We start from the raw sequence: 57671 nt of genomic DNA on the forward strand, positions 1-57671 counted from the left end.
CGCCCCTCCTGAGCACCTCGACCGCAATCCGCGGTTTCCTCCCTGGAGCGTTGTCCAACGCCTGCCATCAGCCGCGGTCGATCATCGACGCCCTTCCCGATTGGCAGGCGTCGAACAACGCTAAACCTTAGCGGACGGTGAAGTTGCATTCCTTGAACGACCGCTTAGCAGGAGCAAACGTCATTCGGGGCATGTGACGAGCTGGCTGGAGACGAGACGTGCCGTGAATAGTTCGGCATTGCGCTATCTCGTCAATCTTGACCCGACCAAAGACAAGAAAAGCTGCAGGATGTCCACCTTCGTCCGTCCGCTGCTGATAATGGACAGGAAGGAATCGAACGTCATCATGACCATCTCCCCACTTCGCGGGTTGAGCAGTATGAAGTCTCGCCACTCTTCCCCGCGGCCTTCCACTGCGGCCGCAAAGCTGAGCAGCCAGTAGATGGCAACCTGGCGGTAGTCAGCCGACGAAAATCGCTTGGCCGTGCACTTCACCTCCACCAGTGTCGCACCAATGGCGAAATCTCCGTGGCCACTGGAAATCCACTCCAAGCCAGGGATATGCGGACGAAAGACGATGGGATGCCCCGCCGACGCGCTCAGCGACGTCATGGTCGCTGCGAGGTTCCGTCCCACTGTCTCAGCCAAATGTTGGTCGACGGGCTCTAGTTGCTCGGGCAACTTGGCATCGAAGTACGCACGTTGTCGGCGGACGGTGTCGGCAAAGCAGGCTGGCCAGTCTATTTCGGCTGGATATTGGAGCAGTTGTTCTCCGACGGTATATCCCAGCTCGAAGAGCATCGCTCGCTGCAAGGCCGACTGCAGCAACAGGTCTTGGCGAAGCGGCTGCACAGGGATTACTTTCGATTCCGCATTGAGGTGGGCAACTATTCCCGGCGTCAGTTGAGGGAACACCTCGTCGAAGATGCCTGGAATTTCCCGTGCCACGGTCCGCGGGTCAAACTGCATCGCCAGCACCCTTCGCCCAGCGCGTGAACACCGCGGCAAATCGAGGCTCAGCGCCACGGGGAAGCATCGCGAGCTTTGCCTTGTCCCGTTGTTCATCGAAGGGAAGCTCCACACCAAGTTCCCAGTATTGTGCTACAGCGCGTTTGGCCTGCTGGCGCGCTTTATCCCCCTCATCACCGAAGCAGAAAGAGGTCAGCCAATAGAGGCGTTGGCATTCAGGGCTGAGCTGCTGCCAACGGTTTCGCAGGTGGTTGAATGCGACCGCGTCGTTCCAACCGCGCCAGCAGTCGATACAGGCGCGCCGGACCGCATCAAGCTGAGTCTTGTCGAAGAGCTCGCTTACGAAGCTAGCGCGAGTGGGCGTTCTCTGGAACCGCAAGCATCGTAGGTAGTGGAGGAGGCTGGTATCGGCCTTCAACAGGTGAGCGGAGTGAATCGGAACCTGGTCGAGCAACTGGTCCACTGCCCCATGGATGGCGGCGAATCTTCCATCTCCTCGCAGATTGGCGATGCCCCGCATGATTGTTGAAAAGGAGGAGCGAAATGCATGCAGGTTCTGCTGCTTCAGCAGCGTTGCCGCGATCTCAAGAGCCACTGCAGGTTCGTGAAGACGAATGGTCCTGCCAATCTGCGTAACTAGAAACGTATCGGGAAGCGCCTTCTCAAGCTCGCGGTTGAGAAGCTGACGAACCTCGAGTGTTTCGACCGTCTCGACTAGCGAGTCGTAGTCTGCTTCGGGATTGTCCGAGTAAGGGTCGAACTTGAGATCAATTTTTCGTAGCTTGGCCGCTTCCGCGTCATCTCCGCCCAGTTGCGAAGCCACATAGTCGCGGTAGTGCTTGGCGGAGAGGAACACTGTCTTTGACTTGTTTAAAGTGAGGCCGTAATCCATCAGGCTCTGCGCCAGGACGCCCAAGGCTCTATAGGCTTCCGCGGTGTTGGCCGCAACTAGGACATAGTCGTCGACATAGCGGTTGCCCCAGACGCCTTTGGCCCCCATGGCGGTATCCACCTCGTTCAGAACGAGCTCCGCAAGAATACGTGCGCCTTGCCCTCCGACTGGAAGGCCGAACGAGCGCCCGGCAAAGAGCTTGCTTAGCAGTGCATTGACCTGCTTGGATACGGCCGAAGCGTCGCCGCCCAGGCGGTTGATGAGATTCTCAATGTAATGATGCGAGACGTGTTCATAGAAGCTCGAGATGTCAGTCTGCACGATGACCGAATGTTCCGGCACTATCGACGCTTGTTGGACGGTCTCTTCTTTGAACGCGCGCCAAGAGCGCGTGCTATCGAACAGGTCCTTGTCACCCGCGGCCAGGAATCGGTAAGAGTGCGCGCCTGCAGACCGATGCGGCTCGAGCGCCTCTGCGATGGCGATGGCAAGACCGTTGAGGTAGATGTTCCAGAACAGGTGAATCTTGGTGATGACTCGAAATCCGGTTGGACCGGATGGAGCAAGAAGGCGCTCGTTGTAGACGTGCAGCTCCGCGATTCGCTCGTGGTTGTCCTTTTCCGCCTTGCTGTCACGGAGCTCGGAGTAGAAGCCATACGCAATCGACGCGAGAGCCGGAGCCTCGTCCCTACAGAATCGGATATCGACATCGAACGGGAGCGTGTCGTTATCGCCATGCTCTGCAATCTCGCGGGCGGCGCGCTCGAAGTGACGCAGTTCTGGTTTCAGCAAAGAAGTCCTCCTTCAGATGCGATGTCTGCAGCTATCGACAAGGTCGCGTTTTGTCGGTTGCTGTTTGTCTTGCTCCTGTGCCAAAGCGAGAGCTGCCGCCACGCCGTGCATATCCATTTATGTCTTCATAACTCACCATAGCATATCTTTTTCGGGTAAATATAGATCTGCTAAGAGCTTGTTGGGAATCCCCATTTATGGATAAGAACGTATCGACGTCAGCTTTCGCATGCTCAGCGGTCGCCGCTGGCATGCGACCTCATCGATCGCTCCGGCCGACGAAGAGGCAGGGGCTCGCTGTCCCCCGGTACGCATGTCCTCGGCCTATGCTAACGACTGGCTTTTTCGGAATGAGCGACAGCAATGCTGCTGGTTGCAGCCCGATGCATAGCGCTGGTTGTAAGTATCAGGCCGATTTTCGCACCATGAACTTACGCTACAACTATCATCAATAGGCGAAGCGCGCACTCTGGACGTTCATGTATTTCTTCGAAGATGCGCATTGTAGATTTTTGGGCAGATACCATCGAGGAGCCCAACAGTCTTTGAAAAGGGGCGGACGCTACAGTTGAATTCGATATTTCCATCCAGCCCTGCTGCATTGTCCAAATTCTTCGCTATTTGATTGGCTAGGCCGTCCGGAATCGTGCCGCTGATATAGAGACAGGCGATCTCACCAGGGCTGATCAACTGCTTCTTCAGTATCGCCGCATCGAGCGGCGCGCCGCCAATCCAGCAACGAAAGCCGGCGCGATCCAGTTCAACGGAAAATGGCGAGAGATTGATCGCTAAAAGGTACAAAGAGAAAGATGCGGACTCACCGAGATCGACAGTCGCCGAGTTGTGACGAGGGCGAAGATCGAGATAAATCAATTGTGCCAGTTTTTCTTGGGTGAAGTATTGGCGAAGTAGAAAGCCGGGCAGCCATCTGAACAGGCGCCAAATGCTCTGAATCGGAATGGTCTCAAGCGCCATGCACGGTTACCATTTGAAATTCACGAGTGGAAGGGGCTGCAGGGCTGCAGGGCTGCAGGGCAGCGGCAAGACATTGACTCTGCCGGCTTCGACACAGCTGTTCTCCAGTAGGAGTGGGGTGAGAACCGGGATAGCATGCTCTGTCAAACCCACCGGATTTTGCTCGGTCGTTCAAGACTTTGGAATCCACCATGAGTAGGCCAGCGCCCCGAGCACCAAGATCCACACGATTCCGAAGAACCAGAGCTCGGAGGCGCGCCAGCGCACTCGTGTCAGCACTGCCTCCGGACGACTCATCGTCGGCTTCCCATTCTTCCCTTCGAACTCTTCCGCCAGTCTCTGATGCGCCCTAAATAATGCATCATCACAGGGAGCGTGGTTGTGTGGGCACTTGTCCTTGATTGCCTCATACTCAATCCGTAGGTCATCCACTTCCTTGTTTGCGAGCGGCCTGCTTGCATCGATCTGCGCTAGGGCTTGCGCCAGTTTCAGCTGGAAGGCGGTCAAAAGTTCAGCATTTCGGTGCAGAGCTTCGGCTTTTGCGCCGTATCCCGCCCCCCACTCCATGAGGCTGATCGCCAACAGAAAAACCCCAAGTGCCGCGGCCAGCGAGGATAAGTAGTTGTCCAGCGGAGTCCCCGGCGTGGGCGAGTAGACCTTCTGCGCAAAGGCCACTGCAATGCTCAGCGCGGAAAGCGCTGCAAGACTGAAGGTCGAAAACCACTCACGATGCTTCAGCCGGCGAGCTGCGTTGTACCGTGCACCGGCAGTCCGCCAGGAAAACGTCCGCAGGTCCGACAGAAACTGTTTCATAGAGTAAATCCAACTGGCACAAAGGGTGCAGGCAATGCCTGATGAATCAGGTCATATCCACTTCCAAGGCGGTGACGCAGAGCGTCCCCCCAAGAAGGTTTCTCCGCCAAAGGCGGCGCCCCATGCTTCGCATGGGTAGGGAGCACTTCCGCCCGCTAGACCGAGGTCTGACGAGGTATCGCTTACGCGATAGGCATCGCCTGCGAGTAGATTTTAACCCACTTACCCGTATATGACACCTTCGTCCGAATGCATGGCAGCCAGAATGTGGCGTAAGTACTTCTCATACCTGTCTTTGATCTCGGCGTCAGTCAGCGTCTCCGCCGGGTCGACCCGGCCTCGTTCACTGAGGAAAGCAAGCATCTCGATTTGATTGGTGATCTTGTCGTAATTCCGCACGTAACCACCTTGCGGATTGAACTTCATCTCGAAGTACGCACGGCGTAGCGTCTTTAATTCAGACGGAGCTTTGTGTCCGAAATCTAGCATTCGCTTGAACATGCCTTCGATCGCCGCATCAAGGCGATGAAGTAAAGACAAGTCGCTGATCTGATTGAAGTAGGCGATCCAGCCGTAGCGCTTCTTCTGAGATATGGCCCCGGTTATGCGCTCGTTTAGCTCAAGAAGAAAGATCTCCTTCAGGCGATCTTCGGTTAGGTACTTGAACTTGGCCAGCCTTCGAGACTTGTTGTGGATGTAGTCGCTGAACTTCGCTGCAATCGACTGTAGGAACCGCTCGACTGTCGAATCTCTCACCGAGATGATTGGCAAGCGAAATATGTAACCGAGATATCCAAATGGCTTCGAAAGCGGTGCGATGTGGGTTTTGCTAGATCCCTTCGGATGCAATGACAAGCCTCTTAACGTGAGGCGCGAGCGCAACGAACGAAACGCAGTTTGTACTATCGGCTCCGGTCCATACATCAGGACGTCATCAACGTACCTGTAGTAACTTACCCCGAGCTTGGTCATCGCCTCATCCACGTCTTGCATGTAGATGGATGCCAGGAGGTTCGATATTGCCAGTCCTTGTGGCACGCCGTCCTTTGGACTGAACTCTTTGTGTCGAGAACGATGAGTGTTCTTGGGGACAGTCGGCGTCGACAGGGCGTGTCCAATCAGCTTGATCGCGCTTTTGTACTTCACCCTCTTGGCAAGCACCTTAAGTAGCCGGTTCTGTCGGATCGAATCATAGAATGTCTTGATGTCAGTGCTGCAGATCCAGGTTTCAGTTGGAGATCGGCCGATAAGATCGACGGCGATCTCTCTGACATAGGTGCTAGCGACATTCTTCGGAACCCGCTCCGGATAGAGGGCTGCCAGAAATTTGTTTAGCTGTTTCAGTACAACTCGATCGCGCACCGTAGGTATGCCGATCAGCCGAGGCGGCTTATCCCGGCCTTTTGTCTTCAGGACCTCGAGGAACGGTGAGAACCGGAACTGCCCATTAAAGATCTTTGCGGACGCAACGCCGAGATCCTTCTTTGCGTTCAGCGCGTATTGGAATCCATTGAGGCGATCGACGCCCTTGCCAGTCGTGCTTGCAAACTCCTCATTGAAGACTGCTTCCAGGGTGTCCGGAGCGAAGAGGTGTTTGAACAGTACTTCGTCGTCAATGGGTGCTGCCACACAGGCAATCGCCGGCGCAATTTCCATAAAGCTCATAGTTTCCCCTGCCTCTGTTTCAGTAGTCCAGAACCCAGACTGCCATTCTTAGAGGCTTGATGCGCGGTTCAAATATCCTTAACTCACCCACACAGGTAACTCGTGGATGTTGAGGGTGTTCGCTTCGCTGGTCCGCGGATTCATCTGCGGTAAGTCGGGTCGCGAGACGGCGCCTCTCTGTCGACCGGCAATCCCCGGCAGATCGGCCGGCCTCTGTGCGACGACGGCCAACGGGCTCAGTTCTGGTCCGTCAACAACAGCCTTCTTGAGTCCGAATCTGCAATCGACCGCTCATGGTCGATTGTAAGCATTCCGCATTCGATCAGGAAACCATCATTCGCGTCAGAGAAGTCCGCCCGATCGGTAACGAACGAGTTCGTCACGAAGTTGATTCAACCCTGGGAACGTCGCGGCTTTCCGGGATTCAGCTGGTCCCAGGAGCCGACAAGAGAAGCTGTTCTCCTCGCCGGATCATTTCGTCAATCGATGTCGGAGAATTTGCTTGTCGCTGCTTGCTGTTTTCCGTACTAGCCCCGTGCGGCGGCTTTGCGCAAGAGTACCGCCGCTCCGGGGACGTAAGCTGGCCGACAGGATTGGCCGAACGACGGTCAGTGCGCAGGGAACATCACAACTGAGTGATGAATGGTCGCACAAAGTGCACTTTGGATACCGCAGCCGACGTCACCGACCTAACCCGGCTCTGCCATAGCCACCGCAGCGCGCCTACCTAGCCGACTTTCAGGTCGTCACCGCGCGCTTCAGGACCAGCGGCACGCCCCCCGTACTGCGCTTGACCATCCATTGCGCCAGCGCCGAATCCATGTAGGTCGCATGGCCCGGGAACCACTCCTCGAGCGCGACCGCGAGGCGGCGCCCGACCTCGATGTTGCCCGCCGCGACCATCTGCTGCACTTCGCGCACCGACGCCATGACCTTCTCGTGTTCCTCGATGTGGCAGTCCCGCGCCGGGAAGTTTCCCGCGGACATCCAGGCGGCTTCCTCCGCGAAGTGGTGCTCGGCGTGGGCGGCGAAACGGTCGAGCAGCGCCGGGAAGACTTCGTCTCCGACGACCTGCATGGCGTGCACGAGCTCGACGAACTCGTGGTGGATGTCGTCCATCGGCCCATAGCCGAGGAGGAATTCGTCGCTCCAGGGGGTCGCCTGCTCGCTCATTTCCGGTCTCCGTTCAGGTATTCGGCAGGCCGCGCGGGCCGCCCATGCCGATCATCGCGAGGAATTCGCGGCGCGTCGAGGCGTCTTCGCGAAACGCGCCGACCATCCGGCTGGTGACGAGGCCTGCGCCGGGCTTGTGCACCCCGCGCGTGGTCATGCACTGGTGGGACGCCTCGATGACAACCGCGACGCCCTTGGGTTGCAGCACGGAGTGCAGCGTGTCGGCGATCTGCACCGTCATTTTTTCCTGGATCTGCAGGCGTTTTGCGTAGATCTCGACCAGCCGCGCGAGCTTGGAGATGCCGACCACGCGGTGGTTCGGGAGGTAACCGATGTGCGCCTTGCCGATGATCGGCGCCATGTGGTGCTCGCAGTGGCTTTCGAAGCGGATGTCGTTCATGACGATCATCTCGTCGTAGCCCTCGACCTCGGAGAAGGTGCGAGCCAGGATTTCGGCCGGGTCCTGCGAATAGCCGGCGAAGAATTCTTCGTAGGCGCGCACGACGCGCGAGGGCGTATCGACGAGCCCCTCGCGGCCCGGTTCGTCGCCGGCCCAGCGGATAAGGGTGCGTACGGCGTCTTCCGCCGCCTCGCGCGATACGCCACCGCGCAGGTCCGCGTCACCGGCGTCGTCGGTTTGCCCTTCTTTCATGCTGCGTTCTCCCGTTTGTCCTGCGGCGTGCGGGGGCGCCCGTGACGCAGGGCGTCCCCACAGAAGAAAGAGCGGGACCGTGTTGCCGAGGTCCCGTAAACCGGCAGCGCACCGCGCACCGTCGGAGGAGAAGACATAATCTGCGTCACGCCCGCGCGGTCTGGTCTGCTCAGAGCGAGCGGGCGATGATTTCCTTCATGATCTCGGACGTGCCACCGTAGATACGCGCGACGCGTGCATCGACCCAAGCACGGCTGATCTTGTACTCGCTCATGAAGCCGTAGCCGCCGTGCAGCTGCAGAAGTTCGTCGAGCACCTTGCCCTGCATCTCGGAACCGACCAGCTTGCACATCGCGCCGACCTCGGGCGAGAGTTCGCCGCGCATGGCCTTGCCCAGGCAGTCGTCCACAAACACGCGCAGCATGGTTGCCTGCGCCTTGCATTCGGCGAGCTTGAACTTGGTGTTCTGGAAATCGAAGACCGTCTTGCCGAACACCTTGCGCTCGCGCACGTACTCGAGCGTGTCGTCGATCAGCGCCTCGATGGAGGCGGCAGCGCGAATGCCGATGATGGTGCGTTCCCACGCGAGCTGGTGCGTGAGATAGCCGAAGCCCTTGTTCTCGTCGCCGAGGCGATTCTCGACCGGGACACGGACGTCGTCGAAGAAGAGTTCCGAGGTGTCCTGGCCCTTCAGTCCGATCTTTTCAAGCAGCCGGCCTTTGGAGAATCCGGGGCGATCGGCCTCGACGCAGATCAGCGTGAGCTCCTTCGCATTGGGGTCGAGCTTGGTCGCGGTGACCATCAGGTCCGCGTTGCCACCGTTGGTGATGAAGGTCTTCTGGCCGTTGATGACGTATTCGTCGCCATCGCGCCGTGCGCTGGTGCGCATCGAGCGCAGGTCGGAACCGATGCCGGGCTCGCTCATCGCGATGACGCCGATGATCTCGCCCGCAACCATCCGCGGCAGCCACTTCTTCTTCTGCGCCTCGCTGCCGTAGGCAACGATGTAAGGGGCGACGATCTCGGAGTGGGTCGTGAAGCCGATCGCGGTCGCATTGACCCGCGCCAGCTCCTCGATCATCACCGCCGAGTGGCCGAAATCGCCACCCGCACCGCCGTATTCCTCCGGCACCGTCGAGCACAGCAGGCCGACCTCGCCCGCCTTGCGCCAGACCGACTTCGGCACGATCCCGACCGCCTCCCACTCGTGCAGGTGGGGGACGATCTCGTTCTCGATGAAGCGCCGCGCCATCTCGCGGAACATTTCATGATCTTCACGGAATACGGTCCGCATCCTTGTTCCTCCGCCTGTTCTCGTGCAGTTTCCCGGCTCAGCGGCCGGTGAATTTCGGTTCGCGCTTCTCGACGAAGGCTGCGACCGCTTCCATGTGATCTTCGGTGTGATGGGCAAGCGCCTGGTAGGCCGCCGACATCTCCAGCAGCGAATCGAGACGCATGTGCTGGCCTTCCCGCAGCAGGCGCTTGGTAAGGCGCAGGCCGTGGGCCGGATTAGCCGCCATGCGCCGGGCAATGCCCAGCGCCGCGGTCTCGAGCTCGGCTGCGGGTACCACCTCGGTCACGAGGCCCCACGCGAGCGCGGTCTGGGCGTCGATCATGTCGCCGGTGAGCGCCATCAGGCTGGCCCTGGGCATACCGACGATGCGCGGCAGCAGCCACGCACCGCCATCACCCGGCACGATGCCGAGCTTCACGAAGCTTTCCGCGAACTTCGCGGTGTCGGCGGCGATGCGCACATCGCACATGCACGCCAAGTCCAGGCCCGCGCCGATCGCCGGTCCGTTCATCGCCGCGATGACGGGCACGTCCAGGTCGTAAAGGCACAGCGGGATGCGCTGGATGCCATTGCGGTAGCTCTCGCGCACCTCATAGGGCGACCCGGCAAAGATGCCGCCGCGTTCGCGCATGTCCTTGACGTTGCCGCCGGCACAGAAAGCCGGTCCGTTGCCGGTGAGTACGACGACCTTGATCGAGCGGTCCGTGCGGACGTTGGCGCACAGGTCGACGAACTCCTGCATCTGTGACGGGTCGGAGAGCGCGTTGCGCGTCTCCGGGCTATCCATGCGGACGGTGAGGATGGCGTCCTCGCGTTCGAGGATCAGAAAGGGTTTCATGCTGCAGTCTCCTCGTATGCGGCGAGCACGCCGGCGGTAACCGATGGCCACAATGCCTGGGAGCCGGCGCCGCAGAGCGCGCGACCGAGCTGCTGCGACCAGTCGGTGAGCGAGCCGAACTCGCTGCGCCACGACCACAGCCTGCGGGTCGTCAGGTGCAGGGCGTGTTCGTGGGTGAAGCCGATCGCGCCATGCACGGCGTGGGCGACACCCGCCCCGATCCCCGCGGCCTCGGAGGCGCAGATCTTGGCCGCCATCACCGGCAGGCGTGCGAGCCGATCGTCCGACTCGGCGAAGGCCGCTTCGGCGGACATCACGGAGGCCGCCGCATGTTCGGCGAGGACTGCAATCTGGTGCTGGATCGCCTGGAAACTGCCGATCGGCTTGCCGAACTGCACGCGCTCACCGGCATACGTGGTGGCCATCGCCAACACGGTTTCGAGCGCGCCCGCAATCTGCGCGGCACGCATCATTGCACCGCCAAGCTTGAGCACGTCGGCCGACAGTGCCGTCGGCAAAGCCGCGCTTGCGAGCGGCACCACCGCTTCGAATTTGAGCGTGTCGCGCGGTTCGGCGGCCGTATTCACGGTACGCACCACCGTCGCCGCCTCGGTCGGCAGGAGCACCACCGCCGGCGCCGCGCCCGCTGCGACGGCCACCACGTGGCGGACGTGGCGCCCCCATGGCACATCGACAGCGGCCCCGGTCACACGGCCGTTTTCCAGGCGCAGTGTGCCGCGCGCGGCAACACTCAGCGTTCCCGACACGGCGGCCAGTCCGCTCGCACCCAGCAACCAATTGGCGAGCATCGCTTCGGGCAGCGGCAGCGGGAGGTTGAAGCGGCCGGCCAGACGCAGCACACCACATACATCCGCCCACGTGGCACCTGCACCGCCGAGCGACTCCGGCACCAGTGCCAGCGTGAATCCGGATGCTTCGACAGCCGTCCACAGCTCCGTCGGCCATTCGCCGCCCTCGCAAGCCAACACCGCGTCGGCGGTGACGAGGTCCGAGAACAGGCGCTCGACAGAGGAATCGAATAGGTCTCTCATGATCAACGCAGCCCCAATCCGCGCGCGATGATGCCGCGGAGAATCTCCCGCGTGCCGCCGCGCAGTGAAAACGATGGCGCCATCTGGGTCAGATAGGCCAGCACCTGGGCGTGGTCGCTGCCGCCCTGAACGGTTGGCGGAAGCTCGCACAACAGCTGCGCGACTTCCGGAATCTCTTGCTCGAAAACCGCACCGAGATCCTTCACGACCGAGGCCTCCCACGCCGGGTTGTTGCCCGCCGCGAGTTGGGCCGTCACCGCCAACGACATGTTGCGCAGCGTCACCAGTCGCGCGGCGAAGCGGCCGATCTCCTTGGCCTGCAGGGCATCAGGACTACGGCCCACCGCGTCGATGAGCGTGTGGAGCAGCGCGATCGAGCTGAGGAAGCGCTCGGGACCGCTGCGTTCGAAGGCGAGTTCGGCGGTGACCTGCCCCCAGCCCTGCCCTTCGGTACCGATGATGGCGTCGGCATCGAGTACGAGTTCGTCGAAGAAGACCTCGTTGAAATGCTCGGCGCCCGTCAGGTCCTTGATCGGCCGGATGGTGATGCCCGGCAGACTGAGGTCGATGATGAACTGCGAGAGTCCTTCCTGGCGCTTGCTGTTCTCGCCGGTGCGTACCAACGCGATCATGTAGTGCGAGCGGTGGGCGTTGGTGGTCCACACCTTCTGCCCATTCACCACCCACTTGTCCCCTTCACGGCGTGCGCGCGTCTTGATCGAAGCGAGGTCGGAGCCCGAATTGGGCTCGCTCATGCCGATGCAGAAAAACTGTTCGCCGCGGCAGATCGCCGGCAGGTGGCGTTCTTTCTGCGCATCGGTGCCGTAGTGCAGGATCTGCGGGCCGCTCTGGCGATCGGCGAACCAGTGCGCGGACACCGGCGCGCCGGCGGCGAGCAGCTCCTCGATCACGACGTAGCGCGCGAAGGGACTCGCCTCGCCGCCACCATAGCGCTTGGGCAGAGCCATGCCGACCCAGCCCTTCGCTCCCAGGCGACGGCTGAATTCGGCGTCGAACCCCATCCAGGAATCCGCCCGGCGGACCGCCGGGTAGTCCTTCAGGGCTTCGGCGAGGAAGGCACGCACTTCCGCACGAAGTGCTTCGGCCTCCGGTGGAATGCGACTGTACTTGAACTGGTCTATGGACATGGCGCGTTCGATAGTGGGCCGTCGGCTTGAGCAACGGCGTGGATGACCCGGGTCACGTCGCCCGCGAACGGCACGGACGACCGTCGGCCGGCGGACACGCCCCGCGTGCCCGCCAACCGCACTGCAGCCGGACTCAGAGCGCGGTCTGCGCGTCCGCCGAGGCGAACATCTTGTTGATATCGCCCGAGGTCACCGGCTTGCTGGGATCGCGTTGCGGAGCTGCGCCGCCGAGGCCCAGCGCCGGCTCGATGCTGACATGCGTCGCCTGCGCGCGCAGCGCACCGACGGTGCAGTTCTCGCGCCCCAGGATGGCGAACGGGTCGTAAGAGAATTCGCGCATCGCGTTGAGGTGGCTGATCTTGTTGATGATCTCGTCGGGCAGGTTCTTCGCCTGCTGCCAGAACACGTCCGCGGAGTTCGGCCAGGTGCAGTCCGAGTGCGGGTAGTCGCACTCCCACGTGACCATGTCGACGTTGATCGAGTCGAGGTTCCTGAGCCCGAACGCATCCTCGATGAAGCAGGTGATGAAGTGCTCGTTGAAGATGTCGCTGGGCTTCTTGCCGCCGAAGTTCGAGTTCGTCCAGGCGTGGTGGTGGTTGTGCGTGAAGTCGGCGCGCTCGAGCAGATACGGGATCCAGCCGATGCCGCCTTCCGACAGGGCCATGCGCAGCTTGGGGTACTTCTTCCACATGGGTGCCCAGATCCAGTCCGCCGCCGAGTTGGAGATCGAGATCGGCATCGACGTGATCCAGGCGTCGATCGGCGATTCATCCGAGGCGTGAGCCGCCTTCACCCCGGTGCCGATGTGGCAGCAGATCACGACATTGTTCTCTTCGCACGCCTTCCACAGGGGATCCCAGTGCGGGTTGTGGATCGACGGGTAGCCATGCACGGTCGGGTTGTCGGACAGCGTGATGGCATGCACACCCTGATCGGCCATGCGCTTCACCTCGGCCGCGGCGGCCTGCATGTCCCACCATGGCACCATCATCAAGGGGATGAAGCGACCCGGAGCAGCGTTGCACCAGTCATGCAGGTGCCAGTCGTTGTAGGCCTGGATGGCTGCAAGGCTGACGTTTTTGTCCGGCATGACCTGGAAGCGCTGGCCGGCGAAACCGGGGAAGGTCGGGAAACACAGCGAGCCGAGCACGCCGTTCGCATTCATGTCGTCGACCCGCGCCTTGATGTCCCAGGTACCACGGCGCATCTGTTCGTAGGAGAGCGGCTCCATGCCGTACTCCTCCTTCGGACGCCCGACCACCGAATTCAGTCCCATGTAGCCCGTTGCCTGCTCCTCGAACACCCAGATGTCGCGGCCGTTGCGGTTTTCGACGCGCGGCTGGCGGCCCTTGTACTTGGCGGGCATGTGGCGGTCGAAGGCGCCACGCGGTTCGATCGCATGGTCATCGACGCTGACAAGGATGAGATCTTCGAGCTTCATGTGTGTGTCCCCTGTTGGAGTGGCGTCCGCGGTGGGCGCGAACCGGTTATGAGCCTCTATCTTAGAGCAAGAAATTCGTTTTGTTAAACACTTTTTTGCTTTGTGTTCATGTTTAACGAAATTTCCAGATCGGCCGGAGGCTCAGCCGGTCCGCGCGCCACCTCAATCCCAGATGACCGGGACGGAGTGAGGGCCACGAAGCTGTGCGCCCGTAATCCGCGGCTTCGGCTCATCCGGGTCGAGGCGGATGTTCGGGAACAGATCGAGAATGGCGTTCAGCGCCACCTGGAGCTCGGTCTTGGCGATGAACTGCCCGATGCACATGTGAGGGCCGAAGCCGAAGCCGAATGAAGGCTTGAGCTTGCGATCGATGTCGAACTCTTCGCTGCTCTCGAAGGCTTCCTCGTCGCGGTTGGCGGAAGAAACGATGCACTGGACCATGGCACCCTTCGGGATGCGGACGCCGCCGAGTTCGAGGTCCTGTGCCGCCTGACGCACCTTGAAGGTCGCCACGGGCTCGAACCGGATCGCCTCGTCGATGGCCTTGCCGACCAGGCTGCGATCCTTGCGGACCCTGTCGAGCACGTCCGGACGCTCGAGCAGCAACACCATCAGCGAGCCGAAGGTCCGCGTCGTGGTCTCACCGGCAGCCGGGAGCAGCGAACGCACGAAGGTCGTGATCTCGTGGTCATCGAGCTTGCGCCCTTCGTATTCGGCCCGGATCAGGCGGCTGATGAGGTCGTTTCCTTCGGCGCCGCGTTGGCGCACGGCGACGACGGCTTCCTTCACCGCGTCGTAGAGCGCCTGTGCGGCTTCCATTGCAGCCTTGCGCGCAATCGCGGCCTTTTCGGCGTCCACCTGCGGGCCGGCAAGGATCGCCAGCGCCCATGCCGCATACTGTTCGACCTTCTCGGGTTCGTCGTCGGGAAAACCGATCAGCGCGTAGATCAGGCGAATCGGGAAGTGGAGGCCGAAGTCCATCAGGTCGGCCTTCTTCTTCGGCACCAGCGGCAACAGGTACTCGTTGCGCACGATGGGATCCATCTTGCTGTCGCGCCACGTGTTGACCACGTCGGGCATGAAGATGGGCTGCAGCAGGCCGCGTGCCTTCTTGTGCGCCTCGCCGTCCATGCCGGTGAGGATCAGGCCGTCGAAGAAGGCCCCCAGCCCTTCGGCGATGAAACCGCTGGTGTAGTTTGCGGCATCGCGCAGGACGGTCATCACGTCCTTGTATTTGAACACGGTGTAGGTCGGCCGGTTCGGATCCAGCCCTGCGATGTTCGGCACGCCGAGCTTGCCCATGAAGTTCTCGGCAATGATCGGCGAGTTCTTCCGCATCTCGCGGTAGATCGCATGCAGATCGACATCCTCACCGCGGTAGTTGTCGGCCACTCCGGCGAACGCGCTCTCCAGCGTAACGTCCTTGACACTGCTCATTTCGTCTTCCTCCGTTGGCGCACCGCCCGGTCGTGAACGAACACGCTGTGCCGGCCATGTGCAATGGCCTCGACACGGTGCCTTCACGCCGGATAAGACGGCGCTGTTTCTGAACACTTTTGCGCATAGTGCTCCATTTAATGCGTACTGCCAAGTGTTCAAGCAGGGACCAGGGCAGGCCGGAGGACACCTGCCCTGCCTGGGGCGGGAATGCGGACGTGGCGCGCGTTAGTGCAGCCGACAGTGCAACGGTTCTCGCTCCTGCATCACGGAATCATGAGGCCACCGTCGACGGCCAGCGTCTGGCCGGTGATGAAGCGAGCCCCGTCGCTCATCATGAACACCACGAAAGGCGTCATGTCGCGATCGGGGTCGCCGAGCTTGCCGCCGAGCGGGATCAACCCGGCCATCATCGCGTCGTGCGCCCGCAGGGCATCCGCGTCCATTCGTGCGCGGTGGGCGTCGTACATGGGTGTCCACATGCCCGGCGCAGCGGCATTCACGCTGATGCCGTGTCGCCCCCACTCCTTCGCCACCGTTCGGGTCCAGCCGAGGACCGCCGCCTTGGCGGCCGAGTAGTGGGCACACCCGGGCAGCCCCATGACCCCCGCCGCGGAGCCGAAGTTGAGGATGCGACCGCCCTTCTCCCGCAGATGCGGAAAGACGGCCTGGTTGGTGTTCAGGGTGCCGCGCGCATTGACGTCGAATATGAGGTCCCAGTCAGCCTCGACGATCGCTTCGGCCGGCGCCGCGCGCTCGACGCCGGCGATGTTCACCAGTCCGTCGAGGCCGCTCAGCCAGGCGACAGCCTGCGCGACGATCCTATCGACTTCGGCACGCTCGCGAATGTCGCAGTGGAAATACCTCGCCTCGCCCGAGGCACCCGCATTGGCGCGCGCCACTTCCGCGCGGCCGGCCTCGTCATTCACATCCAGCGCCGCCAGCCGCGCACCGGCCGCCACCAGTCCGCGCAGTGCACTCGCACCGATGCCCCCTGCGGTGCCGGTCACGATGAGGCGTTTTCCGCTCAGCTGCATGTCCTCTCCTCCTCTTGTGGATGTTCCTCGCGGCGCGCGGGAGCCCCGTTGTCCGTGTCGATCCGCCGGGCCTGCAGGCCCCCGAGACCGAGCGCCGCGGCCATCACCCAGAACAGCACGGCCGCGCCGGCACTCGCCCCAATGGCGCCAAAAAGGAGGGGCATCGCGGTCATCGAGGCGTGCACCGTCATCGAGCGGAAAGCCAGCGCCTCGCCGTGCCGCTCGCGGGGCGTGACCTGATGCAGCGTCGCGAGAATCGTCGGTTGGATCGCGCCCAGCGCAAGGCCGAGGGTCGCGGCGCACAGCGCCATGGCCCATGCACTCTGGAGCAGTGGATACAGCACGAACACCAGACACGTGATGAAAAGCGCCCCCGCAAGCAAATGGCGTCGCGGCAGGCGTTCGGCCACAAACGGGATCACGACGCGCACCGACATCGACGCCACCGCATAGGCCGCCAGCACCGCCCCCAGCGCCGATGCGCTGAAGCCGCGTTCGACCCCGAGAATCGGCAACGCGAAGCCATGCACGTCCCAACTGGCCGACACCAGCCAGTTGACGAGGAGCAGGCGCCGGAACGACGGCAGGCGGAGCAGGCCCCAAGCGGACGGCTGCTTGCGGTTCAACGCGGAGACCGGCGCCCGGCTTTCATGCGGGACCGCCTGGGCGATCACCAGGGTCGCGAACGGAAGCAGCGCGAGCGCGGCGAACGCCGCCGAAAAGCCGAGATGATCGATCAGCACGCCGGCCATCATCGGCCCGAAGAGTCCCGCCACGGCCGGAGCGAGCGCGATCCAGCTGAACACGCGAAGCCGATCCGCCTCGTCCCGCGCGAATCGGCTGGCCGTGCGCTGGATCGCGATCATGCCGAAACCCGAGCCCGCGCCGCACAACGCAGCGGCCGCACACAGGGCAATGAGATGGGGTACCGACGCTGCGAGCAACGCACCCGCGAGCGACAGGCCGGCCGCAATGCGCACCGGCAGATGGTAGCCGTGCCGATCGGCAAGCCGTCCGGCCGGGATAGCGAAGATCGCGGGAAAGAGCGCGAACATCGTCATCACGAGCCCCACCGCCCACTCGGAATGCCCCAGCCGAAGGACGCTCAGCGGCGCGGCCAGGCGAGCCCCCTGCACGCAGGCGTGCAGTCCGACCTGGCATGCGACCAGCGCCACCAGGGCGCTACGCATGGATGCCGGGGAAACACCGCGCCCATTCACGCCCGCACCTCGATCCCCGCGATCGCCGCTTCGAGCAGGCGCACCGCGGACGCATGATGCTGCGCGCCGGTTTCCGCCGGTGCCTTGCCTGCGCAGGATCGCGCATGGCTCGCCTCGAGCATGATGCCGAGCTTGAAGCGTGCCATCGCGACGTACCAATCGATCGCCGACAGGTCGCGCGCGGTGCGCTGGCGATAGTGTTCGATGAGTTCGGCAGTCGAGGGAAGACCGTCGGCGGGCGCGATACGGATGGTGCCGGCGCCCCGCCCGTCGCGGTCGGGCCAGGTCGCGACGAGCCAGCCGAGGTCGAGCAGCGGATCCCCCAGCGTCGCAAGCTCCCAGTCGATGATCGCTGCAAGCGCCGGCCGGTCATGCCGGAACATCACGTTGCCGAAGTGATAATCGCCGTGCATCAGCCCCGGAACGTTGGCTGCCGGCACGTGCGCTTCGAGCCAGTCGGCCACCTCGCGCACACCAGGCAGCGCCTGCGGCCCCGGCCAACCGGGCTGCTCCGCGCAGCGCTCGAGGTGCATGAGCCAGCGCGGCACTTGCCGCTCAAGAAACCCTTCCGGCCGCCCGAAGTCCGCCAGTCCGACCGCATCGGGCGCGACCTCGCCCAGGCGCAGCAAGGCATCGACCATCGACAGCCCCATCGCATGGCGCCACGTCGGATCAGTGGCATAGAGCCCCCGGAGCGGCGTGGGCGTTGCGGTAAAGCCATCCACCGGAGCCATCAGGTAGAACGGCGCACCGAGCACCGACGCATCCCTGCAGGCAGCAATCAGGCGCGGGTGTGGTACCGCCGTGCCGGCAAGTGCTCCGAGCAGCCGCGCCTCACGGAGAAAGGTCGCGTGGATCTCGGGCTTTGCGCCCGGCGGCGGGCAGCGCAGGACGTACTCGGCGCCGTCCCGAAAAAAGCGCAGCAGGACGTTCTGCGTGCCCCCGGTGAGCGGCGTGACCGAGTCGATCGCCCCACTACCCAGCCCCTGCGCATCCATCCATTCGGCGAGTCGTCCGAGATCGACCTCCGCCGCCCACCCGTGAGCGCTCATCCCAGCACCGCGCTGAACTTCGCCCGTGCAGCGGCCTCGGCCGTCGGCCGGTGATAGTCCGGGAACAGGTCCTCACAACCGGTGTACTCGCGCAGCAACTGCTTGGCGACGGTGACCTTGTGCACCTCGGTCGGACCGTCTGCGAGCCCCATCTGGTAGGCGCGCACGATCAGGCCGACGAAGGGCATCTCGGACGACACCCCTATCGATCCATGCACCTGCAATGCGCTCGACGCGATGTCGTGCAGCACCTTGGGCATCGTCGCCTTCACCGCGGCGATGTCCTTGCGCACCTTCATGTAGTCCTGGTACTTGTCGATGCGCCAGGCAGTGCGCATGACCAGCAGGCGGAACTGCTCGAGCTGGATCCACGCATCGGCGATCCTCTCCTGCACCATCTGCTTGTCCGCGAGCAGCGAGCCCTGGGTGCTGCGCGACAAGGCCCGCTCGCACAGCGCGTCGAGTGCCTTCTGCGACTGGCCGATGACGCGCATCGCGTGGTGCACGCGCCCCCCGCCGAGGCGCACCTGCGCGACGACGAAGGCCTCGCCGGGCGCGCCGAGCATGTTTTCCGCCGGCACCCGCGCCCGGTCGAAATTCAGGTAGCCATGAGTCGCCTCGGGATCGTCAGGGACGCCGACGTTACGGACGATCTCGATTCCCGGTGTATCGGCAGGCACGATGAACATGCTCATGCCCTTGTAGGGCGACACGGTCGGGTCGGTGATCGCCATGACGATGTAGAACGCGGCATAGCGAGCGTTCGACGCGAACCACTTCTGCCCCGAAATCAGCCAATCGTTGCCATCCTGTTCGGCTCGCGTCGTGAACACTTTCGGATCGGCGCCCCCCTGCGGCTCAGTCATCGCAAAACAGGACACGATGCGGTTGTCGAGAAGCGGCTCGAGGTAGCGCGCCTTCTGTTCGGGCGTGCCGTAGTGCGCGAGGATCTCGCAGTTTCCCGAGTCGGGCGCGTGCGCACCGAACACGATGGGCGCGAACAGCGCGCGACCGAGGATCTCGTTCATCAGCGCCAGCTTGACCTGGCCATAGCCCGCCCCGCCGAGTTCCGGTCCGAGGTGGCAAGCCCACAGATTCCTGGCCTTCACCTCGCGCTGCAGCGGGCGGACCAGCGCCTCGAAGCGCGGATCGTGGATATTCCAGGGACTGCCGAGGACATGCTCGAGCGGCTCGACCTCCTCGCGCACGAAGCGGTCGATCCAGTCGAGTTCCTGCTGGAATTCCGGGTCGGTCTCAAAATCCCATGCCATCTTCGATCTCCATCAGGCGAGCAGCAGGCCACCATCGACCAGCAGGGTCTGGCCGAGCATGTAGGACGCCAGCGGCGAAGCGAGGAAGAGCGCCGCACCGGCCATCTCTTCCGGCGTGCCGAGGCGGCCGAGGGGAATATTCTTGAGCGACGCCTCCAGGCGCTTGGGGTGATCCGTCGTGATGCGGGTAAGCTTGGTCGCGACGAGCCCGGGGGCGATGCCGTTCACGCGGATGCCGTCACGTGCCCACGCTTCGCCCAGCGTGCGGGTAAGGCCGTAGGCCCCCGTCTTGGAAGCGTTGTAGGCCGGGGTGCCGACCGTGGAATGGAAGGCCGCGGCCGAACTCACGATGATCATCGATCCGCGGCTCTCGGCGAGCATGTCGTGGAACTTGTCGCCACAGGCCATGAGGCTCACGAGGTTCACATTCACGACCTCCCGAAAGGCCGGCACCTTGAACTCCTCGCGGTTGTAGCGCACCGTGCCTTGCGAGCAGATCAGCACGTCGAGCCGCTCGAACGGCACCGGCGCGCACGCCACCGCATCGGCGTCGGCCACGTCCACTTGCGCATACGCGAGTCCCTCGAGGTTCGAGTCGGCCGAATCCGCATAATCGGCGGCGGTCGGTCGCGTGCCCCAGACGTGGACGCTCGCCCCGCGCCGACGGAAGGCCTGCGCCATGCCGTTGCCGATCCCGCTCGATCCTCCCACCACGAGTACCGTCTTGCCGCTGAAGTCCAGTTCGTTCACGTGTTCGTTTCTCCTTCGTCCATGCGTCAGGGATTGGTCACGGCCGCGGCGACCATGCTTTGAATCTGCCCTTCGTCGAGCCCGACCGATCGCCACACCCTGTGGCTGTGCTCGCCCAACGCCGGCGGTGCCCGGTCAAGGGCGAGGGGCAGGTCGCAAAAGTTCCAGTACGCGCCGACCTGTTCGAGGTGCCCATACACCGCGTGCGGATAGGCGGCGTGCAGCCCCGCCCGTCGGCAGCCGTCGTCGTCGAGAAAGCTCAGACCGGGGTTTTCGAGCGCGGGCTCGCAAGGCACCCCCGCCGCGGTCAGACACTCGCAGGCCGTCTCGCGGCTGAACGCCGCAAACCAGGCCTCGCGATCGTTCCCGGCCAAGGCGGCGAGCGCCCGCGCTTCCTCCGGCCGCAGCGCGGCGACAGCCAGCCAGCCGTCCGCGCAGCGATACAGACGGTGATCCGGCGACACGCCGGTCTGCGCCGCGTCGAGGTGATCGATCGGGGACAGACTGCCGTCGGCGCGCATCACGGCCTCGCCCACGGTCAGTAGCGTCGCGCCGAGGAGCGATGCCGCCACCGCCTGTCCGTCGCCCGTTATCTGGCGCTGAAAATGCGCGAGCAGGAGTGCGAACACTGACGACAGCGCGGCGAAGTAGTCCCCGACGCCGAAGCGCAACCACATCGGCGGCCTCCCCTCGCCGCCGCATTCCACTTCCCAGCCGCAGGCCGCCTGCATCAGCTGGTCGAACCCGGGCCAGTCCTTGCGCGGTCCCAGCGGACCGTAGGAGCTGATGTGGCAATACACGAGCGCCGGATTGATCGCCTTCAGTGATTCGTAGTCGATACCCAGCTTGTGCGCGGCCGGCAGGCGGACGTTGTGATGAACCACGTCGGCCCAGCGCACCAGCGCCGCGAGTGCCAGTTGTGCGGCCGGATCGCCGAGCTTGAGCGTCGCACCGAGCTTGCCACGCTGCGTGCCGGCAAAGATCCGTTCCAGACGGCGCATTGCATCGCCACCGGGGGGTTCCACCTTGATGACTTCGGCGCCGAGGTCGGAGAGGAGCTGCGTCGCGAAGGGCCCCGCGAGGTAGGCGCCCAGGTCGAGCACCCTGAGCCCCGCGAGGGGTGCGCTCCCCGGCTGCCCCTTCGCCGCGCCGTCGAATGCATGCGCGCGCGGGACGCTCCAAGCCGGGTCGGATTCAAGAGGCCGCAACCCGCCGCGCAGGCGCGGGGGAGGGTCGGTGGTGTACGCCGGCCCGGGTTCGAACACGCGACCGATGACGGGATCATCCACCATCACGACAAATCCGTTGGCACGCGCCTGTTCGTCGCGGTATATCTCACCGAAAGGGGCCGCCACCTGTGCGGCCACGTCGTGCTGCCAGAAGTGTTCGACCCATTCCTGCGCGGGGCGCGTGGCAATGATTACCCTATTCGCGCCGAAGTTTGGCGCAACGTGGCTGGGCGGATATTTCGCGTTCTCGGCCGCGACCGCCTCCGGCCCCATCGCCGCGAGCGCCGCTGCCATCCAAGGGGCCTTGTCTGGCGAGTAGTGCACATGGATCCAGCGCCCGTCGGAACAGCGGTGCAGCGGAATGGGCGTCGTCTTGTCGAGCCCTTTCGCGAACGCCGGTGTCGGCGTTTCGGCGCGTGACCAGTGCATGCTCATCGGTGCGAGAGCGGCCTGGGCGAGGCTGGTGTGAGCCGCCCCGCCGCGCCCGTCGCGGCGCCGTGCAATCAGACGCGCCATCACCCCGACGACGCAATACCAGGCGGCGAGCCAACTCGCGAATGGCATGCGGACGAAGATCGGGCCCCGCCGATGACCAGGCTGCTCATCGAGCAGACCCAAGCGCGCGAGCACGAGCGATTCCCGCGGCAAGGCCTCGGCGAGTGGATGCCGGGACGGCCAGCCGGTGATTGCCGAGACAACAAGCTGCGGGCATGCTGCAGCAAGCGCGTCGTCCGTCAACCCCAGCGCTGCCGCACGACTGGGTGTGAAGTCGTGGATCAACACGTCGGCGTCGGCCAGCAAGGCACGCAGACGCCCGCGCCCATCATCGCGATCCAGGTCGAGCTCGACCCGACGCTTTCCCCTGTTGAGAACGGAGAACAAGGCCGTGCCCTGCTCCGCATCGCTGCCCGGCGCTTCGATGCGGATGACTTCCGCACCCGCCTCCGAGAGCAGCAACCCGGCCGCCGGACCGGGGATGCCGCATGCGATCTCGACGACGCGGATACCGGCGAGGATGCCTTCGTGCATCGCCCTACTCCGCGTACGCCTGCTGCACATAGGTCATGCGCCCACCCGCTAGCATCAGCGCGCAGAACATGTTCAGCTCGACGATCTGGGCGGTGGAAAAATGGCGGCCGAGCTCGGCGAATACCGCGTCGTCGATGGCCATGTAGTCGGCCGCAAAGAGCTCGGCGTATCGCAGCGCCGCCTTCTCGTGCGGCGAAAAACGAGCATCGTCCGCGCTCAGGCAGGCGATATCCTCCTCGCTCACCGCGTCGTCCTTGCGCGCGAGCTGACACGCCTTGCAGGTCGTGATCGAGGCGATCCTGAGCCGCACCAGCTCGCGGAGGCGGCCGTCGAGCACCCCACTCACGTGCATCGTTTCCAGGGTCGCGAGCCAGGCTTGGGCAAGCTCGGGGCGATGTGCCCAGACCTGCACCGGGACGGTGGAACTCAACATGCGGTTGGCGCACCCCCGCGCCACTGCGTCGGCAAGCGGTGCAGGCAACGCATCGAGGGGAATGGGCTGGATTCTCGCCATGGTGGGATCCTCGGTTGGGATGAACGGGTTGCCCGGCGAGACGTCGGTCAGAACGCTCAGGCAAGGCTGCAGAACTTCGACGAGCCACCCGACCCTGCATGAAGCGCTCGATCGCGGGGTCGAGCGGCCTCACCGATGCACAACCTCTCGTAGTTATATGTTCAGTTTTTGATTTTTTGTTCAAATATACGACTGAATCCCCTCCGAAACAAGAACGGCGTGATCTGACCGGGTGTCAGAACACGCCGCACCTACCTCAGGATGTAGAGAGGACGTTCGCGATCGCGGTTATTCCCGACCGCGCCGTTACTGCCCGTTCAGGGCTGACGAATGAAGTAGCGCACGTGGAGCTTTCCGCCCTCGTCGAAGCGATAGAGCTCGATGGTTTCGATCGTCACATCGGTCCCCTTCACCCTGTTGCGGTTGTGACAGGCCGCCTCGCAGCCATTGATGATCATCGCGACCTCCTCGATGTCGATCTTGGCGTTCTGCGCGGTCCACATCGCTTCAAGCACCGGCCACCCGTCAGCGGGCGGTCGGCCGACGTATTCGATTGAGAGACCGCCGGGCGCGACCTCGCGGTAAGCAGCCAGAAAACCTTCCTTGTCGGAGACGTTCCATCGCGCAAGCTGTGTGTGCAGGAAATGCTCGATGGCCTTCGCGTCGATGCTCATGGGAGCTCCTTATTCGTGTCTCGTGTTCATTGGGCGCGTCAGAGTTCGCTACCGCGCACATTGCGCGCGCTGCCGTTGCGGCGGTCCGATTCGCCCCAGGCCATCCAGCGATCCGGCTCGCGCGTATCACCCACACGTCTCCAGCGGCCTTCCTGTTGCGCGGTGATCGGGAATCCGCCGACAAAGTCCATCATTTCGCCTTTCGGATCAGGCAGGAACTCCCACTCCTCCCGGCCATCGACCACGATGCGGGCAGTTTCGGCGAAATAACTTCCCTCCTTGTGTCGCACCTCGCCCTCGATATCCGTCGTGCAATAGATCTCGCCCTTGTGGTTCTGGAAGATCGCGTAGCCCAGATTCTCGTGACCGACCATAAACGAGCCCGCATCCCAGGTCCCGTCCTTGTAGATCGTCGCGAACGACCACCAGATGACGTGCATCTTGTTGTTTACGACGAGGTCCTTCTGGAAGTGAATGGCACCGCCGTCGGCCATCCACGCCTGGTCGAGCGCGATGACGCCCTTCACCGGACGCCCCTCGCAGATGCCGGACACGTCGTAGAGTTGCGACACGTAGAAGGTGCCCCAATCCTCGCCGGGCAGGTACCACTGCATGCCGTTGCCGATAAGCGGCCCACCGATGTCGAGAAGCCCCTCCTCCTTCCAGCTGAAGCGCTCACCCGACGCGGTAATCAGCCACGGCTCGCCGGGTTCGCCGTCCAAGCTGGACCAGCAGGCGGTATCGCCTTCCAGCCAGCGCTTAGGGAACATCGTCATCGCGCGAGGCAGGATCCTTTCCTTGTCGACGCGGATGTGGCGCTCGTCAATCCGGGTGGACTGATAGATGAACTTCGTCGGGTTGGGGGAGCTGCCAGGCGCATTTACAGCACGGACGAAGGAATAGATGTGCCCTTCTTCGTCGCGCACGCTGCCGAAGGGCATGTGCTTGGTGAGCTTGAGCCCAAAATGATCACGCAGGTCTGCGAGCTTGGCACCGCTGACTTTCTGCGGTCCGACCAGGCATTGATAGGCGAAATCGCCCCGTTGAGGAACGGTCTTGAAGATTCTCATCGTTGAATTCCGGAAGAGGTCGGGAAGCCGCCCATGCATGCGACGGGCGGGAACGGTGCCCGGGTTCAGTCCCAGATCACATGCACGTGGGACGCGCCGCGCAGCTGGGCACCTTCGATGACCGGTGCGGGCTTGTCCGGGTCCAGCCGCAGGTTCGGAAAGAGATCGAGGATCGCGTTGATCCCGCAATTGAGCTCCACCTTGGCAACGAACTGTCCGATGCACATGTGCGGGCCGAACCCGAAACCGAAGGAGGGCTTGAGCTTGCGGTCGATGTCGAACTGGTCCGGGTTCTCGAACACCTCCTCGTCCCGGTTCGCCGATACCACCATGCACTGCACGAACGACCCCTTGGGGATCGTCACGCCGTGCAGTTCCACCTCCTTGGCCGTCTCGCGCACCTTGAAGGTCGCCACCGGCTCATAGCGGACGGCTTCGTCGATCAGCTTGGGCACCAGCGAGCGGTCGGCCCTGACGCGATCGACCAGCCCCGGCGTCGTCAGCAACAGGGTCATGACGGAACTGAACGTGCGCGTGGTCGTCTCGCCCGCCGCCGGCAACAGCGAGCGCACAAAGGTGATGACCTGGTGGTCGTCGAGCCTCTCGCCCTCATATTCGGCACGCAGCAGGCGCCCAATGATGTCGTCGCCGTGGGAGCCCTCGGCGCGGCGCTTGACCACCACCTCCTGAATGGCGTCATAGAGCAGTTTGACCGCAACCCCGGCATTGCGGCGCGCCTCATCGATCTTCTCGGGGTCGACCTGGTTGCCTCCGACCATCGCCAGGGTCCATGCCGCGTACTTCTTGTACTTCTCGGTGTCGTCCGTCGGGAAACCCATCAGCGCGTACATTTCACGGATCGGGAAGTACAAGCCGAAGTCCATCAGATCCGCCTTCCTCTGCGACACCATCGGCTCGAGGAAGTCCTTGCGGATCACGTGGTCGATCTGGCCCCGCCACTTGTTGACCGTATCCGGCATGAAGGCCGGTTGCAGCAAGGCCCGCACGCGCCGGTGTTGCTCGCCGTCCATCGCGAGAATGATCAGGCCATCGAAGAATGCCCCCAGTCCCTCGGCAATGAATCCGTTGGTGTAAGTGTCGGCATCACGCAGCACGTTCATCACGTCCTTGTAGCCGAACAGCGCGAACGTGGGCCGAGTGCCCTGTTTGAGGCCGGCGTTCGTCGGCACGCCGAACTGCTTGATGAAGTCCCCGACGTAGATCGGGGACTTGCCGCGCATCTCCCGGCACGCGGCGTGAATGTCGCCTTTGCCCTTGTAGGTTTCCGATACGGCCGTGTATGCGGTTTCGAGGTCGAGGTTGAGGATATCGGTGCTCACGGTTGTCTCCTGTGTGGCGCCCGTTGCTGCGGTTATCGAGAAACAACCGCCAGACACATGCGCATTTTTTGCAAAAGCGTCCACATCCTAACCATCAAATCGAAGCGGTGGCCGATTCGGCAGCGACTGTCGTTTGACCTCGAGTCAACTGCGCTAAGCTTCGCGGACAACAAGCGGAAACGAAATCTTCCAACATGCCCAGCTCTTCCCGAAACCCGAGCAAGTCGACCGAACGCGCGGCACCCGATAAGAGGGAGACCTTGCGCCGCATCAGCGCTGCGGCGCGACGGGAATTCGCCGCCAAGGGACTGGCGGACGCCCGCATCGACGATATCGCCCATGCCGCCGGCGTCACAAAACAGCTCGTTTATCACTACTTCCGGAGCAAGGAGGAACTCTTCGCCTGCGTGCTGGAAGACTCGTCCGCGACGACCATGGGCGAACTCGTCGCGGTAGAACTGGATCACCTGGCGCCGCGTGACGCGCTGCGGGCACTCCTCAACCACATGATCCGGCCCTATTGCGACCCCATGCTGAGCGCGCTCGCACAGGAAGGGATCCGCTACCACGAGAGCCATGCCACGCCGCGCAACAGCTTTGTCGACCTAGCTCCCGAGCTCAAGCGCAAGATGCGCAGCGTGCTCGCGCGCGGGGCCCAAAGTGGCGATTTTCGTGCGAACGTCGACCCGGACCTGTTCCTCGCCGCAGCCGCGCAGGTGACCACCAGCGCCTTCGTCAGCCGCTACACCGTCGTCACCCTGTGCGGCCTGGACGTGGCGAACGCCGACGACGCGGACACATGGCGACGCTTCGCGGTCGCCTTCGTGCTGGCTGCCGTCGAGCGCGAGCGCAGCGACCAACATCCGCTCACGCGGCCCGACGCCCCACCGAAAACGCCGCCCGACGAGGCCTGAGAGCGCCGCCCCGCCTGCGGGGCGCGCGCCACATCAAAGCGCGAGGAAACGCTTCACCCGATTGGCGGCGATCCGTCCCGGCAAGCCGTTGACCCCACCCCCCGGGTGGATGCCCGCGCCTCCGAGGAAAAGTCCCGCAACCGGCAGGCTGTCCCCACCCAATCCCGCGGCCGGCCGCATCAGTGCGGAACGCGTGGTGCTCGTATCCACATGCACCACGCAGCCCCGATGCACATTGAGCCGCTTCTCCAGGTCCGGCGCGGCCTCGACCCGACGACCGATCTCGAATTCCTCAAGACCCTGCATGTATTCGGCGGCCTGGTCGATGACCGTCTGCCCTACCCGGTCTCTGACGGCATCCCATCCTTCGCGCGGCTCGACCGGCGTCGCAACGGGATAGAGGTAGGCCACGTCCTGCCCCTCGGGCGCCTGCCCAGGATCGACAGCGGTCGGCACCGTGATCCACATGTAGGGCAGCTTAGACAACTCACCTCGCGCGGCGCAGCGGAAGTTGTCGAGCACGGCATCGGAGGTGCCGATCAGGAGCACGCTCTTGCGCAGACTCAGCCCGTCGGTCCGCAGGGATTCGATGCGGCGGTAGTTCACCTGGCGACTGAGCGCGACATCGACCTTCAGTGGCGATGCCCCGTGGCCGTTGGCCGGCGCGAGCGCTACGCGAGTAAGCGTGCGCCGATCGAGCGCCCCGGGCGTAACCATTTCCAGCGCCATCTTCGGGTGGATCGATGCCACCACCGCTTTCGCCGACAGCACACGTCCATCCTTGAGTCGCACCCCCTTCGCCCGACCATCGCCGGCAATGATCTCCGCGACCGGCGCAGACACCAGAATCTCCCCACCCAACTCGCGCAGCCGGGCCGCCAGCGCATCCGACAACGCCTGGGTCCCCCCCACGGCGCGGCCCAGCCCGAAGCGATGGATGAAGCCCAACAGCGCGAAGTAGATCCCCGTCGCGTCGTTCGCGATGGGTCCGGCCGCGCCGAGCAGGCAGCACAGCGCCGACTGTACGACCGGATGCTCGAAACGCTCCATGATCGACGTGTACGCCGGGCTGCCGATGAGCGCCATGATTTCCGGTTTCAGATGGCGGTTCCTGAAGACCGCTTTCAGGGCCTGCCATTTCGCGCCCAGGTTGCGCTGCGCGGGGTCGACACGCATCATCGGAATGGCCATGTCGATGAAGGCATCCACGAGCTTCATCAGTGCCAGGAACTCTTCCGCGTCTCGGGACGAGAAGCGCCGGATCTCGGCCGCAGTCTTTTCCGGCTCGCGCCAGAACACCAGCGAATTGCCATCCGGATGGACGTACACGTATCCGGGAGACATTTCGACCTGACGAAACCCATGACGCTCGAGCTGCAGCTCCTGCGGCATCATGGGATGAACCCGGAGCGACATAAGATCAAGCGCGCAGGGGTTGATCAGATGCCGGGGCGCCTCCGGAATGAGGTAACCGCTGGAGGCCATGCCGCCGATCTTCTCGCGGGCCTCGATGACGACGACACGTTTACCTGCCTCGGCCAGATAGCAGGCGGCAGCCAAGCCATTGTGCCCGCCACCGACGATCGCCACGTCATAACTGTTTGCGCCACTCATTCTGTCTCCCTCCGGATGTGCCGGATGCGCTTGTTGGTGAAATGCGTCCGATTCGACGAATCAACCGATTGAAGCACAGCACCCCGGCCGGACACGGCGGGGCGGTTTGACGCGGAGTCAAAGCGCAGTGGAAGACGGACGGATGCCGCACACCCGCAGCGGCGGGCGTACGCAGCGTGCTCAGCGACGGGAGACGCGGCCCTGCATCAGCATGGCAAACATCCGCTCGAGGCGGCGCGGCAGGCTTCGGCGCTCAGGGCCGGCGGGAACGAGAATCTCGCTGAGGATGTATCGGACCAGCAGTTCGCAGGTGAGCTCGCGGTCGATCTTGATTCCCGCACGCGACTCCCACGCATCGAAGACCGGCCCAAGCACGTCCTGGAACCGGATCACCGAGTCGGGGAAGATGCGCTGCAGCCAGCGCATCGCGTACTCCGGCGCAACGACGAGCAGCCGTCGTGCATTGCCGCGCTCGAGGTAATCATCGACGAATCGCAATACGGCGTCGAAACGCTCGTCCGGATCGGCGTACGGGGCAGTCGCCTCGATCAGCGCGGCATGGAACCGATCGCGCCGGTGACGAGAAAACGCGTCCAAGAGATCGTCCTGCGACGAAAAATATCTGTAGAACGTCCCACGCGAGATGCCTGCGGTCTCACAGACGTCGAGGATGGAAATCCGATCCGCTCCGGACTCGAGGACCACCGTTTCGGTAGCGTCGAAAATGCCCAGGATCGTGCTTTCGGACCGCCTATTCCGGCGAACCGCCTTCACGGCCTTGACCGGCGCGGGCTCGGCGCCCTCCTTCGCTGAGGCGGTCGCGCCAGGCTTCTTCACCTTTGCCTTTCCCGCCTCGACTGCTTCCGCCATCTCCGCTCCCCGTGAGAATTCACCGATGGGTGATTGTAGCGTGCCCCAACCGCATGAACGTCCGAGCCCCCATCAAAATGATCACTACGCTTCCTTATATTTGACAGTTTTTCTATTTGTGTTTATGTTTTGCCATCACAACGAAAGCTGCACATCACCCCAACACGGCGAATCGGGACAGGAGACATTACATGGCAGGCATGGGCAATCAGGAAAGCTGGTCGGTCGGCCCACAGGATACGGTCATCGCGGCACTCGACCGGGCAGTCGCAAAACACCCCGAGCGGGTGCTGCTCGACTTCGGCGGCGAGCTTTACACTTACGGCCAGGTCGACCAGCTTTCGACGCGCCTCGCCCACTCGCTCGCAGCATTGGGCGTCCAGGCCGGGCAGACGGTCCTGAGCATGCTCGACAACAACGTCGATGCAGTCGTGACCTGGCTCGCCATCAACAAACTGTGTGCCGTGAGTGTTCCTGTCAACACTGCGCTGCGGGGCGAGTTCCTCCGCCATCAGATCGCGGACTCGCAGGCTGCAATCGTGATCTGCGAGGCGGATTACGTCGAACGCATCGCGCACGTAGCGGACGGATTGCCGCAAATGCAGCTGATCCTTCACCGCACCCACCTCACCGACGTCCCCGCGTGTCGCGCCCGCATCGCGCCGCTGGACGAACACCGCGGCCGGCGCGACGACGCGATCGACACGAAGCCAAATCCTTGGGACCTCGCCTGCATCGTCTACACCTCGGGCACCACCGGGCCGTCCAAGGGCTGCATGCTGAGCTACAACTACATGTGCAATCTCGCCCGCCTCCAGCTGCGCGCGGGACCGGCAACAGAGAATGACATCACCATCACCCCGCTGCCGCTCTTCCACATGAACGCGCTGTGTGTCGGCATCCTCTCGAACATCATGGTCGGCGCCCGGGTCGCGATCGTGCAGCGCTTCTCGGTATCCAATTTCTGGCCGGAAGTCGAGCGCAGCGGCGCCACCATCGCGTCGATCCTCGGGAGCATGGGCGGACTGCTCGCCCAGGCGCCGGACAACGAGTCGATGAAACGCTGCGTCGGACAGATCCACACCGTGCGCGGCAATCCCTTCACCGAGGAATCGAAGAGGATCTGGCGCGAACGCTTCGGCGCCAAGCAGGTGGGCGGCAATGGCTACGGCCTCACCGAAGCGAGCGTCATCACCTCGCTACCCGGTGGCGAGTACGCAGCGCCCGGCTCCTCCGGGAAGCGCATCCCCGACTTTGACGTGCGCATCGTCGACGACCTCGATCGCGAGCTTCCGGCCAACACGCCCGGTGAGATCGTCGTTCGCCCCCTGCGCCCCGACATCATGTTCATGGGCTACTGGGGACGCCCCGCCGACACCATGAAGCTGTTGCGCAACATGTGGTTCCACACCGGCGATATCGGAAAATTCGACGATGATGGTTTCTTCTATTTTGTAGACCGCAAGAAGGACTACCTGCGTCGGCGCGGCGAAAACATCTCGAGCTTCGAGATGGAAGCCGCCTTCGCGGCACATCCGGCCCTCGAAGAGGTTGCGGTCCACGCCGTGCCTTCCGACAAGGGCGAGGATGACGTCAAGGTCACCGCGATTCTCAAGCCCGGCAGCGCCCTCATGCCCGAAGAATTGTTCAAGTGGGCAATCGATTCCGTTCCCTATTACGCCCTGCCCCGCTATATCGAATTCCGCAGCTCGATGCCCAAGAACCCGCAGGGCCGGGTGCTGAAGTACCAGCTGCGCGAAGAGGGCAAGACGCCAACGACCTGGGATCTGGAAGAGACCGACATCAAGGTCAGCAAACGCTGATCCCCATAAGGCAGAAAAACGGAGAGGAAGACACCATGAGCATCTTTACCCACGTCACGCTCGGGACGCGCGACATCGCGCGCGCGAAGACCTTCTACGACCAGGTTCTAGACCCGCTGCTGTTCAAGTGCCTGCTTGAGGTCGAAGGCAAGGCCTGCGGCTGGGGTATCGAGGCACCGCAGTTCATGATCCTCTACCCGCGTAACGGAGAACCCGCGACTACGGGTAACGGCATGACCATCGGCCTCGCAGCCCCGAATCGTGCTGCCGTGCGCGAGTTCCATCGGCGCGCGCTTGAACTCGGGGGTACCTGCGAAGGCGCCCCCGGCCCCCGACCTTTCGCGCCGCATGCCTACGCCGCATACATACGCGACCTCGACGGAAACAAGCTCGTGGCCTCCTGCCGCAAATCTGAAGAAGAGGGCTGAATGTTGGAGCCGGTCAAGAATTGATCAAGCGTACCGAAGGGGACTTGATCAATTCTTGACCGGCCCCAACAGATGCGCTGTCTATACTGAATGATGAGTACGCCAGCCAATGCTCAAATCACACGCCCCAACGCTTCGGCGACGACAGCCGACAACGAGAAGGAACTGCTTCGCGTCAACCGCGCCCTGAAGACGCTCAGCGCAGGCAACAGGACGCTGTTGCGGGCCAGCGATGAGGCCGAACTGGTGAATGCGATGTGCCGCGTCATCGTCGAGCAAGGCGGCTACCGCATGAGCTACGTCGGCTACGTCCAGCACGATGAGCGAAAATCCGTCTCCCTGGCGGCGTTCGGTTTCGACGACCGCTATGAGCAGGAGGAGGAGACGCTTCGAAACCTGTATGCGAGCTGGGCCGACAACGAATTCGGTCACAGCGTGACCGGTATTTCAATCCGCACGGGCAAGCCGTGCATCGTGCGCCACCTGCTGACCGACCCGGATCACGCACCGTGGCACGCGGAGGCGCTTCGCTTTCGCTACGAATCCGCCAGCGCCTTTCCGCTGCACGTCGACGGCGAGGTGATCGGCACGCTGGGGATTGCGGCCTCGGAGCCCGACGCCTTCGACGAGGCGGAGGTGAAACTGCTCGCGGAGTTGGCCGACGATCTCGCTTACGGCATCGGCAACCTGCGCTCGCGGCTTCGCCGCCAGGAGGCTGAAGCCACCATTCACCGCATGGCCTACTGCGATGCGCTAACCGGTTTGCCCAATCGGGCGAGCTTATGCGAGCGGTTCGAGTCCGTTCTTGCCGCCGTGGTCGCGCAGAACCAGCCGCTCGCGCTCATGATCGTGAGCCTCGACCATCTACAGGAAGTCAATGACACCCTGGGCTACGCTCAAGGCGATCGGCTCATCCAGACATTCGCGCGCCGACTGATCGAGGCCGAGCTTGCCGAAACAGTCGCCCGGGTGGGCGAAGGCGAATTCGCGCTGCTGTTGCCGAACGCCGACTCGGCGCGCTCCTCCGCGACGGCACAGAAGCTTTCGAAGTTGTTGCACACCTCGATCGACGTCGAGGGGTTGGCGTTCGATGTACACACTCACACCGGTCTGGCCCTGTTTCCCGGCCATGGGGCGGACGCGGAGGTATTACTACGACGCGCTCGCGTGGCGATGCGCGATGCGATGCAGGCCGGTCGGGACTACGCGGTCTTTGCACCGGCGCTCGATCAGGAAGCCTCGCGCAGGCTGGCGTTGATGGGGGAGCTGCGCCACGCGATCGAGAGGCACCAACTCGCACTCCAGCTTCAGCCCAAGCTGCACCTGGCTTCGGCAGCGATCTGTGGCGCCGAGGCACTGGTTCGGTGGAAGCATCCACTGCTCGGCCAGGTCCCGACGTTCGAGTTCATCACGCTCGCGGAACAGGCGGGAATGATCACCCCCGTCACTCACTGGGTCCTCGAAGCGGCGTTCCGCCAGCGCTACGCGTGGCACATGGCAGGAATCGAACTGCCGCTGTCGGTGAATCTCTCGGCGCACGATCTGCGCGACCCGACGCTGCTCGACAAGCTCAAGGGCCTGGTCGAGACTTGGGGAGCCCAGCCAGGCTGGATTCAGCTGGAGCTGACGGAGAGCGCGCTGATGGTGGACGCCTCGGCCGCGGTCGAGATCCTTCACTCCCTGAAGCGGCTGGGTTTTCAACTTGCCATCGACGACTTCGGTGCCGGCTATTCGAGCCTGGGTTATCTGCATCGCCTGCCAGTCGATGCAATCAAGATCGACCAGTCGTTCGTCATCCCGCTGGTACAGAGCGAGGATTGCGCGACCATCGTCGGCTCGGCCGCACAAATGGGGCACAAGCTGGGCTTCGAAGTTGTGGCGGAGGGCGTGGAAAGCCAGGATGCGTTGCGGCGCGTGACGGAACTGGGATGTGACATCGCACAGGGCCATTTTGTGAGCCATCCCATGGCGGCCGACCAGTTCGGGGCGTGGCGGGCAGCTTCACCTTGGGCGAGCCCGGCTTCACCCGCGCACTGAGCCCGCGCGGGGCGTTTTCACCCATTGCACGATGCCCGGCAAAGACTCACATTGATCTCAACCACCTCGACCTGCACCGACCGTCAATCGCCGATCCTGGCTGCTTTTCCCGAAACCGTTCGAACGTCCGGCGATAACACGTCGTCCGGCCTGGCAGCGCGGAGCCAACAGAGAATTAGCATGCAGAACAAGTTCAACGAAACGGACAAAACGTCCGGCGCTGAGGTTCTCCACGTCGCCTCGTGTCACCTGCCGACACCGTGGGCGACGTTCGAGCTCCACGGATTCGAAGAAGTCGCCAGCGGACGCGAGCATGTCGCCCTGACCCTCGGCGCCGTGGCCGACGGGGCGCCGGTGCTCACCCGCGTCCATTCGGAATGCCTGACCGGCGATGCGCTGTTCAGCCGGCGCTGCGACTGCGGTCCGCAGCTCGAAGCAGCACTGGACGCGATCGCCACCGAAGGCCGCGGCGTGCTGCTGTACCTGCGCCAGGAAGGCCGCGGAATCGGGCTGCTGAACAAGATCCGCGCGTACGCGCTGCAGGATCAGGGCGCCGACACCGTCGAGGCCAACGAACGTCTCGGCTTCCCTGCGGATAGGCGCGACTACTCGGTCGCGGCGGCGATGCTGCGCAGCCTCGGCATTGCGACGCTGAAGCTGATGACGAACAATCCCCGCACGGTGCACGCGTTGGAGCACTACGACATTTCGGTGGCCGAGCGCGTCCCCCACATCATCGAGCCCAACCCCCACAACGCCGGCTACCTGCGCACGAAGACGGTGCGGCTCGGCCATCTGTTCCCCTGGCCGGAAACCTGACCGGGGCACATGTGTGCTCTGGACATTGCCGCCCAAGGGTTGGCCTGCCCCCGATTCTCCGGACACATTGCATGGCAACACGTGTCTAGGGAGTCGGTTGCAGCCAAGGAACGCGTAGAAATAGCGCCCGGAGGTATCCGGGCGCAAAACTACATTCTAGATTTCCCTAAAACCCCGCTGTCAGGAAGCGGGCTCAGTCGCGTCGCGGGACTGCTTTCCGTAGTCATGCTCGCTCGAATGCTCACCGCGGACCGGCACGTACTGGACGAGTTGCTCGAAGAGCCGCGTCACGGTATCGAGCTTTGTTTCGGCAGCGATACGCCGCTGCTGCTCCAAGACCAATTCGGCGCGGGTCCTGGCAACCGACTCGCTCAGCATTTCGCACTGGATACGCTCCGCGAGGCGTTCTGACATGAGTTCAAGACGGACATCAGTTGCCGAGCTTGACGCCTCGGCGACGGCCTGCGCTCGCTTGCATTCCGCGAGGGCCCTGTCAGCCGTGCGACCTCCAACTCGACGCCGTCTGCCCGCTCCGCTCGGACATGCGCTCTCACGAGTTCGTCTGACAATGCTCGCTCACGCCGTTCCGCCTCCCCGAGGCGGTGCTGCAACGTATCGCGAGCCGTGCTTAGCACCTCCGCGTCGCGCCGCGCCGAGTCAAGTTGCTTCGCCAGTTCGCCAATCTGTTCTTCGGCGTCGTGACTAACCGCGGTGACGGATTCGTTGTCAACACACAGTGTTTCGACCGCACGTGACTGTTCTTCCAGCTGGGCTTGCATTTCGGCGAGTCGTACCCTGACCGCTTCCTGTGCCCAATGGCCGAGCGCTTTCAGCACGCTTTCCGGTACCTCTGGAAGCGACTGCGGCGCGGCCTCCCTCCGCGGTCTCAACGCACCGAGGTGGCGTTGTATCGTCCCGAGGCTGCCGCGACCGAGCCGGTCACGGATGGTGCGCAGCGTCGGTCGAATACCCTCCTGTTCGAGCGCCTCGACGGCGCTCTTGACGTCGGATTCTTCGACGCCCGTTCTTCCTGCTTTCAGGACTTCACTCCTGATGTCTCGTCAATCGGAAAAGTTGGATGCGTCGCGAGCGGCCCTGATGACCTGAGCGTCGATGACCTATCCAAGATCTATAGCGAATGCGAGCCAACAAGCGCGGGGATTGCAGTCGAGAGCGCAACCGGAGCGTATCGTTTCATATCGACCGATACGTATCAGGCTGATACGGAGTCAGGTGGATCCCACTCACCGTTCAGTCGTGATGTCTGCAGGGAGCTCACTTCAAGACGGGGTCAGCAGCGAGCCGGGAGTGACGTCAAGGGCATCCGCGAGCCGCTCGATGTTGTCGAGGGAAATGTTCCGCATCCCGCGTTCCACGTGGGCGACGAATGTGCGATGCAGGCCGGCTTCGTGGGCCAGGTATTCCTGGGACCAACCGCGTGCGGTTCGCAGGCGCTTCAAATTTTCAGCAAGGATCTCGCGGGCGGAAGGAGGCTTCGTCACAGCGATTCAAGAAAGAAGGGAAGACCGTTCATGGTCTTTCCTTGACGCCTTTAAGTCAGCCGCGTATAAGTCACATCGAGCTGTGACTTATACGCATCAACATGAATGACGACCTTGAACAACTAGCCCTACGGAAAACCCTCGCGATCATGCGTGCGCATCCCTGGATGGCACCTGAAGCGCTCATCGATCAAGTGATTCGCATCCGATACGACAGCGGAAGCTATGAGGGCAAAAAACTCAAGTTCATCCGCCTCGCAGACAGGTTCCATAAGGCGGTCGCGCCCCACACTGCATGCCGGTCGCGCTGCAGTGCGTGCTGCCACCTTCCGACCATGCTTTACGCATACGAGGCGAGTGCTCTCGCAAACGCATCGGGCCGAACCATGGCGACACTGCCGCCGAGAGAGCCAAGCCTGAGTCTCGCCGCAGCAAAGCAGTATTTCGGGAAACCCTGCCCTTTTCTAAAGCGGGATCGCTGCTCGGTCTACGAGGTGCGCCCCGTAATCTGCCGGCTGCATCACTCGTTGAACGCTGGGCCAGAGGCATGCAACACAAGCCTGCCCCCCGAGCAACGAAGGGTAGCGAGCTACGACGTCGACCTTGTCGAAGGCCCGTACCATGCGTTTGTTCGCGAGGAAGCGCCACTGGAACCATGGGGCTGTATCCATGAGTTTTTCCCGACCAATCCGGCGTGAAGGAAATCCCACGAGTCATCACGTCGGGCCGTGCGTGCAACATCAGCCGAGGCCGACCACATCTTGCAAGGACTTCGGGTGTTCTACGTCCTCGCATTCGACTTCGATTTTGTACTGATGGGTTCCCAGAACGAGACAAAATCGAAGTTCCATCGCGATCGCTTGCCCTCCCGGTCCTCAGTGACGCCCCAAACTTCGCCCCGTCGGGTTTTTCGTGTCCAAGGAAATTGCACGCGGAGAATCCTCGGAACAGTCAGGTGCATGGATTCGGCATCAGGAATTTGTCCCTTTCCGCGCCGGTCATTGTCTTACCCTGCCGTAGGCCTGCGCCCCTGAACCCTTTTTTTTCGAGAAACGGGCAAACTTCGGCATCGGGCAGCGCAAAATCCCGCGCTAACCGTTCGACAGGGATTGGCTGAGCACCAGAGCCCCTGCAGCAACTCGACGCTAGGCGACGTCGTTATCAGGCGGGGAACGCCCCCTGCACGGTCGTGCTCACGCAAGGACTTCGACGAGCCATCTCCCCTCTTTGATGCCGCAAAGAGGGCTGGCCGGCGAATAGCTTAGGGCGAAACGGAGTTCGACCGGTTTGTCGTCGACGCCGCTGGTCGCCGAGGCAAGCGCGAGGGCGGCTCCTGGGACAAACTGCACGCGAAAGATGGAGAGGTGACGCCTGCGTTTTCCCTCGAAGACAATATCCGGAAAGAGGCGCGCGAGCACCGACCGAAGATGTTCAGGCGGGAGGTCGGCCACGAAGAGCTTATCGAGGACGAGCCGCGGGTCAATCTGCAACTGCGCTTCAATGGCCGCGCGGTCAAGCGCCTGTGCGCCGGCAACAAGTTCGTCAACGTGCCGCTTCTGCAGACGGGCAGCACCACGCGCCTCTTCGTAACGCTTGATGAGGACCGGGTCATCCTCATCGCTCGCCGCCATCATCCGCGACAACCGTTCCTGGACGCGCTCCAGCCGAACAAGTTCGGCCCGCGCGCTCTTGAGTTCCGCGTCGCCATTGCCGGTCAACCGGGCATGCAGCGACGCCTTGAACGCCACAACGAAATCATCGGTCAGGAAGAAATGTGCGGCCTCCACCAATAGGATCTGCACGCCGGCGGCCGCAACCGTGCTTGTAAGGCGTTCGCTCTGACCGGCGGCAGCTTTTGCGAGAGTACATCGTGCGCAGTAGAGCGAGCGGCCACCCGCGCTCAATACCAGGACCGCACCGCAGCACCCGCACGTCACGAGTCCGCCCAAGGCGTGCTTTCCGCCACCGTAGCCGGACCGACTCACCATCTTGGCATTGCACCGGTCCCACACCTCGTCACTGACCAGCCGCAACTCCGGACGAGCGTAAGGTATTTGTTCGAGCAACCGCCCCTCTTTCTTCGCCTCCGCCCGGATGGTAGACGACCCGTTCCAAATGAACTCCCCCTTGTAAACAGGGTTGCAAAGGACTCCCCGGATGCGGGAAGGACGCCAGAAATCGGCCTCGTTCTTACGGTCGCGGTGACAGGTGGGGACGGCCGCGGCGTTCAAGCCTCGTGCAATCTGGTGCATCGACTGCCCGTGGTCGCGGCCCGCAAAGATGTCGCGCACCACCGCTGCCGCCGATTCGTCGATAACCCAGCGCGACCCCAGATGCTTGCCCTCTGCGTCGTATTCGCGCTGGAGCGTATAACCATAGGCAGGCGCGGCAATCATGTAACCCCGCTCCAGCTGGCCAACCATTCCACGCACGACGCGATGTTTGGTGTCCCGTCCGGCCTGCTGGGCGATGATACCTTCGAGCCCGAGCTGCAGCTGCCAGTTGGGCCGCGTCGTGTCCACCCCGTTCGCGGTGAGCATGCGCACGCGCTGATTGTTCTCCAGACGCCGTATCAGTTGCGCTTGGGTCACACCATCGCGTGACAGGCGGGAGAACTCATCGATGATGAGGACAGAGAAAGCGTTGGCATCCCACGCCTTCAAGAGCGCCTGAAAACCTTTGCGCTTCGCCTCGCCCTTCGCCTGGCCGGTAATGGCCGAATCGACGAATATCAGCGCATCATCAACCGTGAGCCCATGCCGGCGCCCTACCTCCTGGCAACGTCGAATCTGGTCTTCGATCGACGTGTCACGTTGTTGCTCATCCGAATAGCGTGCAAGTATGGCTACGCGCTCTGTCATCTCCGACTCCCTGCATCCTTCTCTATGGGTTTGTTGCGGAGCAGCTGTACGGCGATAAGCGCGAGCAGGTCCGCGAGTTCCCGCACGGCTTCCGGCAAGGCGGAAGCGCTGCGGTTATCGCATATAGATACCGGCGTCCTTCTTTTCTGAATCTTTCTCATCTTCTTGTCCTCCTGCTGGCCCCTGCGGCACAGCACGCCCTTCAGCGACCGGCAACGCCTCAGGCAGCGGCCGCGTTAATAAGGCTCATCTCCCCCGTCACAACGGAACCCGTTTTCGGCGTTGAGGCAACGTCCAGATCGGCCTCCGGGGTGGACGACGAGGCCACCCCCTGCTCCACTGTCACGACCGTACGCCGCCGCCCCCGGTGCGTGTATTCCCTCACCGTGCGCCGAACTTCATCCATTTTGGCGACGAGGTTGCTCGCACAGAGGTGGGCGTAGCGCTGCAGCATGCGGATATCGCGATGCCCGGAAATGGCCTGACGTTCGAGGAGGCCCAGGCGATGCTCGCATCGCCCCCTCCGAGGCCATTTCGTCGTATAGCGACCTCGACTCGCTTCTGGCCAAAAAAATCAGTCACGCGTCTCGTCACTACCGACAACGACCGCAATCGGTTCCTGTACCGCAAACCACTGCACATCACCGACGATGCGTAGCGCCTCACGTGCGAATCCCGATCTATGCAGGCACGCTTGGTCGCGATTGCTCGTCGCGACCTTCGCCACGTGCCGCCCAGGAAAAAACCACCCACGGTAAATCGGGTTCGAAAGGATGCGTGCAACCGTCGATGCGTACCATCCGCGGCCACCCCCGGGAGGTGAAATACCGGCCTCGTTAAGCCTGCCAGCAAGGTTTCGGAGGGACTCGCCCGCCTCACGTCGGGCATACATCTCCCGAATCAGCACTGCTTCGGCTTCGCAAACCGTCCAAACGGTTCCGACGTCGCGCCCGCCTTGCAGCACAGTTCGCTCGGCCCGATAACCGAAAGCAATGGCCGACACCATGTAGCCGCGCTCGAGTTGGGAAGCCATGCCCCGCCTGATTCTCACGCTGTGGAAACGTGCCATGTCATCGGCTATCAACCGCCGCAACTCCTCCGGGAATTTGGTAGCTGAGTCAGTTTCGTGGGGAGTCATCACACTCATTCCCGATGCAGAAAACATTGCCGCCAGTTCTTTGGCGAAAGTTCTACTGGTCATTGCGTCATTCCTTGTGAAGGGTTGCGGCGACTGTGGCGACATCATTCGTCAGTCTGTCGACGACAAGATCGAGGAGTCTGTCTACCGGGGCGGTAGCGGCCTGCGGAGTGTTCTTACCGCGCCGTCCATCGACGTTGTTCCCTCTATAGCGACCGGTGCGAGACTTTTGCCGCGTACCCCCTTGTCTGAAGAATGATTTTTTGGGTTCTTCACGTTCCCTCCGGATCGATGAGCGAAATATAGTTTTGTCGTTGGCTTGTAAGTCCTGCTGCAGTGCCTAGACTTTTCACCAGCAGCATTCCCGCGTAAGCGCCCCAGTCTCGTATCGCTGCTGGCACGAGACAGCGGCGCACGAATGGGCGTGTTGCATGGCCGGCACCAAGTACTTGACGTATGAGAAGAAGCGGGCGCGTTTTGTCTTTCAGATACGCGTCCCGCAAGACGTGAAGCCCGCTTTCGACGGCCGCACAACCATCCGGCAGTCGCTTGGCAACATTTCTCAAGCCGAAGCCGAAAGCCGCGCCGCCGCCCTCGCCAAGCACTGGCGTGCGAAGTTCGACAAAGCTCGACGAAATCCTGCCGTGTGCTTCGCCACGGACGCGGCAATTGTGGAGTTGGCACTCGATGAGGATATCTCCGCTCGTGCCGTTGCCGCTTGGCAAGGACTGCAGCTTGCCCTCTTGCATGAGACCCTGACACGGCTCCGCGCTGCCCCCGAGTTGGATTGGAATGAAGCGATTGGACTTGCTGACGAGGGGTTCGCCGTGGCACGACGGCGCCTCGCACGTGGTCACGCCGATGACGCCCTGAGCGCCTTGGAAACGCTCGAATCGAGAAGCTGTGTGCGCTTCAAGCGCATGACATTCGAGACAAACGCTTTCGCCGAGCGTTGGAACCACTGCGCACTCGTGGTCGCCAAAACGTGGCGCGAGGTGCTGCGCGGCGATACTTCTCTCGACATCCTTGCGGTACCCCCGGACGCTGTTCTCCCGCTGACCCGCTTCTTCGGTACGCGTGCCAACGCGTTGCCGCTCAAGTGGCGCGAGCGGCTGGAGTCCATCGGAAAGACGGCACTGCAAAAGACCTTCGAAAAGTACGCCGGGATCGCAGAGACGCTCGATGAAGTGCTGGCCGAACGGCCGGTCGAATTGCTGCGTCCCTGTGACGTCTCCGACGTCATCACCCGCTGGCGCGAGCGCGGAAACAAACCGGCAACCATCGCAAGCAAAGTGTCGATGCTTGCAAGCCTGCTCCGACCCTTGAGTCCTGCAGCTACCGCAATCTGTCAGGCCGCGATTCCGCGTACTCACCTTGGAAAGGCCGGTCGCCGGCCGTTCAGCGATGAACAACTCGCCACCCTGCACCGGATATGCACGTCCGATGAGTACTTGCACAGTGACGATAAGCATCTGGTCGAACTCATGATGCTCACAGGGGCGCGCCTCGGCGAACTGCTGCAACTGCATACTGAACAAGTCAGTCAGGATCGCCTGGGTTGGACAATTGCCTTCTTGGAGCGCGACAAGGCACGATTGAAAACAGCAGCGTCCGACCGAGATTTGCCAATCGACGCGAGTGCCACACCAGAACTGCACGCATGGCTCCGCGCGCGAACGGCAGCCGGGGGAAGGCTCTTCCCGGACTCCCCTCCTGACAAGTACGGGCACTACGGCAACGCCGAGAGCAAGCGACTGAACCGCGCTCTCAGAAAACACTTCGCCGACCGCCGGCTTGTGCTCCAGAGCATCCGTAACACGGTCGGGCAAGCGCTGCGACGAGCGGAGGTCGACCCACGGGTTCGCCGACGTTTTCTTGGACATGCAGACATTGATATTCATGACAAGCATTACGACTCGGCGGAACTGCTCGGTGCCGCGGACCTCATTGGTGCGGCACCGGTGTTGGCTGACCTGGCCGCCCGCGTTCGAAGGCTTTCTCGCGCAGACGACCTCCCCTAGCGCCGTATCAGCTGTCGGATTTCGTCGGCGAAGTCGGCCCGTGCGCTTTCGGGACCGGGCTGAGCAAATCGCTAAAGACAACGAGGCGGCGTTTTTTCACGATGTCGGCGTCGGCCAGCTGGAATCGAAGATGGAGCGTGAACGCCACGACGTGCAATGAGGTGCGCAACAGACTCTCGTCCGCCCAAAGAACCCGGACATGCGAATCATTCATGACTGCCTGATCGATGTTCGGCGCAATAGGCGTGATGAGAAGCACTGCCTCATGTTTCGGCAAGCTGAAGCCGGCAGCAAGCCGTTGAGGGTCATGGGGTAGATCGTTCGTGGAAGGTGCGACGAACGGTACGTCGTTGGCTTCGAGGTAGCGCGCGACAAGGAGGGACGCGACGGTGCGCACTCGGCCACCGCGGGTGACCCACCCCTCTGGAGGCTGTATCGGAAGTAGTGCGGCAAGTTCAGGATGCCAGCCTTGTTCGCATGCCTCCCGCACACCTTCAGGATCGAGTTGCAACCAGGCATTGAGCGTCCGGTACTCTTCCGCAGCGTCAAGTAGTTCAGGCAGAAGACGGGGCAACGTCGTTGCCCAGTTGTCGAGTCCCAGCAGGGCGAACACCGTGTCCAAATCTCCCGTGAAATGGAGTCGGTGGCACTTGATCGGCAGATCTGTCCAGAGTGCCAATGCACTTGTATAGCCAAGGTTGAGAAGGACGGCCGCGATATCGAGCACGCGCCGTTGTTCGATGAGGTTCGAGTCGCACGTCCGCGGCCATCCGAGGATCACTGCGATCTGGCGCCGCATCTCTGGCGCTTCTCTCAAACGTTCCCACGCGTCCGGCGCTCTCACCGCCAGTTCGACAAACGAGGCTATTCGCTCTTTGCGAAGATGATAAATCCAGCCGATCAATTGTTCGGTTTCGGTACCGCTGATGTTAGTCCAAGTCACCATGATCGCCTCCTTCAGACGTCGACGCGCGGCAGCGCGATAGGGAGCTTGACTGCTGCGATCGCCGCGACAAGGGGGCCAAGCGGCATCTCTCCGTACTTGCGGCTGACGCTTGAGGACACATGTCCTGTCAGTGCGTCGTGAACGTCCTCGGGAATGAGTGCCGCTCGACAGAGGGTCTTGAAGGTGTGTCGGAAGCAATGAAAGACGACGCGCGGATCGCTGATCCCCAAGCCTCGGCGGGAGCGTAGGTAGCGCCCAAACCATTTCCCAAAATTCCCGCCACGCCGTCCGTCGTGGTCCCGCTCGAGATCGGGGAATAGCCATTTCTGGCGCGCATCCCTCACCGCGTCGACGTAGTCGAGAAATCCTGCTCGCACCGCATCCGCGTGCAGCGGAACCATACGACGCGAACCATCCGTCTTGAGGTGCTGGTCCGGATCCTCATCGGTAATGCGCATCAGTGGGCCGTGCGCCGCATCGATACGAATATCGTCGGTACGCAACTGCGCGATTTCTTCAAGCCGGGCGCCCGTAACCAGCGCGATCATTGGCAGCCATGCGCAGGCCTCGCCCCCGCCCGCAATCGGGCGATATTGGCGGGTGTAGACTTCCGAACCAAAGATTCGCTTCAGTTCGTCTGTCGTAAATACCCGGCGGACCAAAGTCGGCACTTTGGCACGCGGAATTTTGAGGCCGCGCGCGACGTTCTGAGGGAGAACGCCGGCATCGAAACCAACTTGCAATAAGGTCGAAATGAAGCCGACTTTCTTGCTGACCGTCGCACGCGCCTGCCCTTTCCCCAGCAAGTGATCGCGGAAGCCCGCAACATCTTGCCGGGAAAGCTCAGGGGCTGGCGCTTTGCAGAAGCGGCGGAACTCGCGGATCGATGCTTGCATCTCCCTCACGGTACTGGGTTCGCGCCCGCGGTCGATGCTCTTCCACGTGTCGAACAAGGCACTGTCTGTCGCGCGCTCGGCTATCCGCGTCGTCGATCGCCCGGATGTTGCCAACTCCGTACAATCTGGAGCAGCCCCGCCCACATACGGGACCACTTCCATCATTGACGCTGCATGTGTCGGCGATGGAATGGCTACCGCAGAGGGGCCGTAAGTCGCCGCAGGGATAGCCAAGACTTGCCCTCTCGCCACATCGAAGCGTGAAAGCCAGTCGCTCGCAAGACGCAGCGCAATCGGCCTTGCCGTTGCACGGTCAGAGGTCTGGAGATTGATCCGAATGATGGGCCCGAACGTCGCAGCGAGCGCCGTCGGGACTCGGATCTGAAAATAGAAGGAATTGTGGTGAAAGGTGAGGTAGCTCATGCAGCATCTCCAGTGGTCTTGAGAATGCTGCGAGCGTCACCTGTACGCCAGCGTGTAACACCCGAGGCGAAACCGGAGGTCCCGGTTTCGCTAGAACCCGCGCCGCTTACGGCCCAGGTGGTGTTACTGGCGGAGAGAGCGGGATTCGAACCCGCGTTGGGATGTTATCCCAAACACGCTTTCCAGGCGTGCGACTTAAACCACTCATCCATCTCTCCGTGGAAGGCGCGCATTGTAGCAGAACGCCCGCGATACGGAACCCCATTTTGGCGTTCCGCGGAGATTTCCAGCGCGCCCGCCTGCGATCGGCTTCCAGCCGCTTACTTCGATTCGGTGAAGATGCCCGGATCATCGGCCGGCAACCGCGGGTAGCGCACGTAATCGACCAGCGCGCGCACCTCCGGCGGCGGCGGCGGGGTGAGCAGGCTGACGACGACGATGGTGAGGAAGCCCAGCGGCACGCCGAACACGCCGCTCGAGATCGGGCTGATGTCGAACCAGGCGTTTTCCATTGATCCGCCGAAGAAGGCGTGGGTGCTGACGAAGTAGTAGAGCGTGACGGCCGGGCCCGCGAGCATGCCAGCGACGGCGCCGGGGCGGTTCGCGCGCTTCCAGAAGATGCCCAGCACCAGCGCAGGGAAGAACGCCGCTGCTGCGATGGAGAACGCGAGTCCCACCATGAACAGGATGTTGTCCGGGCGCAGCGAGGCGACCCACGCGGCGACGACGGCGACGACCAGCAACTGCGACTTGGAGATGACGAGGCGGCGCTGGGTGCTGGCGTTCGGGTTGATGACCTTGTAGTAGAGATCGTGCGACAACGCGTTGGATATGGTGAGCAGGAGGCCGTCGGCGGTCGACAGCGCAGCGGCCAGGCCACCCGCGGCGACGAGCCCGGAGATCACGTAGGGCAGCCCGGCGATCTCGGGCGTCGCGAGCAGGATCACGTCGGTGTTGAGGCTCAGTTCCGCAAGCTGCAGGATGCCGTCACCGTTGATGTCCTCGATATTGACCATGCCCACCTTGCCCCACGAGACGAGCCAGTTCGGCAGCATGGAAATGCTGGTGCCGATGAGGTTGTTGTACACCTCCCATTTCGCGAACACCGCATACGCCGGCGCAGTGACATACAGCAGGAAAATGAAGAACAGCGCCCAGAACACCGACTTGCGCGCCTCGACCACCCCGGGGGTCGTGTAGTAGCGCATCAGCACATGCGGCAGCGCGGCGGTTCCGACCATAAGGACGAACACCAGCGCAAGGAAGTTGTTGCGCGCGACCTGACGCTGCTCGGGCGTGTCGCCGGGGTGCGCCTGGGCGTGCCGCGGCGGCGGACGTGAGCGCTCGATCGCCTCGACGCGCGCGCGCTCCCACTGCACACGCGCCTGATCCGGCGTGCGCGGCAGATCGCGCAGGGCCCGTTCGGTGTGTGCGATGTCGCGGGCGGGGGCGTTGTTCAGGCGCAGCTGGTTGAGGCGCTCGATGAGCTCGCGCCGTTCCGCATCGAGTGAATCCGGCAGGTAGGCAATCTTGGCTTCGTAGTCGTCGGCTCGCTTGGCGAACTGCTTGCGCACGGCCACTTCGGCGCTGTCGGTAAGCAGTTCGCTCTCCTTCTCGGAGAGTTTCCCGAGCACCGTGCCGTACATCACCGGAGCGACGGGCACGCCGGTGACCTTGTACGAAAGGATCGTGACCGGCACGAGGTAGGCGACGATCAGGATCACGTACTGCGCGACCTGCGTCCAGGTCACCGCGCGCATCCCGCCGAGGAAGGAACACACGAGGATGCCCGCCAGACCTATGAAGAGCCCGATTTCGAACTCGACGCTGACGAAGCGGCTGGTGATCAGTCCTACCCCGTAGATCTGCGCGACCAGGTAAACAAAGCTGGCGATGACCGCCGCGATCAGACCGACGACGCGGGCGACATTGCCCTGGTAGCGCGCGCCGAGGAAGTCGGGAATCGTGTATTGCCCGAACTTGCGCAGGTAGGGTGCGAGCAACAACGCGACGAGAACGAAGCCGCCCGTCCAGCCGGTGACGAAGGCGAGGCCCTCGAAGCCGGTGAAATACAGGGTGCCGGCGAGACCGATATACGAGGCGGCGCTCATCCAGTCCGCCGCCGTCGCCATGCCGTTGAACATGGCGGGGACGCGGCGCCCGGCGACGTAGTATTCGGTCACGTCGGCGGTGCGGCTCATGACACCGATGCCCGCGTAGATGGCGATGGTCGCGAACAGGAAGACGTGACCGATCACGCCTTGCGACATGCCCATCTTTTCGCCGATCGCGAGGAGCCCGACGAAGCAGATGAAGCTGATCGTATACCAGAGGTAGTACCGGCGCAGGCGGCGCGCGAAAGGCGAGGGTCCGCTCATGCGGGCAGTCGTCCGCTCGGGCGGCACACAAGAGCCTCAGGCGCTTGCCACAGCGGGCGGGCGTTCAATACTTGACCCTCGCGTAATACGACTTCTCGGCCGCCTCGCGCGCCTGGCGCAGCGTGCGAATGCCCATCGCCGCGAGCAGCGGAATCATCTTCAGGAAGACCTCGGCGGTGACGATCGCATCGCCCAGCGCGGTATGGCGACCGAGGATGGGCAGGTTGAGCCGTTCGGCGATCGCCTCGAGGCGGTGCGATTCCTGGTTCGGATGAATGACGGCGGACAACAGCAACGTGTCGAGCACCGGCTGATCGAAGCGGATGCCGGTCGCCTCCTCCTTCAGCTGCAGGAAGCGCATGTCGAACGCCGCGTTGTGCGCGATCAGCACGGTATCTTCGGCGAACGCATGGAAGGCCGGCAGCACCGCCTCGATGGTCGGCTGATTCTTGAGCCTATCCGGCGTGATACCGTGGATCTTCACCGATTCGGACGACAGATAGCGGCAGGGATCGACGAGTTGCTCGAACGACTCCTGCCGCAGCAGCTTGCCGTTGACGATGCGGGTCGCGCCGATCTGGATGATCTCGTCGCCCTGCGAGGGGTTGAGCCCGGTGGTCTCGGTGTCGAAGACGGTGTAGGTCAGCTCGCTGAGCAGGCGGTCGTCCAGCGCGCGCGACTTGTCGGACCAGTTGAAAAGGTCGAAGTCGTAGTATTCCGGCCGGCTTTCGCCCTTCAGGATCGTCGCCTCGTCGAGCTGTTCCTGCGGCATGGCGGCCGGCAGCAGGATGCGGAAGAATGCGCGGTGGCGGACCTTCTCGCGCTCCAGCCACATCTCGCCGTCGTGGCGCTCGATGACGTCGCGCACCGTCAGAGGGCTGTTCTCGTCGGCGAAGCGCATCGGCTCGAGTTCCCAGCTCATCACCGTCTCGGTGCTCATCGCCTGGCCCGACCAGATCAGGTCGAGGTGAACCAGCCGGCCCGCTGCGCTCAGGCGGAAACGCACCTCGCGCACCTCGAACTCGTCCGAGAGGCGGTTCGCCAGATAGGTCAGGGCCTGCAGCAGCGAGAAGCTGTCGACCTTGACCCACAGCGTCTCATCGACCTCTTCCAGCTTCGTCGGCAGCTTGACCACATTCTCGATGCGCCGCTGCACCGCGGCGATCAGGTCGGCGCCGAGCATCTCTTCGAGCGGCCAGCGCGCCTTGAGGGAGTCGGCGAATTCGTTGGCGGTCTCGTCGAGACGCGTGCTCATCGCGCGCACCTCGTCGCGGATCACGGTGCGGAAACGCTCGCGCAGCTCTTCCTGCAGATCCGGGTATTCGAGCATGTCGGCCGCGGCACGCACGTTGGCAAGCGATGCACGGTTGCCTTCGGTGAGCGTGTGCAGCATCTGGTCGCGCTTCGATTCGGTCTCGAAGGTGCGCGTGATGTTGTCGAGCATCAGGATGAAGCCGGTGATGGTCCGCTCTCGCCCCTCCTCCTGCTCCACCGACAGCACCGGCGCCATCTGCGCACGCAGGAGCTGGCCCGCGCGCGTCGTCGTCACGAAGTTGGCGACCGGCTGTGCGGCACTGCGCCGCAGCCGATGCTGGATGCTTTCCAGCGCATGATTGACGAGGTTGCGCTCGAAGACCGCATAGATCGAGCGCCCGAGCCCGATCAGCTCGCCCCCGCCGGCGACCGCCGGGGCATCCGACAAGGCGCGGAACTGTTGTCGCGCGCGGTGGTTGTAGAGCAGGATGCGGCCGTCGAGGTTGCACACGACGACACTCTGCGTGAGTTCCGACATCAGCGCGGCGAGGCGGTTTTTTTCCTCCTCCACGGACTGCTTCGCGTGTGCGATCTGCGCCTCGACATCCTGCAGCAGCTCGTCGCGCTGCTGCGCCAGGACGTTGACCGCGTGCGCCAGCGCCTGCACCTCGGGCGGCCCCTCGGGCTTGACGCGGAATTCGCGGTTGGCGCCGAGCATCAGCTTGAGGTGTTCCTCCATGCGCAGGAGGCCCTGCACGTAGTGCCGGAACAGGTTGCGCACGACAGCCATGCCGAGCGCGAAACCGACGATGGTCATCAGCGCCCCCAGCGGCAGGTGCGGCACGACCACATCGATGAGCCGCGCCCGATCGGCTTCGCCCGCCTCCAGCCACACCAGCCCCGTCGTCACGACGAAGGGGCCGGTCATCAGCAACGCAAGAATGCAGACCGCGAGGATGAAGCGCGCACGAGCAGTCATGCGTCAGCGCTCCGCGAGCATGCTGCGTACGCGCTCCACAAGCTCCTTGGTCGAGAATGGTTTGGTCATGTAGGCGTCGGCCCCGAGGGCGAGCCCTTTCGCAACTTCGGTGTCACGCCCCTTGGCCGTAAGCATCAGGATGCGCACCGATTGCAGCTCGGGATTGGATTTCACCTCCTGGCACACCTCGAAGCCGCTCTTCTTCGGCATCATCACATCGAGCAGCACGAGGTCGGGCTTTTCGGCGCGGATACGCCGCGCCGCCTCATCACCGTCATTGGCGACGCTCACCTCGTAGCCCTCGCGCTTCATGAGAAACTCGAGCGAAATGACAATGTTCTGCTCGTCGTCGGCAATCAGTATTTTTTTGGCCATGCTCTCCCCTTTCCTTCCTTATATTCTAAGTCATTGCGCGGTCCGGGCCGTCGCCGGCCTCGGGCGGCAGCGGCAGGACGAAGCTGAACGTCGCGCCTTCGCCCGGCTTTGACTGGACCCACAACCTGCCGCCGAAGTGCTCGACGATCTGCCGGCTGATCGGCAATCCGAGCCCGGTCCCCTGCGGGCGCGAATGCTCGTCGCCGCCCTGGCGGAATTTCTCGAAGATCACGCCGAGCTGCTCGGGCTGGATCCCCGGACCGTTGTCGGTGACATCGACGCGAAGCTGTCCGGTTTCGCACGTCAGGCGGACACGCACCACGCCGGTGTCGCCGGGCACGAACTTCGCCGCGTTGGAGATCAGGTTCAGCATCACCTGCAGCAGGCGGTCGCGATCGGCGCGCAGGTGCGGCGCGCGATCGGGAAGGTCGAGCTCGAGCGTTGCGCCGCGGTCGCGGAAGAGCTGCTCGGTGGTTTCCACCGCATGCCCCACCAGTTCGCGCATGTCGATGTCGGTGTTGTGCCATTCGGCATGGCCGGACTCGATCTTGGCCATGTCCAGCACCTGATTCACCAGCCGCGTCAGGCGCTCGGTCTCGGACACGATGATTCCGAGGAAGCGCTTTCGGTCCTTCAGATCGATCTTCGGGTCGTCCAGCAGCATCTCGGAAAACGCGCGGATCGAGGTCAGCGGGGTGCGCAGTTCGTGCGTCACCGAGGACATGAAGTCGTCCTTGAGGCGGTCAAGCTCCGTCAGGCGCTCGTTGGCGGCCCGCAGCTCGGCCGTCGCCGCCTCCAGCGCCCGCGACTTCTCTTCCAGCTCGTGCGAATACGCACGCACCTGCGAGGCCTCGTCGAGGATGTCCATCACCTCGTCCAGCCCCAGCGGTTCTTCCTGCACCACCGACGACACCATCACGCGCGCGGATGCGCTGCCGATCGCGCCTGCGAGCTGGGTTTCGGCGAACTGCACGAGTCCGGCATCCGGTTTCAGGTCGTCGATACGCGTAACGCCGCGCTCACGCGCGTAGGACTCGAACATCCGTCGCGCCCGCTCGGCGCCCAGGAAACGCGCGACGAGGGGCTGCAGATCCTGAATCTGCGCACTGCCACGCCAGAACGTCGCAGGCGCGTCCTGCCCGCGGCTGAAGACGTCGACGAACAGGGTCGCCTGAGTGGCCTCCTGCCCGGTCGGAACGCGTGCCAGCGACACGATCACATAGCAGGCGATATTCGCCGTCAGGCTCCAGAACAGCGCGTGGCTGATGCTGTCGAGTCCGGCCAGCCCGAAGAGCTGCTCCGGTCTCAGGTATTCCAGCCCGAACAGCCCGTAGTCGAGAAAGGCCCGGTCGAGCCAACCGGACTTTGCCACCGAGGGCAGCATCAGCGTGTAGGCCCACACCACGAAGCCCGCCAGCAGACCCGCCAGCGCCCCCTCGCGCGTGCCGCCGCGCCAGTACATGCCGCCCAGCATCGCCGGGGCGAACTGCGCGACCGCGGCGAAGCTGATCAGGCCGATGCTCACCAGCGCATAGGCCTCGCCGGCAAGACGGAAGTACAGGTAACCCAGCAACAGGACGACGACGATTGCTCCCCGCCGGATGCCAAGCAGCAGGCCGGTCAGATCGGGATGATTGCTGCGCTTGAAGCGCTCGGTGCCCAACAGCAGGGGCATCACGAGGTCGTTGCACACCATCGTGGATACCGCGATCGTCTCGACGATGACCATCCCCGTCGCCGCGGAGAAGCCGCCGACAAAGGCCAGCAGCGCAAGCGCCCGCTCGCCGTGCGCGAGCGGCAGCGATAGGACGAAGGTGTCCGGGTCGACCGTGCCCTGGCCGAAATACAACAGGCCGCCAAGTGCGATCGGCAGCACGAAGATGTTGATCAGCAGCAGGTAGCCCGGGAAAAGCCAGGTCGCGCGGCGCAGATGCTGCTCGTTCACGTTTTCGACGACCGTCACCTGGAACTGGCGCGGCAGGAAGATCACCGACAGCATCGCCAGCAGCGTAAGGGCGAACCAGCCGCCGTAGCCGGCGCTGCTCGCGGTCTTCAGGCTCAGCAGCGCAGCGAGCTCCGGGTTTGCATAGGCGCGCGTGAAGATGTCGTCGAATCCCTCATACACGCCCCAGGTGACGAATCCGCCGATGACCAGGAATGCGAGCAGCTTGACGACCGATTCGAAAGCGATCGCGGCGACCATGCCCTCGTGCCGCTCAGCGGCGTCGAGGTGGCGCGCACCGAACAGCACTGTGAACAGCGCGAGCGTCAGTGCGACATACAACGTGCCGTCGTTGAACCAGCTGGCCGTCGCGAAGGGGAAGACGCCGCTGTCGTCGCTGCCGGTGAGTACCGAATAGCCGCTGGAGATCGCCTTCAGCTGCAGGGCGATGTACGGCACCATGCCGACCACGGCGATGATGGTCACCAGACCGCCCAGCAGGTGACTCTTGCCGTAACGGCTGGCGATGAAGTCGGCGATCGACGTGATGCGGTAGGTGCGCGAGATGCGGATCATCTTCAGCAGCACCACCCACGACAGGCTCATCGCGAGCGTCGGCCCGAGATAGATCGGCAGGAACCACACCCCGCCGGATGCCGCACGCCCGACGCTGCCGAAATAGGTCCACGCCGTGCAGTACACCGCGAGCGACATCGCGTAGGTCCACGGATTCGCGATGATCGAGCGACCCTGCTCCGCCCGCCGGTCGCCGTACCACGCCACCGCGAACAGCACCAGCAGGTACGCGAACGATGCGGCGACTACGACGGTGCCCGACAGCATCCCCGCCTCCTCAACGCGCGCCACGTTCCGCGATCCAGGCAACCACGACGATCAGCGCCGCCCAAATGATGAACAGGCACGCCCACAGCATCGGCATGCCAAAGAAGGGCTCGGACCTGTCGAGCAGGGACAACACGGGATAATTGAACAGCAACGCCCCACCCAGGAACGTCGCAACGAGCCTCTGACCAGCCAGACCTCTGCGCATCATGTCTCCCTCATGATGACGATGGCTACCCGAAGTATACCGTTGCCCGCCGGGGGCCCCGGGAAGCAGTCCCTCCGGGCGGGAAAAAAAAGGCGCGCTTGCGCGCGCCTTCTCCTCCTCCCACTGCCGGCTCGCGCCGGCTTGCCTCAATTATTCTTATGCGGGGCCAGCCTCTTGCGGACCGGTCCCCCGTCATGCTGGGTCAGCCCGCAGGTTGCTTGAGCTGGTCCAGGATCGCCGGGTTCTCTAGGGTCGACGTATCCTGGGTGATCTCCTCCCCCTTCGCCAGCTGACGCAGCAGCCGGCGCATGATCTTGCCCGAACGGGTCTTCGGCAGGTTCTCGCCGAAGCGGATGTCCTTGGGCTTGGCGATGGGCCCGATCTCGTGGCCTACCCAGTTCTGCAGGTCCTTGATCATCGCCTTGGCGTCCTCGCCGGTCGGACGGGCACCCTTCAGCACGACGAAGGCGACGATGGCCTCGCCGGTCAGGTCGTCGGGACGACCGACGACCGCGGCCTCGGCGACCTTCTCGTGTGCCACGAGCGCCGATTCGATTTCCATCGTGCCCATGCGGTGGCCCGAGACGTTCAGCACGTCGTCGATACGGCCGGTGATCGTGAAGTAGCCGGTTTCCTTGTCGCGGATCGCGCCGTCGCCGGCGAGATACAGCTTGCCCTTGAAGTCGTCCGGGTAGTAGGACTTCTTGAAGCGGTCGGGATCGCCCCAGATCGTGCGAATCATCGCCGGCCACGGACGCTTGACGACGAGGATACCGCCCTGCCCGTTCGGCACTTCGGTACCGGTTTCATCGACCACGGCCGCAATGATGCCCGGGAAGGGCAGCGTGCAGGAACCCGGCACCAGCGGCGTCGCGCCCGGCAACGGGGTGATCATGTGGCCGCCGGTCTCGGTCTGCCAGAAGGTATCGACGATCGGGCAGCGGCTGCCGCCGACGTTCTGGTAGTACCACTCCCATGCGGCCGGGTTGATCGGCTCGCCAACCGAACCGAGGATGCGCAGACTCGACAGGTCGTAGTTCTTCGGATGGACGGTCGGGGTGTTGTCAGCGGCCTTGATCAGCGAGCGGATCGCGGTCGGCGCGGTGTAGAAGATGCTGACCTTGTGATCCTGGATCATCTTCCAGAAGCGGCCGGCGTCCGGGTAGGTCGGCACGCCCTCGAACACGATCTCGGTCGCGCCGCAGGCGAGCGGGCCATAGGTGATGTAGGTGTGGCCGGTGACCCAGCCGATGTCCGCAGTGCACCAAAAGACATCGTTCGGCTTGATGTCGAACGTCCACTTCATGGTCAGGATCGCATGCAGCAGGTAGCCGCCGGTCGAGTGCTGGACGCCCTTCGGCTTGCCCGTCGAACCCGAGGTGTAAAGCAGGAACAGCGGGTGCTCGGCATCGACCCATTCCGGTTCGCAGGTATCGGCCTGGCTGGCGCAGACTTCGTGGAACCACTTGTCGCGGCCCTCGACCATGTTGCACGCAGCGCCAGTGCGCTGGACGACGACGACGTTCTTGATGCACTCGCAACCGCCCATGCCGAGGGCTTCGTCGGCGATCGGCTTCAGCGGGAGCGCCTTACCGCCACGGAACTGGCCGTCGGACGTGATCAGTGCAACAGCGCCGGCATCGTTGATGCGGTCGCGCAGCGCCTGGGCGGAGAAGCCGCCGAACACGATGGAGTGGGTCGCACCGATACGGGCGCAGGCCTGCATCGCGACGACACCTTCGATCGACATCGGCAGGTAGATGACGACGCGGTCGCCTTTCTTGACGCCCATCGCGCGCAGCGCATTGGAGAACTTGCAGACGCGGGTCAGCAGGTCCTTGTAGGTGATGCGGGTCACATCGCCGCCATCGGCTTCGAAGATCAGCGCGACCTTGTCGCCGAGACCGTTATTGACGTTGCGATCGAGGCAGTTATAGGAGACGTTCAGCTGACCGTCGGCGAACCACTTGAAGAAGGGGGCATTGCTCTCGTCGAGGACCTGGGTGAAAGGCTTCTTCCATTCGACCAGCTCGCGGGCCTGACGCGCCCAGTAGCCCTCGTAGTCGTCCTCGGCTTCCTTGCACAGCGCACGATATGCGTCCATACCCGAGACCGCGGCATTCTTGACCATCTCTTCCGACGGGTAATACAGACGGGGCTGCTGTTCGTTCGACATACTGACCTCTCCTCAACTATTCAAAGTAATTGAAGCGCCCTGCTGGGCCGACCGGTCGAGCCGGTCTTATTTATCGTTCGCTGAAGATGCTGCTTTCGCGATCTGGCGGCATTTAAGGCTTTGTATCTTACACAGGACTTACACCCCCTTACCGTGGAACATTGCCCATTCCGGTGGGACGTCGCCGGCCGCGGACTGCTAGAATTGCGCCCCTACCGAGTGACCCGGCCTTACCAGGAGATGCGCCATGACCGTGATTCGCGAAGAAGACCTGATCCAGTCCGTCGCGGATGCCTTCCAGTACATCAGCTACTACCACCCGCTCGACTACATCAAGGCCCTCGGCGAGGCCTGGAAGCGTGAGGAGAGCCCCGCCGCGAAGGACGCGATCGCACAGATCCTGACCAATTCGCGCATGTGCGCCGAAGGCCATCGCCCCATCTGCCAGGATACCGGCATTGCGGTGGTCTTCCTCAAGGTGGGCATGAACGTGCAGTGGGACGCCAGGATGAGCGTCCAGGACATGGTCAACGAGGGCGTGCGCCGCGCCTACACCAATGTTGACAACAAGCTGCGCGCCTCCGTGCTGCTCGATCCGGCCGGCAAGCGCCAGAACAGCAAGGACAACACCCCCGCGGTGGTGCATTACGAGATCGTCCCGGGCGACCACGTCGAGGTGATCTGTGCGGCCAAGGGCGGCGGCTCGGAGAACAAGACCAAGTTCTATGCACTGAACCCGTCCGATTCGATCGTCGACTGGGTGCTGAAGACCGTCCCGACGATGGGCGCCGGCTGGTGTCCGCCGGGCATCCTCGGCATCGGCATCGGCGGCACGCCGGAGAAGGCGATGCTGCTGGCGAAGGAATCGCTGATGGCGCCGGTCGACATCCATGAACTGAAAGACAAGGCCGCTTCCGGCGCGACGCTGACGCGCGCCGAGGAGCTGCGCCTCGAGCTGTTCGAGAAGGTCAACGCGCTGGGCATCGGCGCGCAGGGCCTGGGCGGCCTGACGACCGTGCTGGACGTCAAGATCCTCGACTACCCGACGCATGCTGCGAGCCTGCCGGTGGCGATGATCCCGAACTGTGCGGCGACCCGCCACGTGCACTTCGAGCTCGACGGCTCGGGCCCGGCGAAGCTCGAGGCGCCGAAGCTGGAAGACTGGCCGGACGTGACCTGGCAGGCGGACACCAAGGTCGCCACACGCGTGAACCTCGACACGCTGACGAAGGAAGAAGTCGCGTCGTGGAAGCCGGGCCAAGTGCTGCTGCTCAACGGCAAGATGCTGACCGGGCGCGACGCTGCGCACAAGCGTATCCAGGACATGCTCGCCAAGGGCGAGAAGCTGCCGGTCGATTTCACCAACCGCGTGATCTACTACGTCGGCCCGGTCGACCCGGTGCGCGACGAAGTGGTCGGCCCGGCCGGCCCGACCACCGCGACGCGCATGGACAAGTTCACGCGCATGATGCTCGAGCAGACCGGTCTGATCTCCATGGTCGGCAAGGCCGAGCGCGGACCCACGGCGATCGACGCGATCCGCGACAACAAGTCGGCCTACCTGATGGCGGTTGGCGGCGCCGCCTACCTCGTCGCCAAGGCGATCAAGAGCGCGAAGGTCGTCGGCTTTGCCGATCTGGGCATGGAAGCGATCTACGAGTTCGACGTGCAGGACATGCCGGTGACCGTTGCGGTCGATTCGAACGGCACCAGCGTGCACAACACCGGCCCGAAGGAGTGGCAGGTGAAGATCGGCAAGATCCCGCTCGCGACCGCCTGATCCGCACGCAGACAAGAGCACCCCACGCCCGGCCGCTTACGCGGCCGGGCTTTTTTTCGCCCTCAGGATCTGCGCGACACATATCCCGAAACATCTGCACGCCCTCACGCGCTTGACCGTCGAGGGTGCCGGCACCTAAAGTTGGCGTGTGTGGGATTTTTTCCCACTTTCGTATTCAAGGAGAGCCAGATGAAACTTCACCCCGGGATTTCCGGTTCCTTTTACGCAGCGGCCGCCCTCGCCTTCGGACTGCATTCGAGCCTCGCCCCCGCGCAGGAGGCGACGACCACCGCAACGACCGTAGCCGAACCCGCCCCCTCCGACGCGACGGTAGCAACGGACGGTATGGCGGCAGCTGGCGTTGCGCGCTCGAAGGGCGCCATGCCCGTGCAGGGCGTGGATACCGTCATCAACGCGGATGGCACGACGACGGTGACCCGCACGCGTACCCTGAGCGCAACCGGCGAGGCACCCAACCGCGTCCGCACCAAGGAGATGACCTTCAATGCATACGGTGGCCTGGCCAGCCAGACGACGACCGAGGTTCGCATGGCAACCGACGGCACGGTGCTAAACGAGCGCAGTTCCAGCCGCACCACCGCCGATGGCGAACGCACGCGCAGCGACTCGCGCCGCGCCGCCGTCGAACGGCCCGACAACACCGAGCGCGTCGCCCGCGCCGAGCGTCCCGAGAAGCTCGAGCGCATGGAGCGGCTCGAACGCGTCGATCGCCCGGAGAAGCCTGAGCGCGTGGAGCGCGTCGAACGTCGCGAGCGCGACTGAGCGTGCCACCGGCGGATTGCATGGAATTTTTTCCCACGCACAGTTAAGATGTGAGCCACTGAGCCCGGAAGAAGCACCCCATGCATTCCCCCACTCCGCCGACTTCGCTGCTGCGCGCGCTCCGGCGCGTCATGCGGCCGCTGGTGCGGCTGATGCTGCGCAAGGGGGTGACCTATACCTATTTCTCGGACATGCTCAAGGGCGTCTTCGTGGAGGTCGCGGAGCAGGAGTTCCGCCTCGACGCCAATGCGCCGACCGACAGCAGGATCAGCCTCCTGACCGGCGTGCATCGAAAGGACGTCAAGCGCCTGCGCAACCAGCCGCCAGATGTGGC

49 protein-coding genes and 1 tRNA gene (1 of these 50 running past the window's edge) are annotated in these 57671 nt (G+C 63.3%); 11 read left to right on the plus strand and 39 right to left on the minus strand.

What is annotated here, in order from left to right; genetic code table 11:
* Window positions 1–243: 243 nt before the first annotated feature.
* The 23 genes from GPA27_RS15525 to GPA27_RS15635 all read right to left on the minus strand — a co-directional run bounded on the left by GPA27_RS15525 (window position 244) and on the right by GPA27_RS15635 (window position 26327).
* The gene (locus GPA27_RS15525) at window positions 244–969 is read right to left on the minus strand and encodes a hypothetical protein (protein ID WP_211165026.1); all 726 of its coding nucleotides are present in this window, start codon (window positions 967–969) and stop codon (window positions 244–246) included.
* Window positions 959–2653, minus strand: coding sequence for an RNA-directed DNA polymerase (locus GPA27_RS15530; RefSeq protein WP_169141484.1), 1695 nt, complete (start codon window positions 2651–2653; stop codon window positions 959–961). Before GPA27_RS15530 ends, GPA27_RS15525 begins: the two co-directional genes overlap by 11 nt.
* 477 nt (window positions 2654–3130) lie before the next feature.
* Complete coding sequence (locus GPA27_RS15535) at window positions 3131–3628, minus strand: hypothetical protein (protein ID WP_169141485.1); 498 nt, start codon at window positions 3626–3628, stop codon at window positions 3131–3133.
* A 171-nt stretch (window positions 3629–3799) separates the two neighbouring features.
* A complete protein-coding gene (locus tag GPA27_RS15540; RefSeq protein WP_169141486.1) occupies window positions 3800–4441 on the minus strand; it encodes an SLATT domain-containing protein in 642 nt (213 codons plus the stop codon).
* Window positions 4442–4663: 222 nt separating this feature from the next.
* Window positions 4664–6106, minus strand: a complete 1443-nt coding sequence (locus tag GPA27_RS15545; RefSeq protein ID WP_211165027.1) for a reverse transcriptase domain-containing protein — start codon at window positions 6104–6106, stop codon at window positions 4664–4666.
* A gap of 738 nt (window positions 6107–6844) precedes the next feature.
* The gene (locus tag GPA27_RS15550) at window positions 6845–7279 is read right to left on the minus strand and encodes a hemerythrin domain-containing protein (protein WP_096447414.1); all 435 of its coding nucleotides are present in this window, start codon (window positions 7277–7279) and stop codon (window positions 6845–6847) included.
* Between the two features lie 13 nt (window positions 7280–7292).
* The gene (gene folE, locus GPA27_RS15555) at window positions 7293–7931 is read right to left on the minus strand and encodes a GTP cyclohydrolase I FolE (protein ID WP_050416190.1); all 639 of its coding nucleotides are present in this window, start codon (window positions 7929–7931) and stop codon (window positions 7293–7295) included.
* A 169-nt stretch (window positions 7932–8100) separates the two neighbouring features.
* Window positions 8101–9225 (minus strand): acyl-CoA dehydrogenase family protein, encoded by a 1125-nt coding sequence (locus GPA27_RS15560; RefSeq protein WP_096447416.1) that lies wholly within the window; start codon window positions 9223–9225, stop codon window positions 8101–8103.
* A gap of 37 nt (window positions 9226–9262) precedes the next feature.
* Window positions 9263–10063, minus strand: a complete 801-nt coding sequence (locus GPA27_RS15565) for a crotonase/enoyl-CoA hydratase family protein (RefSeq protein WP_169141487.1) — start codon at window positions 10061–10063, stop codon at window positions 9263–9265.
* Complete coding sequence (locus GPA27_RS15570) at window positions 10060–11115, minus strand: acyl-CoA dehydrogenase family protein (RefSeq protein WP_096447420.1); 1056 nt, start codon at window positions 11113–11115, stop codon at window positions 10060–10062. The genes GPA27_RS15565 and GPA27_RS15570 overlap by 4 nt, the downstream gene beginning before the upstream one ends.
* Window positions 11116–11117: 2 nt before the next feature.
* Window positions 11118–12263, minus strand: a complete 1146-nt coding sequence (locus GPA27_RS15575; protein ID WP_096447422.1) for an acyl-CoA dehydrogenase family protein — start codon at window positions 12261–12263, stop codon at window positions 11118–11120.
* A 133-nt stretch (window positions 12264–12396) separates the two neighbouring features.
* Window positions 12397–13704, minus strand: coding sequence for an amidohydrolase family protein (locus tag GPA27_RS15580; protein ID WP_096447424.1), 1308 nt, complete (start codon window positions 13702–13704; stop codon window positions 12397–12399).
* A 162-nt stretch (window positions 13705–13866) separates the two neighbouring features.
* Window positions 13867–15141, minus strand: a complete 1275-nt coding sequence (locus GPA27_RS15585) for a cytochrome P450 (protein WP_096447426.1) — start codon at window positions 15139–15141, stop codon at window positions 13867–13869.
* Window positions 15142–15407: 266 nt separating this feature from the next.
* A complete protein-coding gene (locus GPA27_RS15590; protein ID WP_169141488.1) occupies window positions 15408–16178 on the minus strand; it encodes an SDR family NAD(P)-dependent oxidoreductase in 771 nt (256 codons plus the stop codon).
* Entirely contained in the window at window positions 16169–17368 is a 1200-nt protein-coding gene (locus GPA27_RS15595) for an MFS transporter (RefSeq protein WP_169141489.1), read from the minus strand. Before GPA27_RS15595 ends, GPA27_RS15590 begins: the two co-directional genes overlap by 10 nt.
* Before the next feature lie 26 nt (window positions 17369–17394).
* Window positions 17395–18450, minus strand: coding sequence for a phosphotransferase family protein (locus GPA27_RS15600; RefSeq protein WP_169141490.1), 1056 nt, complete (start codon window positions 18448–18450; stop codon window positions 17395–17397).
* Window positions 18447–19721 carry an acyl-CoA dehydrogenase family protein gene (locus GPA27_RS15605; RefSeq protein WP_169141491.1) on the minus strand — a complete coding sequence of 425 codons (1275 nt, stop codon included), beginning with the start codon at window positions 19719–19721 and terminating at the stop codon, window positions 18447–18449. Before GPA27_RS15605 ends, GPA27_RS15600 begins: the two co-directional genes overlap by 4 nt.
* 12 nt (window positions 19722–19733) lie before the next feature.
* Window positions 19734–20471 carry an SDR family NAD(P)-dependent oxidoreductase gene (locus tag GPA27_RS15610; RefSeq protein ID WP_096447434.1) on the minus strand — a complete coding sequence of 246 codons (738 nt, stop codon included), beginning with the start codon at window positions 20469–20471 and terminating at the stop codon, window positions 19734–19736.
* Window positions 20472–20497: 26 nt separating this feature from the next.
* The gene (locus GPA27_RS15615) at window positions 20498–22729 is read right to left on the minus strand and encodes a CoA transferase (RefSeq protein ID WP_169141492.1); all 2232 of its coding nucleotides are present in this window, start codon (window positions 22727–22729) and stop codon (window positions 20498–20500) included.
* 4 nt (window positions 22730–22733) lie between these two features.
* Window positions 22734–23243: a carboxymuconolactone decarboxylase family protein gene (locus GPA27_RS15620; protein WP_050416200.1), complete on the minus strand. Its 510-nt coding sequence runs from the start codon at window positions 23241–23243 to the stop codon at window positions 22734–22736.
* A 317-nt stretch (window positions 23244–23560) separates the two neighbouring features.
* Complete coding sequence (locus GPA27_RS15625; protein ID WP_169141493.1) at window positions 23561–23917, minus strand: nuclear transport factor 2 family protein; 357 nt, start codon at window positions 23915–23917, stop codon at window positions 23561–23563.
* Between the two features lie 38 nt (window positions 23918–23955).
* Window positions 23956–25026, minus strand: a complete 1071-nt coding sequence (locus tag GPA27_RS15630) for a hypothetical protein (RefSeq protein WP_256222976.1) — start codon at window positions 25024–25026, stop codon at window positions 23956–23958.
* A gap of 26 nt (window positions 25027–25052) precedes the next feature.
* Window positions 25053–26327: a cytochrome P450 gene (locus GPA27_RS15635; protein ID WP_169141495.1), complete on the minus strand. Its 1275-nt coding sequence runs from the start codon at window positions 26325–26327 to the stop codon at window positions 25053–25055.
* A gap of 260 nt (window positions 26328–26587) precedes the next feature.
* Between GPA27_RS15635 and GPA27_RS15640 the strand changes: the two genes are divergently transcribed.
* Window positions 26588–27241: a TetR/AcrR family transcriptional regulator gene (locus GPA27_RS15640; RefSeq protein WP_211165028.1), complete on the plus strand. Its 654-nt coding sequence runs from the start codon at window positions 26588–26590 to the stop codon at window positions 27239–27241.
* A gap of 33 nt (window positions 27242–27274) precedes the next feature.
* Here GPA27_RS15640 and GPA27_RS15645 read toward each other — a convergent pair whose 3' ends face one another.
* Both GPA27_RS15645 and GPA27_RS15650 read right to left on the minus strand, forming a co-directional pair.
* Entirely contained in the window at window positions 27275–28855 is a 1581-nt protein-coding gene (locus GPA27_RS15645) for a phytoene desaturase family protein (RefSeq protein ID WP_169141497.1), read from the minus strand.
* 180 nt (window positions 28856–29035) lie between these two features.
* Window positions 29036–29725: a TetR/AcrR family transcriptional regulator gene (locus GPA27_RS15650; protein ID WP_169141498.1), complete on the minus strand. Its 690-nt coding sequence runs from the start codon at window positions 29723–29725 to the stop codon at window positions 29036–29038.
* Between the two features lie 191 nt (window positions 29726–29916).
* On the opposite strand from GPA27_RS15650, the gene GPA27_RS15655 reads away from it, so the two are divergent.
* From GPA27_RS15655 to ribA, 4 genes are all read left to right on the plus strand, one after another.
* Window positions 29917–31548: an ATP-dependent acyl-CoA ligase gene (locus GPA27_RS15655; RefSeq protein ID WP_169141499.1), complete on the plus strand. Its 1632-nt coding sequence runs from the start codon at window positions 29917–29919 to the stop codon at window positions 31546–31548.
* Window positions 31549–31583: 35 nt separating this feature from the next.
* Window positions 31584–31976: a VOC family protein gene (locus GPA27_RS15660; protein WP_169141500.1), complete on the plus strand. Its 393-nt coding sequence runs from the start codon at window positions 31584–31586 to the stop codon at window positions 31974–31976.
* A gap of 90 nt (window positions 31977–32066) precedes the next feature.
* Window positions 32067–34013, plus strand: a complete 1947-nt coding sequence (locus tag GPA27_RS15665; protein WP_169141501.1) for a putative bifunctional diguanylate cyclase/phosphodiesterase — start codon at window positions 32067–32069, stop codon at window positions 34011–34013.
* Window positions 34014–34193: 180 nt separating this feature from the next.
* Window positions 34194–34832, plus strand: coding sequence for a GTP cyclohydrolase II (gene ribA / locus GPA27_RS15670; protein ID WP_169141502.1), 639 nt, complete (start codon window positions 34194–34196; stop codon window positions 34830–34832).
* A 180-nt stretch (window positions 34833–35012) separates the two neighbouring features.
* Here ribA and GPA27_RS15675 read toward each other — a convergent pair whose 3' ends face one another.
* Window positions 35013–35246 (minus strand): hypothetical protein, encoded by a 234-nt coding sequence (locus GPA27_RS15675; protein ID WP_169141503.1) that lies wholly within the window; start codon window positions 35244–35246, stop codon window positions 35013–35015.
* The gene (locus GPA27_RS29500) at window positions 35204–35800 is read right to left on the minus strand and encodes a DNA-binding protein (RefSeq protein ID WP_444541843.1); all 597 of its coding nucleotides are present in this window, start codon (window positions 35798–35800) and stop codon (window positions 35204–35206) included. The genes GPA27_RS15675 and GPA27_RS29500 overlap by 43 nt, the downstream gene beginning before the upstream one ends.
* Between GPA27_RS29500 and GPA27_RS29615 the strand changes: the two genes are divergently transcribed.
* Both GPA27_RS29615 and GPA27_RS15685 read left to right on the plus strand, forming a co-directional pair.
* Window positions 35738–36379 carry a hypothetical protein gene (locus GPA27_RS29615; RefSeq protein ID WP_444541842.1) on the plus strand — a complete coding sequence of 214 codons (642 nt, stop codon included), beginning with the start codon at window positions 35738–35740 and terminating at the stop codon, window positions 36377–36379. The two genes, GPA27_RS29500 and GPA27_RS29615, sit on opposite strands and share 63 nt — an antisense overlap.
* Window positions 36380–36435: 56 nt before the next feature.
* Complete coding sequence (locus tag GPA27_RS15685) at window positions 36436–37032, plus strand: YkgJ family cysteine cluster protein (protein WP_169141504.1); 597 nt, start codon at window positions 36436–36438, stop codon at window positions 37030–37032.
* Between the two features lie 495 nt (window positions 37033–37527).
* Here the strand turns inward: GPA27_RS15685 and GPA27_RS15690 are convergent, their stop codons facing one another.
* The 3 genes from GPA27_RS15690 to GPA27_RS15700 form a co-directional block, all read right to left on the minus strand.
* Window positions 37528–39195 (minus strand): recombinase family protein, encoded by a 1668-nt coding sequence (locus tag GPA27_RS15690; protein WP_169141505.1) that lies wholly within the window; start codon window positions 39193–39195, stop codon window positions 37528–37530.
* Between the two features lie 220 nt (window positions 39196–39415).
* A complete protein-coding gene (locus GPA27_RS15695) occupies window positions 39416–39649 on the minus strand; it encodes a hypothetical protein (RefSeq protein WP_211165029.1) in 234 nt (77 codons plus the stop codon).
* Between the two features lie 120 nt (window positions 39650–39769).
* Window positions 39770–40396, minus strand: coding sequence for a recombinase family protein (locus tag GPA27_RS15700; protein WP_169141506.1), 627 nt, complete (start codon window positions 40394–40396; stop codon window positions 39770–39772).
* A 368-nt stretch (window positions 40397–40764) separates the two neighbouring features.
* Here GPA27_RS15700 and GPA27_RS15705 point away from each other — a divergent pair, with 368 nt between their 5' ends.
* The gene (locus tag GPA27_RS15705) at window positions 40765–42354 is read left to right on the plus strand and encodes a tyrosine-type recombinase/integrase (protein WP_169141507.1); all 1590 of its coding nucleotides are present in this window, start codon (window positions 40765–40767) and stop codon (window positions 42352–42354) included.
* Between the two features lie 7 nt (window positions 42355–42361).
* On the opposite strand, the gene GPA27_RS15710 is transcribed toward GPA27_RS15705, so the two are convergent.
* The 9 genes from GPA27_RS15710 to acs form a co-directional block, all read right to left on the minus strand.
* Complete coding sequence (locus GPA27_RS15710) at window positions 42362–43300, minus strand: hypothetical protein (protein ID WP_169141508.1); 939 nt, start codon at window positions 43298–43300, stop codon at window positions 42362–42364.
* An 11-nt stretch (window positions 43301–43311) separates the two neighbouring features.
* The gene (locus tag GPA27_RS15715) at window positions 43312–44619 is read right to left on the minus strand and encodes a site-specific integrase (RefSeq protein ID WP_169141509.1); all 1308 of its coding nucleotides are present in this window, start codon (window positions 44617–44619) and stop codon (window positions 43312–43314) included.
* Window positions 44620–44746: 127 nt separating this feature from the next.
* Window positions 44747–44837 (minus strand) — tRNA-Ser (locus tag GPA27_RS15720).
* A 102-nt stretch (window positions 44838–44939) separates the two neighbouring features.
* On the minus strand, window positions 44940–46997 hold the full coding sequence (locus GPA27_RS15725) for a VC_2705 family sodium/solute symporter (RefSeq protein ID WP_169141510.1): 2058 nt from the start codon (window positions 46995–46997) through the stop codon (window positions 44940–44942).
* 64 nt (window positions 46998–47061) lie between these two features.
* Entirely contained in the window at window positions 47062–49230 is a 2169-nt protein-coding gene (locus tag GPA27_RS15730; RefSeq protein ID WP_169141511.1) for a 3'-5' exonuclease, read from the minus strand.
* Window positions 49231–49233: 3 nt separating this feature from the next.
* A complete protein-coding gene (locus GPA27_RS15735; RefSeq protein WP_018990971.1) occupies window positions 49234–49605 on the minus strand; it encodes a response regulator transcription factor in 372 nt (123 codons plus the stop codon).
* A 25-nt stretch (window positions 49606–49630) separates the two neighbouring features.
* Window positions 49631–52390, minus strand: a complete 2760-nt coding sequence (locus tag GPA27_RS15740; RefSeq protein ID WP_169141522.1) for a sensor histidine kinase — start codon at window positions 52388–52390, stop codon at window positions 49631–49633.
* A 10-nt stretch (window positions 52391–52400) separates the two neighbouring features.
* Window positions 52401–52598 carry a hypothetical protein gene (locus tag GPA27_RS15745; protein ID WP_211165032.1) on the minus strand — a complete coding sequence of 66 codons (198 nt, stop codon included), beginning with the start codon at window positions 52596–52598 and terminating at the stop codon, window positions 52401–52403.
* Window positions 52599–52800: 202 nt separating this feature from the next.
* A complete protein-coding gene (gene acs, locus GPA27_RS15750; RefSeq protein WP_169141513.1) occupies window positions 52801–54774 on the minus strand; it encodes an acetate--CoA ligase in 1974 nt (657 codons plus the stop codon).
* Between the two features lie 247 nt (window positions 54775–55021).
* On the opposite strand from acs, the gene GPA27_RS15755 reads away from it, so the two are divergent.
* The 3 genes from GPA27_RS15755 to GPA27_RS15765 all read left to right on the plus strand — a co-directional run.
* On the plus strand, window positions 55022–56554 hold the full coding sequence (locus tag GPA27_RS15755; RefSeq protein WP_169141514.1) for a fumarate hydratase: 1533 nt from the start codon (window positions 55022–55024) through the stop codon (window positions 56552–56554).
* 189 nt (window positions 56555–56743) lie between these two features.
* The gene (locus GPA27_RS15760; RefSeq protein WP_169141515.1) at window positions 56744–57337 is read left to right on the plus strand and encodes a hypothetical protein; all 594 of its coding nucleotides are present in this window, start codon (window positions 56744–56746) and stop codon (window positions 57335–57337) included.
* Between the two features lie 80 nt (window positions 57338–57417).
* Window positions 57418–57671, plus strand: partial view of a DUF6502 family protein gene (locus GPA27_RS15765; RefSeq protein ID WP_169141516.1) — the 5' end (the start) only. 607 nt of this gene lie beyond the right edge of the window; only the first 254 of its 861 coding nucleotides appear in the window; its start codon is at window positions 57418–57420; the stop codon falls past the right edge of the window.

This window comes from Aromatoleum toluolicum, assembly GCF_012911005.2.
Lineage (GTDB): Bacteria > Pseudomonadota > Gammaproteobacteria > Burkholderiales > Rhodocyclaceae > Aromatoleum > Aromatoleum toluolicum.

Bases quoted from the DNA above. Each gene is read 5' to 3' on its own strand.
- GPA27_RS15645 (WP_169141497.1), bottom strand. From the start codon at position 28,855: ATGAGTGGCGCAAACAGTTATGACGTGGCGATCGTCGGTGGCGGGCAC.
- folE (WP_050416190.1), bottom strand. From the start codon at position 7,931: ATGAAAGAAGGGCAAACCGACGACGCCGGTGACGCGGACCTGCGCGGT.
- GPA27_RS15565 (WP_169141487.1), bottom strand. From the start codon at position 10,063: ATGAAACCCTTTCTGATCCTCGAACGCGAGGACGCCATCCTCACCGTC.
- ribA (WP_169141502.1), top strand. From the start codon at position 34,194: ATGCAGAACAAGTTCAACGAAACGGACAAAACGTCCGGCGCTGAGGTT.
- GPA27_RS15695 (WP_211165029.1), bottom strand. From the start codon at position 39,649: ATGCTGCAGCGCTACGCCCACCTCTGTGCGAGCAACCTCGTCGCCAAA.
- GPA27_RS15705 (WP_169141507.1), top strand. From the start codon at position 40,765: ATGGCCGGCACCAAGTACTTGACGTATGAGAAGAAGCGGGCGCGTTTT.
- GPA27_RS15710 (WP_169141508.1), bottom strand. From the start codon at position 43,300: ATGGTGACTTGGACTAACATCAGCGGTACCGAAACCGAACAATTGATC.
- GPA27_RS15740 (WP_169141522.1), bottom strand. From the start codon at position 52,390: ATGCTGTCGGGCACCGTCGTAGTCGCCGCATCGTTCGCGTACCTGCTG.
- GPA27_RS15630 (WP_256222976.1), bottom strand. From the start codon at position 25,026: ATGCATGGGCGGCTTCCCGACCTCTTCCGGAATTCAACGATGAGAATC.
- GPA27_RS15615 (WP_169141492.1), bottom strand. From the start codon at position 22,729: ATGCACGAAGGCATCCTCGCCGGTATCCGCGTCGTCGAGATCGCATGC.
- GPA27_RS15560 (WP_096447416.1), bottom strand. From the start codon at position 9,225: ATGCGGACCGTATTCCGTGAAGATCATGAAATGTTCCGCGAGATGGCG.
- GPA27_RS15600 (WP_169141490.1), bottom strand. From the start codon at position 18,450: ATGAGCGCTCACGGGTGGGCGGCGGAGGTCGATCTCGGACGACTCGCC.
- GPA27_RS15535 (WP_169141485.1), bottom strand. From the start codon at position 3,628: ATGGCGCTTGAGACCATTCCGATTCAGAGCATTTGGCGCCTGTTCAGA.
- GPA27_RS15605 (WP_169141491.1), bottom strand. From the start codon at position 19,721: ATGGCATGGGATTTTGAGACCGACCCGGAATTCCAGCAGGAACTCGAC.
- GPA27_RS15755 (WP_169141514.1), top strand. From the start codon at position 55,022: ATGACCGTGATTCGCGAAGAAGACCTGATCCAGTCCGTCGCGGATGCC.
- GPA27_RS15690 (WP_169141505.1), bottom strand. From the start codon at position 39,195: ATGACAGAGCGCGTAGCCATACTTGCACGCTATTCGGATGAGCAACAA.
- GPA27_RS15590 (WP_169141488.1), bottom strand. From the start codon at position 16,178: ATGCAGCTGAGCGGAAAACGCCTCATCGTGACCGGCACCGCAGGGGGC.
- GPA27_RS15700 (WP_169141506.1), bottom strand. From the start codon at position 40,396: ATGACCAGTAGAACTTTCGCCAAAGAACTGGCGGCAATGTTTTCTGCA.
- GPA27_RS15575 (WP_096447422.1), bottom strand. From the start codon at position 12,263: ATGTCCATAGACCAGTTCAAGTACAGTCGCATTCCACCGGAGGCCGAA.
- GPA27_RS15620 (WP_050416200.1), bottom strand. From the start codon at position 23,243: ATGGCGAGAATCCAGCCCATTCCCCTCGATGCGTTGCCTGCACCGCTT.
- GPA27_RS15595 (WP_169141489.1), bottom strand. From the start codon at position 17,368: ATGCGTAGCGCCCTGGTGGCGCTGGTCGCATGCCAGGTCGGACTGCAC.
- GPA27_RS15730 (WP_169141511.1), bottom strand. From the start codon at position 49,230: ATGACTGCTCGTGCGCGCTTCATCCTCGCGGTCTGCATTCTTGCGTTG.
- GPA27_RS15660 (WP_169141500.1), top strand. From the start codon at position 31,584: ATGAGCATCTTTACCCACGTCACGCTCGGGACGCGCGACATCGCGCGC.
- GPA27_RS15735 (WP_018990971.1), bottom strand. From the start codon at position 49,605: ATGGCCAAAAAAATACTGATTGCCGACGACGAGCAGAACATTGTCATT.
- acs (WP_169141513.1), bottom strand. From the start codon at position 54,774: ATGTCGAACGAACAGCAGCCCCGTCTGTATTACCCGTCGGAAGAGATG.
- GPA27_RS15550 (WP_096447414.1), bottom strand. From the start codon at position 7,279: ATGAGCGAGCAGGCGACCCCCTGGAGCGACGAATTCCTCCTCGGCTAT.
- GPA27_RS15745 (WP_211165032.1), bottom strand. From the start codon at position 52,598: ATGCGCAGAGGTCTGGCTGGTCAGAGGCTCGTTGCGACGTTCCTGGGT.
- GPA27_RS15585 (WP_096447426.1), bottom strand. From the start codon at position 15,141: ATGAGCAGTGTCAAGGACGTTACGCTGGAGAGCGCGTTCGCCGGAGTG.
- GPA27_RS15655 (WP_169141499.1), top strand. From the start codon at position 29,917: ATGGCAGGCATGGGCAATCAGGAAAGCTGGTCGGTCGGCCCACAGGAT.
- GPA27_RS15685 (WP_169141504.1), top strand. From the start codon at position 36,436: ATGAATGACGACCTTGAACAACTAGCCCTACGGAAAACCCTCGCGATC.
- GPA27_RS15545 (WP_211165027.1), bottom strand. From the start codon at position 6,106: ATGAGCTTTATGGAAATTGCGCCGGCGATTGCCTGTGTGGCAGCACCC.
- GPA27_RS15625 (WP_169141493.1), bottom strand. From the start codon at position 23,917: ATGAGCATCGACGCGAAGGCCATCGAGCATTTCCTGCACACACAGCTT.
- GPA27_RS15540 (WP_169141486.1), bottom strand. From the start codon at position 4,441: ATGAAACAGTTTCTGTCGGACCTGCGGACGTTTTCCTGGCGGACTGCC.
- GPA27_RS15525 (WP_211165026.1), bottom strand. From the start codon at position 969: ATGCAGTTTGACCCGCGGACCGTGGCACGGGAAATTCCAGGCATCTTC.
- GPA27_RS15580 (WP_096447424.1), bottom strand. From the start codon at position 13,704: ATGAAGCTCGAAGATCTCATCCTTGTCAGCGTCGATGACCATGCGATC.
- GPA27_RS15725 (WP_169141510.1), bottom strand. From the start codon at position 46,997: ATGAGCGGACCCTCGCCTTTCGCGCGCCGCCTGCGCCGGTACTACCTC.
- GPA27_RS15675 (WP_169141503.1), bottom strand. From the start codon at position 35,246: ATGTCAGAACGCCTCGCGGAGCGTATCCAGTGCGAAATGCTGAGCGAG.
- GPA27_RS15665 (WP_169141501.1), top strand. From the start codon at position 32,067: ATGATGAGTACGCCAGCCAATGCTCAAATCACACGCCCCAACGCTTCG.
- GPA27_RS15760 (WP_169141515.1), top strand. From the start codon at position 56,744: ATGAAACTTCACCCCGGGATTTCCGGTTCCTTTTACGCAGCGGCCGCC.
- GPA27_RS15715 (WP_169141509.1), bottom strand. From the start codon at position 44,619: ATGAGCTACCTCACCTTTCACCACAATTCCTTCTATTTTCAGATCCGA.
- GPA27_RS15570 (WP_096447420.1), bottom strand. From the start codon at position 11,115: ATGAGAGACCTATTCGATTCCTCTGTCGAGCGCCTGTTCTCGGACCTC.
- GPA27_RS15650 (WP_169141498.1), bottom strand. From the start codon at position 29,725: ATGGCGGAAGCAGTCGAGGCGGGAAAGGCAAAGGTGAAGAAGCCTGGC.